The sequence below is a fragment of the Actinomadura sp. HBU206391 genome (genome assembly GCF_014323665.1).
Taxonomy (GTDB): domain Bacteria; phylum Actinomycetota; class Actinomycetes; order Streptosporangiales; family Streptosporangiaceae; genus Actinomadura_C.
Genome location: NZ_JABVEB010000037.1, coordinates 1 through 45,216 on the forward strand (window position 1 = coordinate 1; position 45,216 = coordinate 45,216).

The window sequence follows — 45,216 nt, forward strand, 5'->3', positions numbered from 1 at the left end:
TTGTTCGGAGCATTGTTGTTGTTGTGGCCGCCGTGCTGCGGCGCGCTGATCACGGCCTGAGCGCTCGCCGGGGCGGCCGCACTCACAGCCAGGGCGGCCGATCCCGCCAGAACCAGGCCGGACATGGCGACTGCCGCACTCTTCTTCACGTCCATGGAACTTGCCTCCTTGGAGAAATCCAGCCCTAAGACCGGACTTCGAATTCGTAACCTCTGTAGTAACCGGACAGGGTCTCGCACCCACGAGGCACGAGACCCCGCACTGCGCCACTCCGCGGGCGGAGATCAGGCCGCGTCGTTGTTGTTGTTGTTGTTCGGAGCATTGTTCGGGGCATTGTTGTTGTTCGCGCCGCCGCCGTTACCGTCACCGGTGCCGCCACCGCCGCCACCGCCACCGCCACCGCCACCGGCGGCAGCAGCCGCGGCGCTCTTTCCGGCGGCGGCCGAAGCGCTGCCGCCACCGCCGCCACCGCCGCCGCCACCCTGCTGCGGCGCGCTGATCACGGCCTGGGCGCTCGCCGGGGCGGCCGCACTCACAGCGAGGGCGGCCGATCCCGCGAGGACCAGGCCGGACATGGCGACTGCCACGCTCTTCTTCACGTCCATGGAACTTGCCTCCTTGGAGAAATCGAGCCATAAGGCCGGATTTTTACCTTCGGAACTGGTCGGCTTCGTGGTGCGCTTTCTGCCGCACCTAAACGATTGATGCGTTAATGCATCTGCCGGCATTTATGCCGGTGTTCCGCTTGTTTGATCCCCTGGCACTAACTCCGTGAAACCGCGAGATGTGAGACTTGGCTTCGATCCAACACTCTCGACAGACATGCTTTAATCGGTTACGATATATACCGTTAGCGGTGCCTATAGGCTATATCGCAGTTATATGTCCGATTAATGCAGGATTGGGCGCAGGACGGCAGAGTCGCTGCCGCGTCGCGGGTCAAGCGCCGACAGGTCCGCCTCATCCCGGGCGTGAACAACTCAGAGGGGCAGGCCGACGTAGTTCTCCGCCAGCATCGTGGCCGCCGCCTGTGAACCGGCGACGTAGTCCAGATGGGACCGCTGCAGCCGGTGTCCGAAGGCGTCCTGAGACGGATCGGTGTGCAGCAGGGTCGTCATCCAGTACGAGAAGTGCTCCGCACGCCAGACGCGCTTAAGGCAAATGTCCGAATAATTATCAATTAGTGCATATGAACCACTTTTGTACCATTCGGTCAATGCTCTGGCCAGGACGGTCACATCGGAGACCGCCAGGTTGAGGCCCTTGGCCCCCGTCGGCGGCACGATGTGCGCGGCGTCCCCGGCGAGGAACATCCGGTCATGGCGCATGGGCTCGGCGACGAAGCTGCGCATCGGGGTGATGCTCTTCTCCAGGATCGGGCCGTCCCGCAGTTCCCAGTCCCCGTCGACGGCGAAACGCGTCCGCAGCTCGTCCCAGATCCGCTCATCCGGCCAGCGGGCGATGTCGTCGTCGTGCGGGACCTGCAGGTAGAGCCGGCTCACCGACGGCGAACGCAGGCTGTGCAGGGCGAAGCCCCGCTCGTGGTGGCAGTAGATCAGTTCCTCGGTCGAAGGCGGCACGTCGGCAAGGACGCCCAGCCAGCCGTACGGATAGCCCCGTTCGAAGGCGCGCAGTCCTGGAACGGCGGGACGGCACACGCCGTGGAAACCGTCGCAACCGGCGATGACGTCACATTCGAGGGTGCGCGTCTCACCGTTCTGGCGATAGGTCACCGAGGGCGTGCCCGAGTCCACGGCGAGCACCTCGGCCTCGAACCGGACGTCACCGCCCGCGGCCAGCCGCACGGCGATCAGGTCCTTGACGATCTCGGTCTGGGCGTACACGGTGACCGTACGGCCGGTGAGGTCGGTCAGCGGGATGCGGTGCCCGGTCCCGCCGAAGCGCAGCTCCAGGCCGTGGTGGACCAGGCCCTCACGGTCCAGCCTGTCCGCGACCCCGCTGGCGCGGAGCACGTCGACGGTGCCCTGCTCGAGCAGGCCGGCGCGCTGCCGCCGCTCGACGTACGTCCGGTCGCGGCTCTCCAGCACCACGGAGTCGATGCCCCGCGTGTGCAGCAGGTGGGAGAGCAGCAGCCCGGCCGGGCCGGCTCCGACGATCGCCACCTGGGTGCGCATGACGGCCTCCTCATCCGGTCTTACCGCGATCCTTGCCTGATCGCGCTCCGGTCAGGGGCCTTCCTTCCGCTCACCGGAAGTCCCGGCACCCTGGCGACGCAGGAGTGGGTGATCGGGGACGAGCGGATCGACGACCGCCTCGCAGATGGCCCGCAGCTGATCCACCTGCTGCGGCGTGAGCCGATCGAACAGATGGGTCCGCACGCCCTCCACATGCCCGGGAGCCGCTTCTACCAGAGCGGCCATCCCCTCGCCGGTGAGCATCGCGAACTGGCCGCGCTTGTCGTCCAGGCATTCACGGCGCCGTACCCAGCCCCGGCCCTCGAGCCGTGACACCGCGTGCGACAGCCGGCTCGGGCTCGAACGGGTGAGCTCGGCGAGTTCTCTCATGCGCAATTCCCGTTCGGGAACCTCCGAGAGCACCACGAGAATTTCGTAATAGGTGTGCGGCATGTCCGAATCGCGCTGGAGCTCCCGATCGAGCTGGTCGAACAGCACCCTGCTCGCTGCGTAAAAGGCGCGCCACGCACCCTGTTCATCGTCGTTCAACCACCGGGGTCGGCTCACAAGGTCATCCTAGTAGTTGTTCAGCGCTCAACTAATTGATAGCGTCGGCCGCGTAATGTGCTCGACCACTCGAAACTCGAGTATTCGATGAACGTGCCCGCGCTCGTGCCGACATGGACGGCAGCCGTCTCCGCGGCGGCCCGCCCCCGTGAACGGTCGGTGCAGGGACCCGTCCGATACGGTGGCCGTCCTGTCCCGTGCGTCAGTCGTCGCCCCAGTGCGCGGCGACGTCGCGGGACAGGGCGTGGGCGGCGGTGACGACCGCGGGGACCAGCCGACGCAGATCGGCGCCGCGGTTGTGGGCCACCACCGACAGCGCCGCCACCACACGCTCGCCGGCGGCCCTGACCGGGGCGGCCACCGAGCACGAGCCGAGCGTCATCTCCTCCCGGGTGACGGCGTACCCGTCCCGGTGCACCTCGGCCAGGCACATGCGCAGCCGGGCCGGGTCGGTGATGGTGTTGGGGGTGTGGACGGAGAGCCCGACGTCCAGGACCTTCTCCCGCAGGCCGCCGGGCGCGTAGGCCAGCAGGACCTTGCCGACGCCCGTGGCGTGCAATGGCAGTTCGGCGGCGACCCGTGTGACGACCGGGACCGAACGCGGGCCACGGAGCCGTTCCAGATACAACGCCTTGTCGTCGCGGAGCACGGCGAGCTGGACGTTCTCGTGCGTTCCCTCGTACAGCTCCTCCATGTGCGGCAGAGCCAGTTCACGCAGCGTGGAGGCCGCGGAGGCCTGTGCCCCGATGCGCCAGAGCCGCATGCCGACGCGGTAGGTGCTGTCGGCCTGCCGGTCGAGGAAGCCGCCCCGGGCCAGCTCACCGACGAGGCGGTGCCCGGTCGTGAGCGGGAGCCCGGCCCGGCGGCACACCTCGGTCAGCGAGAGACCGAGGTCACCGGGGGCGAACGCCTCCAATATCGCCATGACCTTGCCCGTCACACTGGGAGGGGTCGGTCTCGTCGCATCTGCCACAAGCGTCATCATGTGCCGACATCGTCCGGTGCGTCCACCCGTCCCTCTTCTATCAGCACCCGCTGGGCGACCGCGAAGGCGGAGTTCGCAGCCGGGACACCGCAGTAGATCGCGGTCTGCAACAGGACTTCCTTGATCTCTTCGGGATCCAGCCCGTTGCGCAGCGCCGCGCGCACGTGCATGGCGAGCTCTTCGAGGTGCCCGCCGGCGACCAGGGCGGTGAGCGTGATGCAGCTGCGGGTCCGGCGGTCCAGCAGCGGCCTGGCCCAGATCTCACCCCACGCGTAGCGAGTGATCAGCTCCTGGAAGTCCGCGGTGAAGTCCGTGGTGCGCGCGGTCGCGCGGTCCACGTGGGGGTCGCCGAGAACCTCACGCCGGATCCTCATCCCCTCGTCATGACTCACGTGCTCCTCCTCCGGACGGGGGCCAGGTGGCGGTCAGGTGCTCGGCGATCGCCTCGCCGACCACTTCCGGACTTTCGACGTTGGCCAGGTGCGCCGCCGGCGAGACGACGCAGAGGGCTGCTCCGGAGATGCCGTCGAGTAGTAGCTTGGCGTGCTCGACGGGGGTGGCCGGGTCACCGGCGCCGGCGATGATCAGGGTCGGGGCGGTGACCTCGCCGAGCCGGTCGCGGGCGTCGAAGCCGGCGATGGCCTCGCAGCAGGCGGCGTAGCCCTCCCGGTCGACGGCGCGCAGCATCGCCAGCTGCGGCTCCGGATCGGCGAAGTCCGGCGTGAACCAGCGGCCGCGAGTGCTCTCGACGAGCGGCTCCGTGCCCTCGCGGCGCACCAGCGACGCGCGCTCGTGCCAGCTCTCCGGCGGGCCGAAGCGGGCGGAGGTGCAGCACAGCACGAGGCTGCCGATCCGCTCCGGCGCGGTGACGGCGAGGGTGGTGCCCACCGCTCCGCCGATCGAGAGGCCGCAGTAGGCGACCCGGTCCAGCCCGTGCAGGTCGAGCAGGGCGACGACCTCGGCGGCCAGGCCCTCCATCGTCACGCCGGGCCCGGCGCCGTCCGGCCCGCTCGCGGCCGGGGCCGCCGAACCGCCGTGGCCGGGCAGGTCGTAACGGAGCACCCGCCAGGTGCGGGTGAAGAGGGGCAGCTGCGGCGCCCACAGGTCCATGGTCGTGCCGAGCGAAGGGCCGAGCACCAGGACCGGCGCGTCGCCCGGCCCGTCGAACCGATGGTTCAGGGTCACGGCGAGACCTCCCGGACGTGCTCGAGGGCACGGTCGACCAGAGCGAGAGCCGGCCCCGGGCCGGGCTGCTCACCGTGCTCGGCGAGGACGCCGAGCAGCAGGTCGAGGTTGGCGCGCATGCGTTCCGGGAAGATCTCGATCCCCTCCAAGAGTTCGGCCATGGTCTCCGCGGCGCCGCCGGTCAACCGCAGGCACTCCCGCAGGGGCTGCCACTCCGCGTGCCACTCCCCCGCGGGCCGCTCGAGCGCGGCCGACTGGGCGGTCATCAGGATCTGAACGTACGCGGGCACTTGCAGCGCCGCGGCCCGCACCATCGTCGCGAGCGCCGGGTTGCGCTTGTGCGGCATCGCCGACGAGCCGCCTCGGCCCGGCCCCGGCGGCTCGGCGACCTCGCCCACCTCAGTCTGGGCGAGCAGCACGACATCCGTCGCGATCTTGCCGAGGGCGCCGGTGACCGTGGCGAGTGCCGATCCGAGCTCGGCGACGGGGAAGCGCAGCGTGTGCCACGGCAGCACCGGCTCGGCCAGGCCCATCTCCTCGGCGTACACCGGCAGGAGTTCGACCGCTCGCTCGCCGAACGCGGCCATGGTGCCCGCGGCACCGCCCAGCTGCACCGGCAACCGCAGGCCGGCCAGCCGGTCCCGCGCGTGGACGCACCCGATGAGCCAGCTCGCGGCCTTGAGCCCGAACGTGGTCGGCACGGCCTGCTGACCCAGGGTGCGCCCGGCCATGGGCGTCTGCCGGTGGTGCGCCGCCAGCTCCGCGAGCGCGCTCACCACCCGTCCCAGACCGGCCAGGATCACCTCCCGGGTACGGGCGGCGACCAGCATCGCGGCGGTGTCCATGATGTCCTGGCTGGTGGCGCCCTGATGGAAGTGCCGGGACAGTTCCGGTGCCGATCTCGCTCTCAGCTCGGCGATGAGCGGCACGACCGGGTTGCCGGCGCCCCTGGCGCGTACGGCCAGATCGCCGGGATCCAGCCCAACCGGATCCGGCTCCGCCGAGCGGGCGAGACCGGTGATGGCGTCGGCCGCCTCCCGTGGAACGAGGCCGAGGCGGGCCTGCGCGCGGGTCAGGCCCGCCTCGGCGTCCAGCAGGGCGCGCAGCCAGGCGTGGTCGGAGGTCGTCGTCTCGGCCTCCGACCCGGCGCGCACCGGTTCCAGCAGGCCCAGATCAGAGCGGTCGTCGCGGTCCGCGGGCACGGCTGGCTCGGTGGGCTTCCGCTCGGTAAGCTCAGAAGACCGCTCGGTGGGTTCAGAGGGCAAAGAAGACCGTCTCCCCGTCGCCCTGCAGGCGGATGTCGAAGCGGTAGCCGCCGTCGTCCTCCCGCTGCGCGACCAAGGTGTCACGCCGCTCCGCGTCGATCGCCGACAGCACCGGGTCGGCCGCGTTCGCCCCGGCCTCGTCCGGGAAGTAGAGACGGGTCGCCACCGGCTTGAGCAGTCCCCGGGCGAAGACCAGCACGGCGATGTACGGCGCGTCGCCGCCGACCGGTCCCGGCTTGACCGTGGAGAACCAGTAGCGGCCCGCCGAATCGGTGGGGCACCGGCCGAACCCGGAGAAGCCATGACCGGCCCGGCGCAGCCCGCCCTCGCCGCGCGGGACGGTACCGTCGGCATCCGCCTGCCAGATCTCCAGGATCGCGTCCGGCAGCGGCTCGCCGGCCCCGTCGAGCACCCTGCCACGCACGGAGATGGCGTCCGGGCGCCACTGCGGCGCCACGCAGGGACCGTCGTCGTAGGGAAGCGCGTAGCCGAAGAACGGCCCGACGGTCTGCGAGGGGGTGACAGGAAGGGTCTCCTGGCCGGTCTCCATCATGCCTCCATCGGCGTGGCGTCGAGCACGATGTCCCACTGGTAGCCGAGCGCCCATTCGGGGACGGTCGTGTCGAGGTCGAAGCGCGCGACGAGCCGTTCCCGCGCCCTCTCGTCAGGGATCGACTGGAAGATCGGATCCTGGACGAACAGCGGGTCGCCGGGAAAGTACATCTGGGTGACGAGCCGCTGGCTGAACGCCGTGCCGAACACCGAGAAGTGGATGTGCGCGGGCCGCCACGCGTTGTGGTGGTTGCGCCACGGATAGGCGCCCGGCTTGATCGTCACGAACCGGTAGCGTCCGTCGCCGTCGGTGAGACAGCGGCCCGCCCCGGTGAAGTTCGGGTCGAGCGGCGCCGGATGCTGGTCGACGAGGTGGATGTAGCGGCCGGCCGCGTTGGTCTGCCACACCTCCACAAGCGCGCCCCGTACGGGGCGCCCGCGCGAGTCCAGCACCCGTCCGGTCACGATGATGCGCTCGCCCATCGGCTCCCCGGGGTGCTGCCTGGTGAGATCGTGATCGAGCAGCCCGAGTTCTTCGTGACCGAACACGGGACCGGTCAGTTCGAGCGCGTCGGGGCCGAGCTTGGGCATCGGCAGCGGCCGGGAGGGCGCGCGCAGCGCCGTGCTCTTGTAACCCGGGCTGAGATAAGGCGGGTGCGGGTCGGTTGCCATGAGATCTCCCTGGTCAAGGGTCATTCTGATGCGGCCGTCGGGCCGGTGTGAACGCGGGCCCCGGTATGGACCTCGGCCTCCGTACGGTCGCGCACGTCGGCCTCGGTCACGCCGGGGGCGGTCTCGACGAGGACCAGCCCGCCATCCGTCACATCGAGGACGGCGAGATCGGTGATGATCCGCTCAACGCACGCGGCGCCGGTCAGCGGCAGCGTGCACTCTGTGACGATCTTGGGGCTGCCGTCCCTTGCGGTGTGCTCCATCACCACGATGACCCGGCGGGCGCCGTGCACGAGGTCCATCGCGCCGCCCATTCCCTTGATCATCTTGCCCGGCACCGCCCAGTTCGCCAGGTCTCCGCGGGCCGAGACCTGCATCGCACCCAGCACGGCGACGTCGACGTGGCCGCCGCGGATCATGCCGAACGACAGCGCGGAGTCGAAGAAGGCCGCGCCCGGCAGCACGGTGACGGTCTCCTTGCCGGCGTTGACCAGATCCGGGTCCAGCTCGTCCTCGGTGGGATACGGGCCGACACCGAGCACACCGTTCTCGGAGTGCACCACGACGTGCACATCGGGCGGGATATGGCCCGGGATCAGCGTGGGCAACCCGATCCCGAGGTTCACGTAGGCCCCGTCGGGCAACTCGGCCGCGGCCCTGGCGGCGATCTCGTCCCTGGTCCAGCTCATCGGTCGCCCGTCCTTCTCACTCGTTCCGCCGACCGCGCCCGTCTGCGTCCGGCCGCGCTCTGCCGGATCGGCGCCCCGGCCGCCCTGTGCCCGATCGGCGCCGGCCGCTCGGCCTCCCGTGCGGGGTTCAGGAGCGCACCGTCCTCTTCTCGATGTACTTGTCCGCGGCCTGCTCGGGAGTGAGCACCACCACCCGCTGGACGAAGACGCCGGGAACGTGGACCTCGTCGGGGTCGAGCTCGGCCAGTTCCTCGACCTCGGCGACCGTGACCCGGCCGGCCATCGCGCAGAGCGGATTGAAGTTGCGGGCAGCCTTGTCGAACACCAGATTGCCGAACCGGTCGCCGCGGGCGGCGCGGACCAGCCCGAAGTCGGTGGTGATGCCGTGCTCCATGACGTAGGACCGGCCGCCGAACTCCCGTACCTCCTTGGCCGGTGAGGCCACCGCGACGCCGCCGTCCGGCGCGTAGCGCCAGGGCAGGCCGCCGTCGGCGACCTGGGTGCCCACCCCCGCCGGGGTGAAGAAGGCCGGGATGCCGCAGCCGCCGGCGCGCAGCCGTTCGGCCAGCGTGCCCTGCGGGGTCAGCTCGACCTCGATCTCGCCCGCGAGATACCGCCGCGCGAGTTCCTTGTTCTCCCCGATGTACGAACCGGTCGCGCGGGCGATCCGGCCGGCGGCGAGCAGCCGCCCGAGACCCCGGCCGGCCACGCCGCAGTTGTTGGAGACCACGGAGAGCCCGGTCGCGCCCAGCTCATGCAGTGCCTCGATCAGCACGGTCGGCACTCCGCAGAGACCGAACCCGCCGACCGCCAGCGAGGCGCCGTCCGTGACGTCCGCCACCGCCTCGGCCGCGGACTCGACGACCTTGTTCATGAGCCCACCCTGTCCATGTGACCACCGTGGCAGAGCCACCGGCCGCGGGGTGCGCGAGCTTCCGTCCAGCGGAAGGTTCGCTGGGACGGCCCGGAGCTATTTGGTACTTCGGTCAACTCCTGTGGTGATTTGCCCCTAATGTGAGTCTGGTCCAAGTACCTCTCCTGCTGACCGGACCTAGGAACAACAAGGAGCGTACGTGGTCACCCCCCACACTCCCCGTGGCCGAGCACTGACCTGGAGCCGTCGAGGCATCGCGGCCGCCGCCGTCGCGGCGGCGGCCCTCGTGCTGCCGCCGGCGTCATCAGGGCTGGCGCAGCCGCAGAGCCCGGCCGCCGCCCCGGACCCGGCGAAGACCTTCAAGGACCTCCAAAAGCGCGCCGCCGCCCTCGAGAAGGAGTACCGGGGCGGCCTGGAGACCCTCAGCGACGCGAAGAAGGCCGCCGAGCGCGCCACCGATCAGAACCAGCGCACCGGCGACGCCCTGGAGAAGGCACGTGAAGAGGTCCGCCGGCTGGCGGCCTCGTCGTACATGAGGGGCGGCTTCGACTCGGCCTCCGTCCTGCTCAGCGAGGCGGGGACGGGCGGCTCGGTCAGCGGCGCGAGCGCCGTGGAGTACCTCGCGCGCAGCAACGCCCAGCAGGTGCAAGGCCTGGAGGCCCTGGCGGCCAGTGCCGAGCAGAGCCGCCAGGCCGCGCGGACCAGGATCGACAAGGTCCGCAAGGAGATCGACGAGCTGGAGGGCCAGCGCAGCCGGGTCAAGAAGCTGCTGGCCAAGTACCAGCCCGAGACCCCGGCGAGGCAGACCGACCTGCCCAGCGGCGGTGGGCGGCCGGACGGCGCCGCCTCGGGTGCGAAGTCGACCATCATCGGCAACAGCATGACCGCGCGGATGCGCACCGTTCTGCTCGAGATCGACGGCAGGTTCGGCGCGTTCCCCGCCATTGGCTGCAGCCGGCCCGACGACCCCCAGGACCACGGCTCCGGGCGGGCCTGTGACTTCATGGAGAGCACCGGCGGCACCGTGCCGAGCGCGAGCGCCACGGCGCACGGCAACAGCGTCGCGCAGTACGCCATCAGCAACGCCTCCCGGCTCGGGGTCAAGTACGTCATCTGGCGTCAGCGGATCTACGACCTGCGCAATCCCGGCTGGCGGGCCATGGAGGACCGCGGCAGCACGACCGCCAACCACTTCGACCACGTGCACATCTCGGTGTTCTAGCGCCGGTCTGGACGGTCGCGCGTCTGGACGGTCGCGTGGTGGTGGGTCCCGGTGCCCTCCGAGGGTGACCGGACACACGCGGTAGGGCTCGAGCTGATATCACGTACGCATGGATGAAGCTGTGATCGTGGTCGCCGGAGCGGGCGGCCCGGCAGGGCGGGCGGTCGTACGGCGGCTCGCCTCGGCGGGCGCACGGGTCGTGGCCGCCGACGTGCGGCCCCAGACCTGGGACGACGCGGGTGCGGACGCCGAACGCATCACCTCGGCCGTGGTCGATCTGCTGGACGCCGACGCCACCCGCGCTTGGGCGGCGCAAGTGCTCGACGTCCATGGGCGGGTCGACGGGTTGGTCCACCTGGTCGGCGGCTGGCGCGGCGGGGAGACCTTCGGTGAAACCGACCTGGCCGACTGGGCGCTGCTGCACGACCTGCTGGTCCGTACGCTCCAGCACACGACGCTGGCCTTCCACGGGGCCCTGCGCGAGGGCCCGCACGGCCGGGCCGTGATCGTGTCGCAGCCCGTGGCGGGCGCGCCGACCCAGGGCAACGCCGCCTACGCCGCCGCGAAGGCCGCCGCCGAGGCCTGGACGCTGGCCCTCGCCGACTCCTTCTGGCACACGCCCGCGGCGGCGACGATCCTGGTCGTCAAGGCGCTGACGACCGATGCCATGCTGGAACGGCAAGCGGCCGGCCAGGGCCATACGCACGTCGACGACCTGGCCGGCACCATCGCGGGCCTGTGGGACCGGCCCGCAGACGAGCTGAACGGAAAGCGCCTGTGGCTGACCGAGTGAACGGCGGGGTCACCCGCCACAACCCCGATGTACGCGGATTCGCCAGTGACAACCACGCCGGCGTCCATCCTGAGGTCCTCGCGGCGCTGGGCGCCGCCAACGGCGGCCACCAGGCGGCGTACGGCGAGGACGTCTACACCGCCGGGCTGAGGGACGTGTTCCGGGAGCACTTCGGCGAGCGCACGGAGGTCTACCCGGTGTTCAACGGCACCGGCGCCAACGTGGTCGGCCTGCAGGCGATGTGCGACCGGTGGGGAGCGGTCGTCTGCACCGGGGACGCGCACCTCAACCTCGACGAGTGCGGGGCCCCGGAGAAGCTCGCCGGGCTGAAGCTCCTGGCGGTGCCCGCGGCGGACGGCAAGCTGACGCCAGAACTCATCGGCGCACGCGTGCGCGGCATGGCCGGCCAGCACCACGCCCAGCCACAGGTGGTGTCCCTCACCCAGAGCACCGAGCTCGGCACCGTCTACACCGCCGAGGAGATCATGGCGATCTGCGCGCACGCTCATGACCTCGGCATGCTCGTCCACGTCGACGGGTCCCGCCTCGCCAACGCGGCCGCCTCGCTCGACCTGCCGCTGCGCGCCTTCACCACCGACGTGGGCGTGGACGTGCTGTCGTTCGGTGGCACCAAGAACGGGCTGCTGCTGGGCGAGGCGATCGTGGTGCTGAATCCGGACGCGGTGCGCGGGACGGTGTTCCTCCGCAAGGCGGCCACGCAGCTCGCCTCGAAGATGCGGTTCGTGTCCGCCCAGCTCCTCGCACTCCTCGAAGGCGACCTGTGGCTGCGCAACGCGCGGCACTCCAACGCGATGGCGCAGCGCCTCGCGACCGCGATAGCGGACCTGCCGGGGGTCTCGGTGGTCCGCCCCGTCCAGGCCAACGCCGTCTTCGCCGTCATCCCGCCGGACGTCGCCGACCGGGTCCGCAAGCGGTTCAGCTTCCACACCTGGGACGAGGCGACCGGCGAGGCGCGGCTGATGACCGCCTTCGACACCACCGAGGACGACGTGGACGCCTTCGCCGCCGCCCTCGCCGAGGAGACCGCCGGCTGAGCCGACGGCGGGCGAATCGCCCCCTCACCCGTCCGAGAGCCGCCGCAGTTGTGCGGTGTAGTCGACGGCGCCTTCGCGGACCGCCGCGTGGACGGCCCGCGCGATCCTGGCGCCCCACCGCGAGCGGGGGCCGCCGAACGGATCCGCGGGCCCGCCGGTTCGCACGGCCACACAGACGGCGTCGGTGGCGGTGCCGCTGCAGTGGTAGCCCGCGTCGAGGAGCGCCTGCGTCTTGGCCTCGGTCACCGTGGCCACCGCGTTGACGAGCGCGGCGTCGCCGAGGGACGCGGGCACCGACACCACGATGTTGATCGTGCCGGGCCGTGGGCCGTCGGCGCCGGCCTTCGCCTCGTCCCGGATGGGGGTGAACTCGAGGTCGACTCCGCCGGGCGGTGCCGCGGCCCAGGTCGGCACCCGGAGCCCGACCGTGGCGACCACCTCGACTCCCTCGTCGGCGCGGATCACCAGCCGGTCCACCGCCGCGGCGGTGAGCATGCCGACACCGGGCCCGGCGAGCCCGAACTCCGACGCCAGTTCGGCGAGGTGCTCGACCGGGTCGAGCCGCGCGTAACCCCCGGCGACCTGCGCGTTGAGCACCCACCCGGCCGGGCCGATGCCGCCGCCGACCATCGCCGAAGAGATCATCCGCCAGCCGTCACCGGCCCGCCACACCGACGCGGGCAGCCGCACGCCGTCCTCGCGCCGCCACACCACGTCGACGTTCACGGCCGTACCAGCGTCATGACAGGGCGGCCGTCCGGGCCCGGCGTGACGTTCACGCGAGCCCCGAAGTGGGTGTCGACGGACTCCCTGGTCAGCACCTCGCCGGCCGGGCCGGACGCGGCGACCCGTCCGCCCGACAGCAGCACCAGGCCGTCGGCGTACTGCGCGGCCAGCGAGAGGTCGTGCAGGGTCGTCACCACGGTGAGGCCGTCCGCCAGGCGCAGCCGGTCCACCAGTTCCATGACCTGCTGCTGGTGGCCGAGGTCGAGCGCCGTGGTCGGCTCGTCCAACAGGAGCACCGGTGTCTGCTGAGCGAGGGCGCGAGCGAGCACGACGCGCTGCCGCTCACCGCCGGACAACTGCCCCATCGGCCGGCCGGCCAGCGTTTCGAGATCCAGCCGCTCCAGCACCTCGCCCGCGACCGCGCGGTCGTGCCTGCTCTCCCGGCCGAGGTAGGGGATGTACGGAGCCCTCCCGAGCAGCGTGTAGTCGAACACGGTCATGCCGCCGGGCAGCACCGGGCTCTGTGGTGCGTAGGCGACCAGGCGGGCACGCTGCCGCAGCCGCAGCGACCGCACCGGCTCATCGTCGACGACGACGTCGCCGTCGCACGGCAGCAGCCCGACGATCGCGCGCAGCAGCGTGGACTTGCCCGCGCCGTTCGGACCGATCACGGCCAGCCATGACCCCGTCGCGGCCTCCAGGGAGACGCCGGACAGCACCGCCCGGCCGGCCAGGGTGACGCCCAGGGAACGCACCGAGATCACGTCTCCACCCTCCGGGTGGCGCGGAGCACGCCGATGAAGAAGGGCGCCCCGACGAAGGCGGTGACCACGCCGAGCGGCAGCTCCCCCGGGGCGACGATCGTACGGGCCACCAGGTCGGCGAGCATGAGGAACGCCGCGCCGGCGATGAGCGACAGCGGCAGCACGATGCGGTAGGAGCCGCCGACCAGGCGCCGCACCAGATGGGGCACGACGATGCCCACGAACCCGATCAGCCCGCTGACGGCGACCGCCGACGCGGTGGCCAGCGAGGCGGCGGCGAGCACGATCAAGCGCACCCGCGTGGCCGACAGTCCCAGTGCGGCGGCCTCGTCGTCACCGACGCTCAGCACGTCCAGCAGCCGCCCGTGCATGAGCAGGATCGCCGTCGAGATCAGGCCGTACGGCGCGATCATGCCGAGGGTGGCCCAGTCCGCCCCGGCCAGACCGCCCATGATCCACGCGTAGATCCGCTGCAGTTCCTCGACCTTCGCCTGCTGCACGAAGGTCTGAGCCGCGGACAGGAAGGAGGCCACCGCCACGCCGGCGAGCACGAGGGTGGCCGCGCCGCCGCCCCGGCCGGTGGAACTGCCCAGCAGGTACGCCAGGAACACGCCCGCGACGGCCCCGGCGAACGCCGCCAGCGGGATGCCGAACGACGAACCCGCCGGGACGAACACGATCACCAGGGTGGCGCCCAGCCCGGCGCCCGCGGCCGCCCCCAGCAGATAGGGGTCGGCGAGGGGGTTGCGGAAGACGCCCTGATATCCGGCCCCCGCGATGGCGAGCAGACCCCCGACGGCCGCGCCCATCAGCACCCGGGGCAGCCGGAGCTGGAACAGGATGCCGTGTTCGAGCGGGGTGAACCCGGACGAGACGTCCACGAACGGCACCTGGTCGAGCAGTTCCGCCGCGACGCCGGCCGGGGAGAGCCCGACCGCCCCGGTCAGCAGCCCGGCCGTGGCGACGGCGACCAGCAGGACGAGTGCCACGGCCAGCGGAACCGGCCGCAGTCTCGCCGGCCTGTCCGCGCCAGCGGGCTTACCCGCGCCAGCGGGCTTACCCGCGCCAGCGGGCTCTTCCGCGGCCGCGGGCCTGTCCGCGGCGACCGGTCGCTGACGCGCCGTGCTCTCCTCGCCCTTCGCCCCGGCGGGCCCGGACGGCGTCATGTGTCCGCGCTCACTACTGTGCCGTCGCCGCTCTCTGCACGGCGGCGCCGACCGCCTTCACGAGCTCGACCAGCCTCGGGCCCCAGCGAGAGGCGACGTCGTCGTCGAGCGGCACGACGTTGTCGTTCTTCACGGCCGACAGCGCGCTCCAGCCGGTGCGCTTCGCGACCGTGGCCTCGGACTGGCCGCAGCACTTGGTGTCGGCCAGGAAGACGAGGTCCGGGTCCGCCTTGAGCAGGTATTCCGGGGACAACTGCGGGTAGCCGTCACCCTGCTTGTCGGCCCGGTCGGCGATGTTCTCGAGGCCGAACAGCCCGTAGACCTGGCCGATGAAGGTCTTGGAACTCGCCGAGTGCCGGGACTCGCTGAGCTCGTGGTAGTAGGTGAGGCCCTTGCCCGGCGGTGTGGCCTTGACGGTCGCCTCGATCTGCTGCCGCATGTCCTGGGCGGTCTTCCCGGCCTCACCGGCATGGCCGGTGGCCTTGCCGAGGTCGGCGATCTGGTCGTAGGCGTCCTCGATCTGCACGGCCGACGGCTCGAGCAGCACTGGGATCCCGACCTTTTCGAGGGTCTTGACGATGCCGCCGATGTCGCTCGCCAGCACGACCAGGTCGGGCTTGTAGCCGATGACCGCTTCGGCGTTGGGCTTGAACCCTGACAGATCGGTCTTGGGGGCGTTCGCCGGATGGTCGGACTGGTCGTCGACCGCCACGACCTGCGGACCCGCGCCGATGGCGAAGAGGATCTCGGTCGCGGTCGGCGACAGGGCCACGATCCGCTTGGGCCTGCCGGGGATGGTGATCTTGCCGTTGCCCGCGTCCACGACGACGGGGGCTTCACGGGCGGGGGACGTGCTCGGAGTGTCGGACCGGCCGCAGCCGGCCAGTGTCATGACACCCAGCACCAGGAGAGCGCACGCGGCACGTACGGGTCTCAAGCGGGACCTCCATGGTCGCCGGGAAGTGCGGGACCCGTCGGGACGGATCGCCCTTCCCACGAGGGCGGATATCGTCGGCGCGCGCGGAGGCGACCTGGCTCGCTCCAGGAGGAGCATGACAGTTGCGGGACAGCGGCCGGACTCGCACCGGCACTTCGCTTCGCGACACGCAGGGAGCAGGCTACCAGCAACCCCACATACCGCCCGATCGCCGCTAATTACAACAAACCACCACACCATTTCTCCTGCGGCCCGCAATTGTCCGCGCTCGCGCGCGAGGGCGCTCGACCGCGCCTCCACCCGCACCGCGCCAGGCGCCGAAATTCGGTGCAGAGATGTGACCCCCGCAGGAGTACGGTCGCACAATGCGGGTCTACGAGATAATCGCGAATGAGCGCCGCGCACTGGCCGACCTGTTCGACGAGCTGACCCCGGAGCAGGCGCGCGAGCAGAGTCTGTGCGCGGGGTGGACCGTTCACGACGTTGCCGCCCATCTGGTCATGCCGCTCGAGACCGGCCGCCCCGCTCTCGCGCTGGCGCTGCTCACCGCTCGCGGGGACTTTGATCGGGCCAACCGGCGACTCACCGCCAGACACGCCGCCCGGCCGCTCACCGAGCTCGCCGGCTCCCTTCGCCGCAACGCCGAGCACCCGTTCAAGCTGCCGGGCATGGGTCCCGAGGCGCCGCTGACCGACCTGCTCGTGCACGGCCAGGACATCCGCCGGCCGCTCGGCCTCGACCGCGAGTTCAGCGAGGAGCGCATCACCCTGTCGCTGCGCTTCCTCACCGAGACCAAGGCCAGGGGGTTCGTGCCCAGGGGCCGGCTGGACGGCCTGGCGTTCGAGACCACCGACCTGGACTGGTCGCATGGCGAGGGCGCTCTGGTGCGCGGTCCGGCCGAGGCGTTGCTGCTGACCATCTGCGGACGGCCGGCCGGCCTCGACGATCTGCACGGCGACGGCGTGACCGCGTTGCGGAGCCGATTGACCGAATCCCGTTCAGGTTAGAGTCACCGGCATGCGAATCGGAATATCACTCAGCGAACCCTCCGGTCCCGAGGCCCTCAGCGAGCTGCGGGACGAGATCGCGCGCGCGGCCGACGACGGCTTCGCCTCGGCGTGGAAGTCCAACATCCTGGGCCTCGACGCGCTCACCGCGCTGGCCGTCGCGGGCCACCAGGTGCCGGACATCGAGCTCGGCACCGCGGTGGTGCCGACCTATCCACGCCATCCGGCCGCCCTCGCCCAGCAGGCCCGTACCACCGCCCTGGCCCTGGACGACCGGCTCACCCTGGGCATCGGGCCGTCGCACAAGATCATGATCGAGAACATGTTCGGGTACGACTTCGACCGGCCGGTGCGGCATGTGAGCGAGTACCTGTCGATCCTGTTGCCGTTGCTCGACGGGCAGCCTGTCGCGTTCGCCGGCGAGACGCTCCGCGCCGACCTCGCGCTGTCCATCCCCAACCGGCGGCGGGTGCCCGTGGTGCTGGCCGCGCTGGGCCCGCAGATGCTCAAGCTCGCGGGTGAGCGAACGGACGGCACCGTGCTCTGGATGACCGGGCCCAAGACCATCCGGGAGCACATCGTCCCGACGATCGCCTCGGCCGCCGAGGCCGCGGGACGGCCCGCGCCGCGCGTGGTCTGCGTCCTGCCCATCTGTGTCACGAGCGATCCCGACGCGGCCAGGGCGGGAGCCGCCAAGATCTTCAAGATCTACGGGGAACTGCCGTCCTACCGGGCGATGATGGACCGCGAAGGCGCCGCCGGGCCGGCCGACCTCGCCATCATCGGCGACGAGGATGCCGCCCGTGCCCAGGTCAAGTCCCTCGCCGAGGCGGGGGTCACCGACTTCGTCGCGGGCGACTTCTCCCGTGGCGACGATTCCGCCCGCACCCGCGCCTTCCTGAAGTCCCTGCTGAGCTGACCCGCACGGGACGCGGCGGCCGCCGCCCCGCGGCATCCCGCATACCGTCACCCCGCCCACCTGTCCGCGGGCCGGACTCACTATTATCAGTGAGGTTTCCTAACAGAGAGACGGGTGCAGGTGCGGGGCTGGGTGCGGTCGAACGTGAACGGGCTGCCCTCCACGTACTGGTATCTGTGGACCGGCATGCTGGTCAACAAGGTCGGCGGCTTCGGGATCCTGTTCCTGTCGCTGTACCTCGTCGACTCCCGCGGGCTGGACGCGACCGCGGCGGGAGCCGTGGTGGGGCTGAACGGCCTCGGCGGCGCCGCCGGCGTCCTGGCCGGCGGGGTGCTCGCCGATCGGTGGGGACGCCGCCGTACCCTGCTGGCCTGCCATGCCGCCGCGTCCGCGCTGATGTTCACGCTCGCCTTCGTGTCGTGGCTGCCGGCCATCGCCGTGATCAGCTGCGTGCTCGGCGCGGCGCAGACGATGGCCGGGCCGGCCCTGGTGGCGGCGATCGTCGACGTGGTGCCGGAACACCACCGCACGCGGGCGTTCAACCTGCAGTTCTGGGCCTTCAACCTCGGCACTGCCGCGGCCTCACTGCTGGCCGGGCTGCTCGCCGAGGCCAGCTTCACGCTGCTGTTCGTGGTCGACGGGGCCGCCACGTTCGCGACGCTCCTGGTCTTCCTGCTGCGCGTGCCCGAGACGCTGCCGCCGCGTGCCGCCGCGACGGCGAAGGCACTCCCGCCGCCGGGCAGGCGCGGGCTCCATACCGCGCTCACCGACCGGATCTTCCTGCCGTTCGTCGGCCTGACCCTGCTGCTGGCCGTCCTCAGCACCCAGACCTCGACGATCCTGCCGCTGGCGATGAAGCAGGACGGCCTGGGTCCGTCGGCGTACGGCGGGCTGATGGCGTTCGCGGGCGGCCTGATCGTCGCCGGGCAGCTCTTCGTGCCCCGGCTCATCGGCACTTGGGGCAAGGCGGCCGTGCTGGCCGCCGCCAACGTGCTGCTCGCCGCCGGTTTCACGCTGGTGGCCTTCGCCGACGCCGTGCCGCTGTACGTCGTCGCCGCGGCGATCTGGACGGTCGGATCCATGGTCGCCGCCCCGCCGAACGCCGAGATCATCGCCGAGCTCTCGCCCGCGGACCTGCGCGGGCGCTACCAGAGCGTCTTCTACCTCACGTTCCCGCTGGCCGGCTTCATCGCGCCCGCGCTGGGCGGTGCCAGCCTGCAGCGGCTCGGCGACCTGCATTGGGCGATCTGCGGAGCGGTCGGAGTGCTCGCCGCCACCGGGCATCTGCTGACCGGCCGGGCGAGGGAGCGCCGCGCCGCGGACCTCCGCGCGGTGCAGACCGGCGACGGCGATCCAGCCGTACTGCGCGGCTGATGCCCGGCCGTCAGCTCCGGCCCTCGGTGGCCTCGCAGAGCAGCTTCCACTCCAGGCTGTAGTCCCGGGTCAGCCTGGCGATGTCGAGCGGAGTGTGACCATGTACGTCGGCACGGCGCAGGTCGGCACCGGCCACGCGCAGCATCTCGATCACCTCGTCACGGCCGTCGGCCCGGAAGGTCGCGAGGATCAGCGGGGTGTAACCGCTCTCGGTGGCCGCGTCCACGGCGGCCCCCGCGGCGATCAACTCCCGGACGGCGTCCACCGACCATTCCTGGCAGGCGAGGTGAAGCGGGGTGAAGCCGTCTTCGTCGGCCTGGTTGGGATCGGCACCCTGAGCGAGCAGTTCACGAAGCCGGTCCGCCTCGTTCAACGCGGCGGCGGCGTATAGGTCGTGGCTCCCTGACATGGCCTCTATTGTCTGCTCCCCCCGCCCCGTACGCCGCCATTTTCTGTCAATCCGTTCTGACTTCGAGTGAGAATCCTCCGTCTGGAGGCGAACCGGCGACGCTGGGGCCGGCCCGGATCCGGGCCTCCACCAGGCATTTCCCGGCCGGGCTACGCGGTCCCCGAGGCGATCCAGTTCCCGATGCGCGTGATCAGGACGGGTGTGGCGGACACCTCGGCGTGCCCGAAACCCGGCTCGATCCACAGCTCGCGCGGCTCCCGCGCCGCGCCGTACAACTGCTCGGCATGCTCGATCGGCAGGAACGGATCGGCGTCGCCGTGCACGACCAGCAACGGCGCCGGCGCGATCCGGTCCGCGAGCTCATGCGGCGCCGCGGGGACCGGGTTCCAGCCCTTGGCCGCGATGCGCGTGCCGCGGGCCAACCGGGCCGCGAGCCGCCCGGAGGGCCGCTCGATGGCCCAGTGCACCCGCCGCATCATCACCGTATCCCGGTAGTACCAGCGCGCCGGTGCGCTCACCGAGACGACCGCGTCGACCCCGCCGTGCAGTGCCGCATGCCGCACGGCGACCGCCCCGCCCATCGAGAAGCCCACTACGGCGATCCGTCCGTAACCGAGCCCTCGGGCGTGTGTCACGGCGGCGTCGACGTCCAGCACCTCGCGGTCACCCACGGTCGAGCGTCCGCCGGAGCGCCCGTGCCCGCGGAAGTCGAGGCAGAGCACTCCCCCGGTCCGGTTCAGCACCGCCGCGATCCGGCGCAGCATGGGCTGTCGCCAGTTGCAGGTGAACCCGTGCAGGAGCACCACGCAGACGTCGCCGGGACCGGGCAGGTGCCCGGCGTCGATCCGGACACCGTCGTCGGCGAACAGGGTGAGCTGCAGCGGGGTCATGGGTCCATCCTGCGTCAAGGAGACGCGCGTTGATCTACTGCAAAATCATCCAACTCATTTGGGATCCGCAGAGAGGGTCCCGCGCTCACGGCGCGGGACCCTGTTGCCGCGGCAATGCCCCCATGCGGGTCGCAGCCAGATCACCACTACCCGGTTGATGCCGTGACCGGCGTTCTCACTTAGTGCGGGTGGTGCGGGTCATTCTCTTCGTTCAGGAAGAAGTCGCCCTCCTCTATGACGAAGTCTTCGCTCTGGAAGTCTCCGCCACCACCTGCCGGGATGGCCGCCGTGGCCGGGACCGCGAAAGCCGTACCGAAGGCGGCCGCCCCCGCAAAGGCCAGGCTGGAGACGGCGATTGCCAGATGCTTGGTAATTCTCATTGAAACTACCTCCTTGGAGCATTCAAGTCGTGCAGGCTGAATCGAGTTTCTATGGAACGGAGTAGGTCTCTGGCACGAAATCTGGCCATCAAACCGGGCAGTACACGCACCAATGGGCTCACCACCTGACTCCATGCCGATTCTTCCAGTAACGCAATCCCCATAGGGCAAGCGGCATAAACAACAAGATGTCCCGACTTGACCTCGCGACCATGCTTTGAAGACCGAATTTTAATACACGGTACTCATTTTGGCGGACTGCGGTGGGCGCACCCATCTCCGCCCGTTGAATGCGTTAAGCGACTCGATTGCACTGTCCAGCTCAACATTGAATCATGGCAATTTCGGACATTTTACAGCTAATGCGACAGAGCATGTTGTATGCCGTTCAATACCCAAATAACTTCTTTGTCGTAAACGCAAATAGAAGCCCCTAAGGGCGGAGCGCAGTCGCTCCAGCGCTCTGGGACGCTCGCTCCAGACGGGCACGCCGGAGGCCAGGGCCCGGCGGCGCGATGGCCCACCAGGCCCCCACAGTCGGTCGGCGATCCGCCGGAGGCCCTCGCGTCGATCGACTTGACTTTGTCGAACTGATGTTCGACGCTGGTCGTCGTGGGGGTTCCTGTGGAGATATCGGCGCAGGTCGGCGCGGTTCCGATCGGTAGCGCACTGCCGGAACCCGGTACGAAGATGCCGGTGCCGGTGCCGAGTGCGCTCGAGCCGGTGCTCGGAAACGGGCTGCGCCGCGGCTGGGTGGTGTCGGTGACGGGTCCGGCCGCGGGTTCGCTGGGGCTGGCGCTCATGGCCGAGGCGTCCTCGGCCGGTGGCTGGTGCGCGGTCGTGGGAGTGCCGGAGCTTGGTGTGGTGGCCGCCGCCGGCATGGGCATCGAGCCGGCGCGGCTGGTGCTGGTCGACGAACCGAGTCAGCGGTGGCCGGAGGTCGTCGCGGCACTGCTCGAGGGGGTGGAGGTCGTGCTGCTGCGGCCGGCCGGGAGGCCGAACCCCACGGTGGTACGCCGCCTCACCGCGCTGGCCCGGCGGCACGGCTCCGTACTCGTGTCCGCCGGAGCGTGGGAGGGGGCGCACGTACGGCTCCAGGTGCGTGAAGCGTCATGGGTCGGGGTGGGGAACGGCCACGGCCACCTGCGCGGTCGGCAGGCGTTGATCCAGGCCGAGGGCCGCGGCGCCGCGGGTCCCGGCCGCCAGGCCTGGGTGTGGCTGCCCGACCCGGACGGCCAGATCACCGCCGCGAGCACCGCCGGCGGCAGGGACCTGACCACCACCGCCCCCGGCCCCCTGCACCCTCCGCTTGCGGTGGCCACATGACCCCCGGCCCTTCCCCCTCTGCCTCTACGACCGCTGCGGAACCGTCCCCGAGCCCGCCGGCGAAGGCCGCGCTCAAGGCGCCGCGAGCGGGCCCGCGGGGTCTGTGCCTGAAGAGCCCGCGAGCGGAGCGAGCGCAATGAGCAGAGCACTGGTGCTCTGGTGCCCGGACTGGCCGGTGACCGCGGTGGGGATCGACGCGGCCACGGCGGGTGCGGTCGTGGCGCAGGGCCAGGTCGCGGCGTGCACGGCCGCCGCTCGTGCGGCGGGGGTGCGCCGCGGGCAGCGGTTGCGGGACGCGCAGCGGCACGCGCCGGAACTGGAGGTGCGGGACAGGGACCCCGACGCGGAGGGGCGGCTGTTCGAGCGGGTCGCGGCGGCGATCGCCGAGGTCACCCCATGGGTGGAGGTCGTGCGGCCGGGCATGTGCGCTCTGCCCGCGCGTGGGGCGGCCCGCTATCACGGGGGTGAGGAGGCCCTGCGGATCCTGATCCAGGACACCGTGGTGGAGCTCGGCTTCGACTGCGGGGCCGGCATCGCCGACGGGCTGTTCGCCGCCGAGCTCGCCGCCCGCACCGGCGACGGCGGGTCGATCGTGCCGCCCAGGGGGTCGGCGGAGTTCCTGGCGCCCTATCCGGTGACCGTCCTCGGCCGTCCCGAGCTGGCCGGCCTGCTGGACCGGCTCGGCGTCCGCACGCTCGAAGCGTTCGCGGCGCTGCCCGTGGAGCGGGTCGCCGAGCGATTCGGCGCCGACGGCCGGGTGGCGCACCGGCTGGCCCGGGGGCTGGAGCCGCGGCCGGTGTCGCCACAGCCCGGGCGGGCCGACCTGTCGGTGAACACCGACTTCGACCCGCCCGCCGACCGGGCCGACCGGGTGGTCTTCGCCGCGAAGTCGCTCGCCGACGAGTTGCACGCGGGGCTGGCCGCCGCCGGGCTGGCCTGTGTGCGGCTCGGCATCGAGGTGGCCTGGGACGACGGGCGCGAGATGGCGCGGCTGTGGCGGCACGACGGTGCGCTGTCCTCGCTCGCGGTGGCCGAACGGGTCCGCTGGCAACTGGCCGCCTGGCATCCCGGGGAGCCGGCTGACGATGCCGGCGAAAGAGCCGGCGAAAGAGCAGGAGAAGGAGCCGGGGAGGGCACCGGTGGGATCGCGCGCCTACGGCTCTGCCCGGATCAGCTGGTTCCCGACGAGGGCCGGCAGCAGGCGTTGTGGGGGCAGACCGACCTGGCCGACCGGGTCGCACGAGCGGCGGCCCGGATCCAGGCGATGCTCGGTCATCACGCGATCACCCAGCCGGTGCTGGTCGGCGGGCGCGGGCCGGGCGACCAGGTCGTACGGGTGCCGCTGGGCGATCTCCCACCGCCGCTCCCCGCACAGGGGCCCTGGCCGGGGCGGCTGCCCGCCCCGGCGCCGGCCGTCGTTCATCCGGAGCCGGTGCCGGCGGTGGTGACCGACGCCGCCGGCGCCCTCGTCATGGTCTCGGCCCGCTCCACGGTGTCCGCGCCGCCCGCCCACCTGTCGGTCGGGGGCGGCCCGGCGGCACCCGTGACGGCGTGGACCGGGCCATGGCCGGCCACCGAGTACTGGTGGGACCCCGAGCGGTCCCGCCGCCGGGCCCGCTTCCAGCTCGTCACCGCCGACGCGGCGTACCTGGTCGCGGTGGAGGGGGGCGAGTGGCATGTCGAGGCCACCTACGACTGAGCCGACCGAGCACCGCGCCCGGCCGGCCGGCATGGCGAGGAGGACCGGCCGTGGGCTGGGGTAATCCGCCCATTCGGTGGCAGGAGTTCGAGCGGCGCCTGTCCTGGCGCACCCGTGGCACCCGCGGCTCCGGTGATCTCGGTGATTCCGGTGATTCCGGCTCCGCGCCTCACGGGCGGGACAACGGTGAGGTACGGGAGCTGCCGACGGCCGCCCGGCCTGGCGGGGAGCCGGCCGGCGGACGGCACGCCGTCGCCTGGGCGGAGCTGCACTGTCACTCCTCCTTCAGCTTCCTCGACGGCGCGTCCAGCCCGGAGGCGCTCGTCGCCGAGGCCTCCCGGCTCGGCGTGGACGTCATGGCGATCACCGATCACGACGGGATGTACGGCGCGGTGAAGTTCGCCCTGGCCGCCCGCGGCACGGAGGTGCGGACGGTGTTCGGTGCCGAGCTCAGCCTCGGCCTGTCCGCGCCGCAGACCGGCATGCGCGATCCGGAGAGCGAGCATCTGCTGGTGCTGGCCCGCGACCCCGAGGGCTACCGGCGGCTGTGCGCGGTCATCAGCGCCGCCCAGCTCGCGGGCGGGGCGAAGGGACGGCCGGTCTACGACCCGGAGATGCTGGCGGCGGCCCATGACGGCCACTGGGCGGTGCTGACCGGCTGCCGCAAAGGCGCCGTCCCGCGGGCCCTGCGCGAGCACGGGCCGGAGGCCGCCGAACGGGAGCTGGGCCGGCTGGTCGGGATGTTCGGCCGGGGCAACGTGTTCGTCGAGCTGACCGACCACGACCAGCCCGGCGACGACGCCCGCAACGATCTGCTGCATGAGCTCGGCGTCCGGGCCGGCGTCGCGGTCGTGGCGAGCGGCAACGTGCACTACGCGGCTCCGGCCGACGCGACCCTGGCGCAGGTGCTCGCCTCGGTGCGGGCCCGCTCGAGCCTGGACGACATGGCCGCCTGGCTGCCCGCGAACGGCACCGCACACGTGCGGTCCGGGGCCGAGATGGCGGTCCGGCTGGCCCGCTTCCCCGGCGTACGGGAGCGCACCGTAAAGCTGGCCCGGGCCTGCGCGTTCGATTTCACGGTCGTGGCGCCGAACCTGCCGGACTGGCCGGTGCCCGAGGGCCTCACCGAGGCGGACTGGCTGCGGCGCCTGGTCGCCGAAGGGGCGCTTGACCGCTACGGACCGCCGGACGCCGAGACCACCTCGGGGGCCTATGAGCAGATCGCGAGAGAACTCGACGTCATCGAGCAGCTCCGGTTCCCCGGCTACTTTCTCATCGTGCACGACATCGTGGCGTTCTGCCGGAGTGAGGACATCCTGTGCCAGGGGCGCGGCTCGGCGGCCAACTCGGCGGTCTGCTACGCGCTCGGCATCACCGGTGTCGACGCCGTACGCCACGGATTGCTGTTCGAGCGGTTCCTGTCCCCCGGCCGGGACGGGCCGCCCGACATCGACCTCGACATCGAGCACCGCCGCCGTGAGGAGGTCATCCAGTACGTCTATCGCAAGTACGGGCGGGACCGTACGGCCCAGGTCGCCAACGTGATCTCCTACCGCCCCAAAATGGCGCTGCGCGACGCCGCCCGCGCCTTCGGCCACTCCCCCGGCCAGCAGGACGCCTGGTCCCACCAGGCCGGCGCGCACGAGCCGCCGCCGCCCGACGCCGGCGTGCCCGCTCCGGTGACGGCCGTGGCCGAGCGGATGCAGGAGCTGCCGCGCCATCTCGGCATCCACTCGGGCGGCATGGTGATCTGCGACCGGCCTGTGGGCGAGGTGTGCCCGGTGGAGTGGGCCCGGATGCCGAACCGCAGCGTCCTGCAGTGGGACAAGGACGACTGCGCCACCGCCGGGCTGGTGAAGTTCGACCTGCTCGGGCTCGGCATGCTGTCGGCGCTGCACGACACCTTCGACCTGGTCGCGGAGCACCACGGCCGCCGATACGCCCTGCACTCGATCCCGCCCGAGGACCCGCTCGTCTACGACATGCTGTGCGACGCCGACACCGTCGGGGTCTTCCAGGTGGAGTCGCGGGCGCAGATGGCCACGCTGCCGAGGCTCCGGCCCCGCCGGTTCTACGACCTGGTGGTGGAGGTCGCGCTGATCCGGCCCGGCCCCATCCAGGGCGGTTCGGTGCACCCGTACCTGCGTCGCCGGAGCGGTCTGGAAGAGGCCACCTGCCCGCACCCTCTCATGGAGCGCTCGCTGCGCCGTACGCTCGGCGTGCCGCTGTTCCAAGAGCAGATGATGCAGCTCGCGGTCGACTGCGCGGGCTTCACAGCCGACGAGGCCGACCGGCTCCGGCAGGCCATGAGCGCCAAGCGCGCCCCCGAGCGCATCCATGAGCTGCGGCGCCGGCTGCTGGACGGCATGGCCGAGCGCGGCATCCTCGAGGACGTCGCCGAGCAGGTGTACGACAAGATCCTCGGGTTCGCCAGCTTCGGGTTCCCCGAGTCGCACGCGCAGAGCTTCGCCCATCTGGTCTACGCCAGCGCGTGGCTCAAACGGCATTACCCCGCGGCGTTCTGCGCGGCGCTGCTGCGCAACCAGCCGATGGGCTTCTACCACCCGCACACGCTGATCGACGACGCGCGGCGACACGGCGTGGTGGTCCGCGGCGTGGACGTCAACGCCTCCGACGCCGACGCCGCCCTGGAGCCCCCCTCCCCCTCTTCCCACCGTGATCATGCAGTTGTTCGCGCCGCCGAGGCGCCCGGGAACGCCCAAGCCCACCCGCACGCCCCCGAGTCGCCGCAGCCCGCGCTGCGGCTGGGCCTGGCCTCCGTACGCGATCTCAACAGGGACACGGCGCGGGACATCGCCGCCGGCCGCCCCTACCGGGACATGGAGGACCTCGTCCGCCGGGTCCCCCTGCCGGCGGCCGCGCTGGAGGCCCTCGCCACCGCCGGGGCCTTCGGCTGCTTCGGGCTCACCCGGCGCGAAGCCCTGTGGGCGGCCGGGGCGGCGGCCCAGATCCGGCCCGGCCAGCTACCGGGGACCACCCCTGGAGGCACCGCGCCCCCGCTGCCCGAGATGACCCCGATCGAGGAGACGATCGCCGACCTGTGGGCCACCGGCGCCGCCCACACCCATCCGGTGGCGCACCTGCGGGAGGAGCTCGCCGAGCGTGGTGCCGTCACCGCCGCGACACTGAAGGATCTGCCGGGCGAGACCAACGTCATCGTCGGCGGGCTGGTCACCCACCGTCAGCGCCCTGGGACCGCGGGCGGGATCATCTTCCTCAACCTGGAGGACGAGACCGGCATGGTCAACGTGATCTGCCGCCCGCAGGTGTGGGAACGCCACAAGTCGATCGCGCTGCGGTCGTCGGGGCTGCTGGTCCACGGGCGGCTCGAACGCCACGACGGAGCGATCAACCTCACCGCCACCCGGCTACGGCGCCTCCCGGTCGCCGCCGCCGGCCGCAGCCGCGACTTCCGCTGACCGGCCCCGTACCGTCACCGCGTCATCCGGCGCACGACGACGCCGAACAGCCGTTCGGACGGGAGCAGGCCGAAGGCTCGCGAGTCGAACCCCGCGTTGTCGCCGAGCACGATCAGGGTGCCGGGAGGCACCACCTCCCGGGTCTCCACGGTGGCCGCCACCGCGCCTGGCCGCCGGTCACCGGGGAGAGCGGCGACCCGTTTGACGAGCCAACGCCGCTCGGACGTCCAGCGACGTGCGGGTGGCGCCGCCCAGCGGCGATCTCGGCTCGGCGACTCGACGACGACGATGTCGCCCGTCGAGACGTCCTTCGCGCCACACCGGCGAACGAGCACCTCATCGCCGGGCAGGAGCGTGGGGTACATGCTCTCGCCGCGGACTCTGATGACGACCCATCGCCGCCGGAAACGCATGACCCTTTCCACGCCGACGACCGATGCCAACCCGGCGACGACCATGACGACGACCGTGGCGATCACACCCATAGTCGAACCGTCGCGTTCTCTCCCGGCCTACGAGAACCTAGGCGCAATAAAAGTTGCGGAACTGACACCCGGTAGAGGAACAGTAGACCGGGATCCCATTGCAACCGCCGTCGCACAACTTGGTGTAGGCCTTGGAACCCACACAGTAACAATGCTGATAGAAGCATCCGCAGGACGGGCGGTCGCAGAAGTCGGCGAACGCCTCACCGCGGGGCATGAACAGGGCCAGCATCCGGTCGGCCAGCCGGTTGACCATGACCATCATTCGCCTCATCTCGAACCCGCAAACGACACTACTACCTACAACTATTGCCTATTTAGGGCAGAAATCGCCATTTCAGTGCACATCCTAGAAGGCGGTCGCCGCCGCGTGTCAACCCATGATCATGTTTTGACGGAAAAGAGCGTTTTATCCCATTTAAGGTCTCCCGTTTGTGACGGCGTTGCCCTGCCGGGAAACTTTGTGCACACTGGGCGCTGATCTTGTCCCTGGTGCGGTGCCCTGAGGTCTTCATTCGTCTCACGGCAGGCAAGGATCGTTGATGGCTTATCTCGTGATGACGCTTCGGGCCCTGGTCGCGGGGGTTTTCCTGGTCTCCTTCGTCGGCAAGGTCCGAAGCCGGGAGGCCTTCACCGGTTTCGCCGGGTCGGTGCGGCGTATCGGGCGGGTTCCCCGCCGGTTCGCGACGCCGGTGGCGGTGGGCGTCATCGCGGTCGAGTCGGGAATCGTCGTCTTGACGGCCGTCCCGGCGACCGGGATGGTCGGGCTCGTGTCGGCCGGCGTGGTGCTGACGGTGTTCGCGATCGCGCTGGCGACCGCGTTGCGCCGCGGGGCGGCCGAGCCCTGCCGGTGCTTCGGTGTGCGCGAGGAACCCATCGCCTGGCGGCACGTCGTGCGCAACATCGTGCTCGCCGCGTGCGCACTGGGAGGTGCGGCGCTCACCCCGGGCGTCGAAGGCGCCTCGATCCAGCCGGCCGCCGTGCCGCTGTGCCTGCTGGTGGCGGCCGCCTTCGTCGGCGTCGTCGCCGGGCTCGACGACCTGATGTTCCTTTTTCGCTGAATCCCCTCTGGTCGGAAAGGTCGTGCTCCATGACCCTCGTGGTCGCCGCCATCGTCGTGCTGGGCGGGCTCGTCGCCCTGAACCTGCTGTTGACCTTCGGGATTGTGAGGAGGCTGCGGACCTACGAAAGCGAACGGTCCCAGGGACACGGCATGTCCGAGAAAGCACCCGGCCTGCCCCTGGGCGCCGAGGTCTCCGCCTTCACCGCCGAGACGACACAGGGCCGAAAGGTCACCGCCGAAGACCTGTCCGGGGAAAGGACGCTGGTCGGGTTCTTCAGCACCGACTGCGGAGTCTGCCTGCCGAGAGTGCCGTCCTTCGTGGCGGCGGTCCGTGACCGGTCCGCCGAGACCACTCGTGCGCTGGCCGTCATCAAGAGCGGGGACGAGGATCCCGCGGAGTTGCTCGCCGCGCTGAAGGACGACGTCGAGGTCGTCCTGCACACCGGCCCCGGCGGCATAGGCAGCGCGTTCGCGGCCGACGCCTTTCCCTGGTTCTATCTGGTCGGCCCCGACGCGACCATCCTCGGCAGCGGTTACGAGGTCGAACAGTGCCTGACCGAGCCCGCACGGGTGTAGGACCGCCCGCCGCTGCGCCGGAATCACCCGTCCGGTCGTTGCGGGCGACCATCTCCCTGGTCTGGCGGGCCGGCCCGGCCTTTCTGCTGATCCAGATGGCCGGCGCGGTCGTGACGGGAGCGGCACCGGTGGCCATCGCCTGGCTCACCAAGCTGCTGATCGACCGGCTCGTCGCGGGTTCCGGCCCGTCGGTCACGGTCCTGGCCGCCCTGCTCGCCACCGCGGGCGGGGCGATGGCGCTGCTGCCCATCGTCACCGCCTTCGTCCACCGTGAGCAGCAACGCCGGATCGTACGCCACACCAGCGACGAGTTGTTCGTCGCCGTGTGCCGCATGCAGGGGCTGGCGAGGCTGGAGAACCCGGAGTTCCACAACCGGCTCCAGCTCGCGCAGCAGTCCGGCCAGGCCACGCCACAGGTCGTCGTCGAGTCCGCCCTCGCCCTCGTGCGCGGGGCCGTGACCATCGCCGGCTTCCTCGGCGTTCTCAGCACCGTTGACCCGCTGCTGACCGTACTCGTGTCCGGCGCGGCCCTGCCCGAACTGCTGGTGCAGTTCCGGCTTGGGCGGCGACGCACCTCCATGATGTGGGAGATCGCGCCGAGCGAACGCCGGCGGATCTTCTACCAGCGACTTGCGACCGACCATCAGGCGGCCAAAGAGATCCGGCTGTTCGGGGTCGGTCCCTTCCTGCGCGGCCGCATGCTGGGCGAGCTCACCACCGCTCAGCGGGCGGAACGCCGGCTGGATCTGCTGTCCATCCGCTACAACGCCGCGCTGACCGCCCTCAGCGCGATCGTCGCCGGGGCGTGCCTGATCATGATGGTGTCGCAGGTCGCGGCAGGCCGGGCCGACGTCGGCGACCTGGCCGTCCTCACCGCCGCCGTGGCCGGCCTGCAGTCCTCGCTGACGGGCATCGTGATCCAGCTCGCCCAGCTCAACGAGGCATTGATTCTCGCCGGGCACTATGTGCACGTCGTCAGCACCGGGCCCGACCTGTCCGAGCCCTCAACCGGTGGTGAAGTGCGCCCGCTCGCGCGCGGCATCGAACTGCGCGACGTGTGGTTCCGCTACGGCCAGGACCACCCGTGGGTGCTTCGCGGAGTGGATCTGACCATCCCGTACGGGCAGAGCGTGGCCGTGGTCGGGCTCAACGGCGCGGGCAAGAGCACGATCGTCAAGCTGCTGTGCCGGTTGTACGACCCAGAGCGCGGCAGCGTTCGTTGGGACGACACCGACCTGCGCGACTTCAAGGTCGCTGACCTGCGCAGCCGCATCGGGGCGGTGTTCCAGGACTACATGGCCTATGACCTCACCGCCGCCGAGAACATCGCCGTGGGCGACATCGGCGCGCTCGACGAACCGGAACGGATCCACGCCGCGGCCCGGTGGGCGGAGGTCCACGACAAGCTCACCGGCCTGCCGCGCGGCTACGACACCATGCTGTCGCGGTTCTTCGCCCCCGACGACGAGGAGGACGCGGCACAGGGCCTGCTCCTGTCCGGCGGGCAATGGCAACGTCTCGCGCTCGCTCGAGCCGTCATCCGCACCGCCACCTCTGACCTCCTCATCCTCGATGAACCGAGCTCCGGCCTCGACCCGGACGCCGAGTACGCCGTGCACGAGAGGCTGCGCGGGCACCGCGCCGGGCGCACCAGCCTGCTGATCTCCCATCGCCTCAACACCGTCCGCGGTGCGGACCACATCGTCGTGCTCGCCGACGGCGAGGTGGCCGAGCAGGGCACCCATGACCAGCTCATGAAGCTCGGCGGCGAGTACGCCAGGCTCTTCACTCGGCAGGCCGCCGGTTTCCAGCTGGACGGGTAGCGGAAGACGACGCGAGCGACGCCGACGCCGTCCTCGACGGCCGTCAGGTCACCGCCACCCGGCTGCGGCGCCTCCGGCCGCCGTGGCCGTGACCTCGGAACCGGGTTCCGGCCCGGCCCTACGATGGGTTCGGTGGAAGAGATCATCACATATCTGCAGATGACCAGTGCCGACGAGCTGAACCCGGCACGGCCGGTGCCCGGGATGGTCCTCGAGCGGATCGACCGCGCCTCCCCCCTCATCGCGGCGACGCAGGTCCGGATCGGTGCCCCGCACGGCTGGCCCAGCGCAGTGCGGTCGGACGAGGAATGGACCGAATGGCTCTCCCATCCGCTGCGCCAGTACTGGAGCATCCGGTACGAGAACGAGCTCGCCGGAATCACCGACCTCGAACCGCAATCAGACGGCGAAGTGGAGATCACCACCTTCGGTCTGCTCCCCGAATTCGTCGGCAGAGGGCTGGGCGGCCACGCGCTGACCCTGACCGTCAGGCAGGCATGGGCGGTCGAGCCGCTCGGCGCAGCGTCAGTGAGCCGGGTGTGGCTGCACACCTCGACCATGGATCATCCGAACGCGCTGGCCAACTACCGTCGTCGCGGCTTCCGCCCCTACCGGACCCGGGTGAGGCGGCACGACGACGCCTGAGAACGGCGGCTACGGGCTGCCGTTCGTCAGCAGCAGGTAGAAGACGTCGTCGCGGTAGAACAGCGACGCGGTGTCGGAGTCACCGCCGTCGAAGTAGGCGGGATCCTCCGGCGGCTCGCCGGTGTGGTAGCCGGTCGAGCACAGGAAGTCCGGCCGGACGGAGACGAAGGACCATCCGGTTCGTGACCAGTCGCTTCGGGCGCCGTCGCCGGTGACCGGCCGGGAACCGGGATCGAGCACCTCTCGCATGAAGGCTTCGACCAGGCCCTTGGCCCGCTCCCTGCCGAGATGTCGCCGGTAGGGACTGGAGGAGTCGCAGAGCATCCACACCAGCCGGTCGGCGAACCCCGCCGCGTCGAGCCGGTCCAGTGTCAGGGCGCCGCTCCCGCGCACCAGCGAGCCCGTTCCGCCGGCCGCGAACCCGCCCGTCTCCGGTACATGCTCCTGCAGGTTGTACCAGCCCCGTATCCGATCGGCGGCGAGCATCATCTCGAGGAACAGGGGGTCCTCGAGGAAGGAGCCCAGCGTCGCCGCCGCATTCTGATCGTTCAACGGCGCGTCGGAGCGGGCCTTGAGGAGCAGAGTGTTGCTGTTCATGACCGCGTCCGCGGCCGACAGGAAGGCGTCGATCGCCGGGCGATCGAGGTCGGCCCGCAGGCTGCGCATCGGCTCATCCTATGAGGCCTGACGTCCCGGACGGCCGGGCCGGGCCCCGCCCGCCGCCCTCGCCCGGGCCGCCGTCCCCAAGAGCGGATCCGACGCCATCCAACACGTGAGCCCCCGCACCTCACCCGTGATCATGCAGTTAATCGCGTGCAACACCCATAGCGGGGCCTGACGGTGCGAACAACTGCATGATCACGGAAGTAGGGGTGCGACCTCGTCGCGTGATCATGCACTTGTTCGCGCACACCCCTGACAAGCCGTCGTAATGCGGAACAACTGCATGATCACGGGCAGGGGCCGGGGGGCGCGGTGCCACGACCGTGGCAACGGGCACTCAGGCCACCCATGAAACGCCCGTCATCTGAGCAGTGCCCATACGGTCTTACCTCCCTCGGTCTCGTACCAGCCGAAGTCGATGGCCAGTGATCGGACGATGTTCAGACCCCTGCCGGATTCGGATCGGAAGTCCGGCTCCCGGGGAACGGGCGGCTCCGGGGACGAGTCCCAGACCTCCAGCAGCGGGCGGCCGTGATGAGGACCCAGGAACAGCCGGATCCGGCCCAGGGCACCGGGGGAGGCAGAGGCCGTCGCCCTGACGGCGTTGGTGACCAGTTCCGAGACGATCTGGCTCGCGTCTTCGATCCGGTCGGCGTACCGAAGGCTGATCAGCTGATGCCTGACGAAGACCCGCGCGATGGCCACAGATTGCGGAACAGGTACCAGATTCACCTCTAGCCGCACCTTTCCCGGCACACCGATAATTGCACCCATTTCCACCGCCCTTGCTCATTGCCGTTCCCGCTGACAAGAGTGGTGCGCTCGGGCTAACTTGTCGCGTATCGATAACACTCCCGACACATCTGAGAGCCACATATGCCCCCCGTCGAGTACCTGAACCCGGATACCTCGTTCAAGCACTGGATCGCCTCGGACCTGCGATTCTTCCGAGAGCGAGATGGGCGCTCGCTGTCCCAGATGGCCCTGGTCATGGGCTGCAACCGGCATACTGTGTCGAACATCGAGCACGCCCGCGACGGCTGGAACATGAACGAGCACCAAGCCGAGCGACTCGATTCCTGCTTACGACTCAACGGGCATTTTCAGCGACTTGTTCGGTATGCCAGGACCGCACACGACCCTGACTGGTTCGGGGACTACGCCGAGCGAGAGGCCCGGGCGCTGATCATCCGCACGTACCGGCTCTCATTGATCCCCGGGCTCTTCCAGACCCCCGAATACGCCCGAGCCTTGATCACGGCCTTCCAGATGGTCGAAGACATCGAAGCGGCCGTGGAAGGTCGTATGAAAAGGCAAGAGGTCCTCACCCGGCAAAAACGACCACTCGTATGGGTGCTGCTCGATGAGAACCTGCTGTTCCGCCCCGTGGGCGACCCACAGATCATGCGCGATCAATTGGCCCGGCTGCGGGACGCGGCGGAATTACCGCATGTGACGATACGGGTCGTACCACAGCGAGCCGGCCTCCACCTCGGCCTGGACGGTTCCTTCAACAGCTTGACCATGGAAACCGGTGAGCTTGTCTTCGTCGAAGCACCCGGAGGCGGACGACTGGTCCAGGAAAGCGGCGAAGTACGGGACTTCGGGGTACGTTGGGACCGAATTGGCGCAAGCGCCCTACCATGGGATGCTTCGCGAGATCTCATCATCAAAGCGATGGAGGGGTTCTCATGATCACCTGGCGGAAGGCCGGCCGCAGCGGCGGCGGAGGCGCAGGCAGCCAGGAGTGCGTCGAGGCGGCCCGGCTCGACGACGGCGTCGGCCTCAGGGACAGCAAGGATCCGGACACCGGCCACCTGACCGTCTCACCAGGCGCCTTCGGCGATCTGCTCGGCCGTATCCGCGCCGGAGACCTCGACCTCTAGAGGTCTAGCCGGATGCCGCCGATCCTGGCGCTCCTAGGCGACCGAGGCCTGGAGGGATCGGTGGGGATGATCTCTGCCGCATCGAAGCGCTGTTCGAGCTCCTCGTGGCCGTACTGCCTGCGGAACGCGATCTCCGCGGCCGTGACGGGCAAGGTCCACGATCCGTGACGCCTGGTCCCGTAGGGGCACTGGACGACCGCGTACAAGGCGATGGGGACGGGGTGGGCGGCTATCGGTCCCGGAAGGAAAGGCCACGCTCTTCGAGGGCCGCGCGGAGAATGCCCATCGCCTTCGGGCCCATGCCGTGCAGTTTCATGAGGTCCGGTTCCCGTACCTCGGCGAACTGCTCGAGACGTACATAGCCGGCACCGGCCAATGCGCGCCGTGCCGGTGCACCGATCTTCACCGGAAGATCGGTTTCGCCTTCGGCCACCATGTCCCCCTCTCGATGGCGGACCGAGCCGGCCGTCCGCCGCTGAGACGCCCGACCCGTTTCCAGACCAAGCCACCAGCCTTTTACCGGACTCCCCGGCGATTACCCGGACCGGACTCGCACCGGCAGGCGACGACGCTTACGCACAACAAGATCCACCGTTGCGTCACGGCTTCACCTCCTGCGCTGCTGAGCGCACGAGATCATCTCAGTACGCTACCCGATACCTGTCGTAGCACGGCGGCGAATCCGCCATGGGGACCGCGGTGAACGGCTGCAACTTAATCCGCCAGCCGCTTACCGGCCGGGACAGGACTGGGTCGGAGCCGATCCGTGACGCGTCTCTCACGACACCGGCCAGTTCGTAGCGTAGGCGCCTATCCGGTTGGCGGGCGGCATACACTCGCAATTGCTGTAGCGGAATTCTGTAACGCTTGGCCGCATACCACTGCAGCCGCGGATCGTCCGTTTCGAGCACCGTCACCAGATGACGTTGAACATCGCTCAGCGGCCACGTCCGAGAAATCACTAGATGGTTGCTGTGGCCTCCGATCGTGGCGAGATTACTGTACATGTTGAAGCTGCTTCTCGTCTTCAGTTCGAAGAACGGCGTCAGGCCGTTCACCAAGGCCAGCAGAGGAATTACCATCAGCCACCGTGGAGTGACCAGCAGCATACGGGGCGGCGTCTCAGGGCGGAATCTCCACAGGAATGTCACCAAAGCGACGATCACCAGAGTAGCGAACATCAGCCACAGCAGCACTCCGACTTCCCCCACCCTCTGGCGTGCCGCCACGCCCGGCCGCACCCAGAGAAAGAGGCTCAGGCACACCGGAATCCAGGTCACGAAATTGATCGCAACCTTTGTATTGATGTACTCGCGGGCCCGTGCGCTCGACCACACGGCGAACGACGGCGGGAGGAAGAGCAGGAACAGAGCGAGGAGGACTGCGGAGAAGTGGGTGTAGAACTTAGTGAGGTTGAGGGCTACGAAACCGTGAAAGAGAAGTCCTACCAGAACGCCGACGTACCTGGTCCTGCGTATGAGCAGCAGGATCGGCACCGAGCACTCGATGACGACCGTGCCGATGATGGCGCTCCAGGCTCCAAGGCCGGAAGCCGTGATCGCGGGCAGGCCGTACGAAGTCAGCAGTTCGCTGGCCATGAACGAACCGCAACTCCGAGACGGGTTGAAGAAACCCGCATTGAGCTTGTCGAACGCGGCGAAGCCATAGGCGACCAGCAGCGTGACCCGACCAACCGGCAGGAACCGGCGAGCCACCTCCGCAGCGTCCAGAGTGCGGTCGGTCGCCCAGCTCGACGCGGCGGCGAGTAGCAACCCAAGCGCGCCCAGCATGGCCAGCAGCCAGTGGTTGCTGGTGGCCGGCATCTCCACCCAGGCGGAGAGCACCTGAACCACGCCGAGAACCAAGAGCCTGTGGATCAGCTCAGGCCGCCGCAGCACCCAAACAGCCGCCAGGACGAGCCCCACATGGACGATGGCCACCCAGCGCGGCGTGAGGAGCACGGCTTGGGAGAGCGGAGTGGCCCACACGTGAAAGAGCGTTGCCGCTGCCCATGTGAGTGCGAACAGCCGCAGCACGTCAGCTCTGGCAGAGTCGTCCGCTCCCACGGCAACCGCTTGCTGACGCCCTGGGACCGGACGGACTCCGCCGTCTGCAGTACCCCGCCAGTTAAATTTCAATGCCAATTGAATACCCTTTCCGCGATTACGAGCCGCGTGCACTTCGAGTCGCCGTCACCCAAGACCGACTTTTCGGATGCTCCCGCCCAAAAGGTGACGTTTACAGCGCGTCTCTGGGTTTTCCAGGTATTCTTGGCAGCATTCCGTCACCTCTGCATCGGGACGAAGTCGTTTCCCTTTGACTTAATGGTGTAGCGTGCCCTCATGATTCTCGGGAGATGACGCACTGCCTATTTGATGATGTCTATCAAGATTTTTCTGGATCATCGCAGCGGCCGCTGCCAGGCAATCGCATCTTGAACCGATAGAACGCCTCGCCAGGAGCGCATGCCGCTGATGGCGGTTCCTCCGGAGCGCACCGCGGCGATGACGGCGCCCGCGAGTCCTGCGTCGGCGTGGGCGTACGCGAACGCGTTCCGGTCGTGGCGAAGGGCGAGTATCGCGGCACCCAGCGCAGCAGGGCGGCGGCGGCCACCACCCCGACCGCACCCATCGCGGCGATGCCGGCCGCCAGGCTGCCCAGCCCGGCGAAGACCGAGACGACCAGCGGCCCACCGGCGCTGCCGGAGTCGGCGCACAGGCGCCACCCGCCGAGGAACTGCGAGCGGGCCTCCGGCGGCGCGACGTCCGCGCCGAGGGTCATCAAGATCCCGCTGCCGATCCCGTTGCCGAACCCCATGAGCATGGCGACGACGGTCAGCGACACCAGTCCGTGGGTCAGCGGCAGGACGGCCTGGCTCAGCCCGAGTACGAGCATCGACGGGACGGCGATCCACAGTCTGCCCGCCCAGTCCATGACCTTCCCGGAGGGGTAGAAGGTCAGGGTGTCCACGAGCCCGGCGATCCCGAAGACGATGCTCGTGGTGGAGGGATCCTGGCCGAGGTGCTCGGCCCACAGAGGCAGCACCGCCTGCCGGGTGGCGCGCACCGATCCGACAAGGAGGACGGCCACACCGAGGGTCATGAAGACCCGCCGATGCCGCGCCACCACGGATCGGACGGAGACCGGCGCCGGCCGGGGGCTCGCCCCCTGGGCGGGCTCGGCCACGTCGGGCACGAGCAGGACGACCAGCCCGGCCACCACCGTGCACGCCAGGGCCAGCCAGAACACGTCGCGCGCGGAGCGGCCGTGCACCACCGCGGCGCCGATGAACGGGCCGACGAACGCGCCCACCCGTGACATGCCGCCGAGCGTGGACAGCGCCCGGGCCCTCAGTCCCGTGGGGATGACCTCGGTCAGGTAGGACTGCCGCGACAGGGTGAACACGGCGTTCGTCGCCCCGGTGGCGGCGACGGCCAGTGCCAGTTGCCAGAGCGTACGGGCCATGGCACAGCCGAGAAGCGTCACCGCGGCGACCGCGGCGGCGATGAGCATCGCCTTGCGGTCTCCCAGCCGGGCGGCGAGAGCCCCGGCCGGTACGTCCCCGAGGATCTGCCCCACGCCGAGCAGCGCGAGCACCAGCCCGGCCGCGCCGACGGAGGCACCGAGTTCACGCCCGCCCAACGCGATCATGGGAGTGACCGCGCCGATGCCGATCTCGAAGATCAGGGCGGGCAGGAAGACCGCCGGCGCCACGCTCGCGAGGGACACCGGTCGGAGATTCGCTCGCTGCGCTCCACCTGGAGGGTCGGGGGGTTTTGACACGTCGGAGCGATGATATTCGGACACACTTTCACGCGGTCCCCCGGGTCGCCACTTCAGACGCGCGCGGCGCCCACTTGCGAGGAATCGGTTGGCATACTTCGAGCGCCGATATATGGTTCCTCCATGATCAAGCGATCACCGCTGATGAGCGAACCGACGTACTTCATCCTCGCGGCGCTCCTCGATGGCCCGCTGCACGGCTACGGGATCATCAAGCGCGCTGAGGAGCAGTCCGGCGGGCGAGTGCGGCTCGCCGTCGGAACCCTGTACGGCGCGCTCGACCGGATGACCGGCAGCGGCCTGATCGTGGTGGACCGGGAGGAGACGGTCGAGGGACGACCCCGTCGTTACTTCCGGATCACCGACGAAGGCCAGCACGCCGTGTCCAGAGAGGCGAAACGCATGGAACAGGCAGCCGAGATCGTGACGAGACGAACGATTCCGCGTACGGGAACGGCACCGGCATGAGCACTGACGCCGTCATCGAGGACAAGCCCCGGCGATCCTTCCTAGAGGCGTGGTACGGGTTGCTGCTGCGGACCTACCCGCCCGGCTATCGAGACGCGCACGGCGCCGAGCTCGTCGGCACGCTGATGGAGGCGTCCGCGGCCGGCCGGCGGATCCCCTCACTACGGGAGACGACCGGGCTCGCCGTCGCCGGGTTCACCGCGCGGGCGCGGCGGGCGGCCGACGGGCCGACCCGGTGGTGGGCCGACGGCCTGCATCTGGGCGTCCTCATCCTCGCGGTGGTGAATCTGGCGTACGCCTTCACCGGCTTCACCGGGGCGGGTGACGCCTGGGTCGGGTCGCGGTCGGGATGGATCGCCGGTTCGGTGGCGCTGGTGCTCCTCCTGCTGAGGGGCTGGGTCTTGGCGGCGCTGCCGCTGGCGCTCGCCGCGGTGTTCGGCGTGAGCCGGCAGCTGATGTTCGACGTCGACGCGCTGGACCGACTGCCGTTCTATGCCCCGGTGTACTCGAACTGGGTGTCGTTGACGCCTTACTGGATGCTGGCGGCAGGGGTCGTCGTCCTCGCGGCACAGAGATCACTGCCACTGCGCACCCGTTCGTGGTGGTGGGTCGCGGTACCGATCGTCGCGCTGGTCTTCGCCCGGCTCGGCCTGGCCGGGTACTGGGGTTTCTCCTCGGTGTGGACGCTCGCCCGGGCGGGGCTGGAAGGCGGGCTCCTGCTCGCCGGCGTGTGGGCCACCGCCGTCGCCCGCAGCCCACGCTGGGTGCTCGCGGCCGCGGTCTACCTGCTGCCGGGGATGGCGGTGGCGGGCGACCGGCTGTCGCTACAGCCGCGCGACCCGCTGGACACGATCTACTGGGCGGTCCTCGCGGTACTGCTGTCGGCCATGGCCGTGACGGCCTATCGGGCGCGCGCCGAAGCGTGACCCGATACGGCACGGCCGGAGCGGCGCTGCCGCCGGTGACCTGGCGCGGCGATCCGCGGTCAGCCGCCGGCGAGCAGGTCCTCGAAGGGGGTCGGCTCGGCGTAGGGGTCGGGCCGGCCCGACGGCATGCGGTCGCCGATCAGCGTGGCGAGTTCGCCGGCCGCCAGGCTGACGCGTTCGGTGAGCGCACGAGCGTCTCCGTCGGCGCCCTTCCCCCAGTCCTCCGAGGCGGCGTAGACCGCGGTGGGCACGACCACCGAGCGCAGGTAGGCGAACATCGGGCGCATGGCGTGCTCGAGCGCGAGCGAGTGACGGGCCGTTCCGCCGGTCGCCGCGATGAGCACCGGCTTGCCCGCCAGCGAGCCCGCTTCGAGGACGTCGAAGAACGTCTTGAACAGGCCGCTGTAGGAGGCATTGAAGATGGGGCTCACCGCGATCAGCCCGTCGGCTCCGACCACACCGTCGATCGCCTTCCCCAGGCTCCCCGAGGGGAAGCCTGCGAGCAGGTTGTTGATCAGATCGTGGCCGTGATCACGCAACTCGACCGGCTCGACCTCGACCCGGAATCCCTGCGACTCCAGGGATCGGCGGGTCGCCGCCGCGAGCCGATCGGCCAGCAGCCGGGTCGATGACGGCACGCTGAGGCCGGCGGACACCACCGCGAGCTTGCGCACGGTCAACGGGACGCCTGCTCGGTCTGGTTCCGGCTCGCCTCTGCCGCCGCGAGCAGGCTCGCGTGGGTCGGCGCCACCGGCACGTGCTCGGGACGCAGAGCCGCGAACTCCCTGCGCAGCACCGGGATCACTTCCTCCCCCAGCAGGTCGAGCTGCTCCAGGACGGTCTTGAGCGGAAGACCTGCATGGTCCATCAGGAACAGCTGCCGCTGATAGTCGCCGAAGTGCTCCCTGAACGTCAGGGTCTTGTCGATCACCTGCTGCGGGCTGCCCACGGTGAGCGGCGTCCCCTCGGTGAACTCCTCCAGCGACGGGCCGTTCCCGTACACCGGTGCGTTGTCGAAGTACGGCCGGAACTCGGCCACCGCGTCCTGGGAGTTCCGGCGCATGAACACCTGGCCGCCGAGGCCGACGATCGCCTGGTCGGCCGCGCCGTGGCCGTAGTGCTCGAAGCGCCTGCGGTACAGGTCGATCAGGCGCATGAAGTGCTCTTTGGGCCAGAAGATGTGGTTGGCGAAGAAGCCATCACCGTAGAAGGCCGCCTGCTCAGCGATCTCGGGGCTGCGGATCGAGCCGTGCCACACGAACGGCGGCACCCCGTCCAACGGCCGCGGCGTCGAGGTGAACGCCTGCAGCGGAGTACGGAACTTGCCGGACCAATCGACGACCTCCTCGCGCCACAGCCGGTGCAGCAGGTGGTAGTTCTCGATGGCCAGCGGGATCCCCTGGCGGATGTCCTTGCCGAACCACGGGTACACCGGGCCGGTGTTGCCGCGGCCCATCATCAGGTCCACCCGGCCGTCGGCCAGGTGCTGCAGCATGGCGAAATCCTCGGCGATCTTCACCGGGTCGCTGGTCGTGATCAATGTCGTCGCGGTCGACAAGATGATCCGCTCGGTACGGGCGGCGACGTAGCCCAGCATCGTGGTCGGTGACGAAGGCACGAAGGGCGGGTTGTGATGCTCCCCCGTCGCGAAGACGTCCAGCCCCACCTCCTCGGCCTTCAACGCGATCGCCACCATCGACTTGATCCGCTCCGCCTCGGAGGGCGTCCGGCCCGTCGTCGGATCGGTGGTGACGTCACCGACGGTGAAGATCCCGAACTGCATGCTGGCACCCTTCCGAAATTAGTAGAACGTTCAATTATAGGCCCGAACCGCCAGTGCCGAGAATCTATTCCTAGATCACGATTTGGAGAGAGCGGTCCCACGGGAACCGGACCCCCGGGGTGCGGGGTCCAACGGAAGGCACGCGGAGGTGGTGACGCGCGATGAGTGAGAGTGCCGCCTCGGCGGAGGATGTCGGCTCGGGGGACGGTGCCGGCTTGCTGGGCGTCGTCTTCTCCTACGTCCAGGTGGCCCTGCTCGGTGGCCTGGTGGCGTTCACCGCGCTCTGGACGGTGGAGGTGATCGCACCGACCACCCCGGAGAACGTGGTGATCTCGCAACATGGCTGCTCCTACGACACGTGCTGCGACGGTCACTCCACGATCGGCACGTGCGCCTTCGCCGCCGACGGCCAGGCGCTCGACATCGCCGACTACAACCACATCGGGCTGGTCGTCCCCGGCTATGACGGGGATCCGGTGGTCGTGCACCGGTCCACGGTGACGGGACGGGTGCTGAAGGTGTGGAGCACGAAGGAATCCGCCGACCTCCGCGTCGCCGGTGGCATCTGTACGCTCGTCCTCTACTGCCTCGCGGCGGGGCTCCTACTGCTCCTCACCCTGCCGGTACGAGCGAGGCTGGGCGGCGAGCGGCCGCGCCGGCGTCCGGTCACCGTACTGGCCGTGCTCGTCCTGACCGCGGTGCCCACCGGCGCGTGGGCGCTGCGCGGCCCCGAGATCGCCGACGCCCGGCCGCTGCCCGACTCCATGGGGGAGTATTCCCAGGCGGGGTTCCTCCCGGACAAGACGCGGCGCATCGGGCAAACCGTCGAGACCGAGGACGGCATCGCGATCCAGGTCACCGGCCCGCCGACCACCCGTCCACCCACCGGGTTGCCCGGCCGGCTCAACGACTTCGACCTGATGATCGTCCCGGTGACCACGAGACTGACCGGCGACGCCATCCGCCCCGACGACTACGGCCAATACCGGGTCACGCTGATCGGCGCGGGACGCGGAAACACCGTCATCGTGCCGGACCCACCCTGTGCCACGGCACTGCGGACCTTCCGCGGCGAAGTGCGCGCGGGCACGCCACCGATCAGGGGCCGGCTCTGTTTCGCGGTGCCGCCCGGCTTCCGGCCCCGCTATCTGGTCATCGAAACGAGCACCGAGAGCGAGACCGGCGAGACGAAGTACGACGACGACATCGCCATCTCGCTCGGCACCGGCTGAGCTTGCCCGGATCACCGGTCCCGCTCGACCCGCTGGTAGTGCACCAGCACGGTTCGGACCTTGCGAGCACGGGCGAACGGCGCCCGTCCTCCTCCGATGGCCGTTCATCAGGTACCGGACGTATGCCGCAGAATGGCCGGGACCACGACGTCCCAGACCGCCCGGGGCAGTGCGTGACCAGTCCTCTCCAGGGTGAGCAGCTCGGCACCGGGGATCTCCTCTGCCAGGGCCACGCCGTTGCCGTGCGGAAAGAAGGGGTCGTCGGCGCCATGGATCACCAGCGTCGGAGCGCTGATCGCCGGCAGCCGCTCCCTCCAACGGTCGCCGTGGTCGATGAAGGCCATGTTCGTCAGGCTCGACGGGACGTTGGCGGTGCGGTCGAAGACACGCCCCGAGAGGGCGCGCGCGGCCGCCTCGTCGAAGGGGCGCGCATGGCCGGCCAGCGCACGGTCGAAATCGACGAGGTAATCGATCACAGCGGCCCGATCGGACCAGTCGGGCCGCGCCGTCTCCATGATGAAGGCCATGATCTCCGCCGAGTGGTCGGGGAGGTCGGGATCACTCGGCCCTGGAGCCGTGGGCCTCGCCGCGATCAGAGTGAGTGACTCGACCCGATCCGGATGGTCGAGAGCCATGAGCTGACCGATCCAGCCGCCCCCCGACGAGCCCACGACATGCGCACGTGGCAGGCCGAGGACGTCGAGCAGCCCGGCGGCGTCCGCGACCAGGTCACGGAGGCTGTAGCCGGGATCCCCCGTCTCGTAGGAGACCGATCGCCCCGTGTCCCGCAGGTCGTACCGGATGACGAAGCGGGAGCCGCCCGCCAGCCGCTCGCAGAACTCGTCCTCCCACTCCACCATCGATCTGCCCACCAGCAGGATCGCCGGGTCGCCGGGATCACCGAGGGTCTCGGCACACAGATCGACCCCGTTGACCGGCACGATCTCGCCGCCCGGCGCCAGAGATCGAACTCCGGTGGGCGGTGTGGACGGCCGCCTTGGGGCTCGGGTGTCATCGTCGTGGATCATTGAGGCCTCCCTGTTCGCCGGTTCGGGTTCACTGCACCGACGAACGGGCCCTTCCCCGACCGACACCCGGGCCCGACCGACACCACAGGCCTGACCGACACCACGGCCTGACCGACACCACGGCCTGACCGACGCCACGGACGCGGGACGTTCCGCCGGCCCTCTTCCGTGTCACGTCGCCGTCCGGGTCAGTCGGTCATCTCCGCCAGCCGCCGGGCGAGATAGCGGTGCTCGGTGTCGGTGCCGGCCAGCTCCAGCGCCTGACGGTAGGCGACGGCGGCCTCGCCGGTGCGGCCGAGGCGGCGGAGCAGATCGGCGCGGGTGGCGGGCAGCAGGTGATAGCCGGCCAGCGTCCCGGATGTCTCCAGCGCCTCCACCAGCTCCAGTCCCGCCGCGGGGCCGTCGGCCATCCCGACCGCCACCGCATGGTTCAGCCTCACCACCGGGGACGGCACCAGCAGCGCGAGCCGCTCGTACAGTGCGGCGATCTGGGCCCAGTCGGTGCCGGCCGCCTCGGTGGCGGTGGCATGGCAGGCGGCGATGGCGGCCTGGATCTGGTACGGACCGGGACGATGCCGGCGCAGGGCCGTGTCGAGCAGGTCGACGCCCTCGGCGATCTCGCCGGCGTCCCAGCGGGCGCGGTCCTGCCTCTCCAGGGTCACCAGGTCGCCCGCGTCGTCGACCCGGGTCGCGCGACGGGCGTCGTGCAGGAGCATGAGCGCGAGAAGGCCGACGGCCTCGGGTTCGTCGGGCATCAGCCGCACGAGGACGCGGGCCAGCCGGATCGCCTCGCCGGAGAGGTTCCGGCGCACGAGATCGTCTCCCGTGCTGGCCGCGTAGCCCTCGTTGAACAGCAGATACAGCACACCCAGCACCGCGGTGGTGCGCTCGGGCAGCAGGTGGGCCGGTGGCACGCGGTACGGGATGCCGGCATTGCGGATCTTCTGCTTGGTCCGGACCAGCCGCCGCGACATCGTGGCTTCGGACACCAGGAACGCCCGGGCGATCTCGGCCGTGGTCAGTCCGGCCAGAGTGCGCAGCGTGAGCGCGACCTGGGACTCGAACGCGAGCGCCGGGTGACAGCAGGTGAACAGCAGGCGCAGGCGATCGTCACGTACCCCGCTGACGTCGGTCTCGTCGTCATCGGTTCCGTCCGGGCCCGGCAACATGGCCGCCTCCCGCAGTTTCGCCGCGCCGACGGACTCGCGGCGCAGCCGGTCGATGGCGCGGTTGCGCGCCGTCGTCGTGAGCCACGCCCCGGGCCGGCGCGGCACTCCGTCGCGCGGCCAGTGCTCCAGCGCCCGCGCGAACGCGTCCTGCGTGCACTCCTCGGCGAGGTCCCAGTCGCCGGTCATGCCGATCAGGGTCGCCACGATCTGCCCCCACTCATGGTGGAAGGCCTCGGCGACCGCCGCCTCGACCTCGGGCGTCACGGTTCCCAGAGCGGCCTGACCTCGATCTGCCCGTACCGGGCCGCAGGGTGCTTGGAGGCCACCTCGACGGCCTCGTCGAGGTCGGCGCACTCGATCAGGCTGAACCCGCCGATCTGGTCCTTCGTCTCGGCGAACGGCCCGTCGGACAGCAGCACGTCGTCACCGCGCACCCGTACCGTCGTGGCGTCGCTGCTCGGCCGCAGCCCCGCGCCGCCCTGCAAGATGCCGCGACGTTCCATCTCCTCGCTCCAGCCGCCGCATCCCGCCGTGGCCTCGGCCTCCCCCGGCACCATCTCCGACACGTCGCTGCAGATCATCAACATGTACTTCACAGGGTCCCTCTCATTGCCGACGGCGATCCGCTCAGACGACGAACGGGAACCGCCGATCC

47 protein-coding genes are annotated in these 45,216 nt (G+C 70.3%); 18 read left to right on the forward strand and 29 right to left on the reverse strand.

Going from position 1 to position 45,216, the window contains the following annotated elements; all coding sequences use genetic code 11:
- Positions 1-284: 284 nt before the first annotated feature.
- From HKK72_RS14720 to HKK72_RS14765, 11 genes are all read right to left on the reverse strand, one after another.
- Positions 285-605 carry a hypothetical protein gene (locus HKK72_RS14720; RefSeq protein WP_187234918.1) on the reverse strand — a complete coding sequence of 107 codons (321 nt, stop codon included), beginning with the start codon at positions 603-605 and terminating at the stop codon, positions 285-287.
- A 375-nt stretch (positions 606-980) separates the two neighbouring features.
- Positions 981-2,135, reverse strand: coding sequence for a 4-hydroxybenzoate 3-monooxygenase (locus HKK72_RS14725; RefSeq protein ID WP_187234919.1), 1,155 nt, complete (start codon positions 2,133-2,135; stop codon positions 981-983).
- Between the two features lie 51 nt (positions 2,136-2,186).
- On the reverse strand, positions 2,187-2,702 hold the full coding sequence (locus tag HKK72_RS14730; protein ID WP_187234920.1) for a MarR family winged helix-turn-helix transcriptional regulator: 516 nt from the start codon (positions 2,700-2,702) through the stop codon (positions 2,187-2,189).
- Between the two features lie 202 nt (positions 2,703-2,904).
- Positions 2,905-3,642: an IclR family transcriptional regulator gene (locus HKK72_RS14735; protein WP_315987257.1), complete on the reverse strand. Its 738-nt coding sequence runs from the start codon at positions 3,640-3,642 to the stop codon at positions 2,905-2,907.
- 41 nt (positions 3,643-3,683) lie between these two features.
- Entirely contained in the window at positions 3,684-4,079 is a 396-nt protein-coding gene (gene pcaC / locus HKK72_RS39850) for a 4-carboxymuconolactone decarboxylase (RefSeq protein ID WP_315987258.1), read from the reverse strand.
- The gene (locus HKK72_RS14740) at positions 4,069-4,872 is read right to left on the reverse strand and encodes an alpha/beta fold hydrolase (protein WP_315987259.1); all 804 of its coding nucleotides are present in this window, start codon (positions 4,870-4,872) and stop codon (positions 4,069-4,071) included. Before HKK72_RS14740 ends, pcaC begins: the two co-directional genes overlap by 11 nt.
- On the reverse strand, positions 4,869-6,074 hold the full coding sequence (pcaB, locus tag HKK72_RS14745; RefSeq protein WP_187234921.1) for a 3-carboxy-cis,cis-muconate cycloisomerase: 1,206 nt from the start codon (positions 6,072-6,074) through the stop codon (positions 4,869-4,871). The genes HKK72_RS14740 and pcaB overlap by 4 nt, the downstream gene beginning before the upstream one ends.
- Positions 6,075-6,126: 52 nt before the next feature.
- Positions 6,127-6,690, reverse strand: coding sequence for a protocatechuate 3,4-dioxygenase subunit alpha (pcaG, locus tag HKK72_RS14750; RefSeq protein WP_187234922.1), 564 nt, complete (start codon positions 6,688-6,690; stop codon positions 6,127-6,129).
- Complete coding sequence (pcaH, locus tag HKK72_RS14755; RefSeq protein ID WP_187234923.1) at positions 6,687-7,361, reverse strand: protocatechuate 3,4-dioxygenase subunit beta; 675 nt, start codon at positions 7,359-7,361, stop codon at positions 6,687-6,689. Before pcaH ends, pcaG begins: the two co-directional genes overlap by 4 nt.
- 20 nt (positions 7,362-7,381) lie before the next feature.
- The gene (locus HKK72_RS14760; protein ID WP_187234924.1) at positions 7,382-8,050 is read right to left on the reverse strand and encodes a CoA transferase subunit B; all 669 of its coding nucleotides are present in this window, start codon (positions 8,048-8,050) and stop codon (positions 7,382-7,384) included.
- Between the two features lie 127 nt (positions 8,051-8,177).
- Complete coding sequence (locus tag HKK72_RS14765) at positions 8,178-8,924, reverse strand: CoA transferase subunit A (RefSeq protein ID WP_187234925.1); 747 nt, start codon at positions 8,922-8,924, stop codon at positions 8,178-8,180.
- 199 nt (positions 8,925-9,123) lie between these two features.
- On the opposite strand from HKK72_RS14765, the gene HKK72_RS14770 reads away from it, so the two are divergent.
- The 3 genes from HKK72_RS14770 to HKK72_RS14780 all read left to right on the forward strand — a co-directional run bounded on the left by HKK72_RS14770 (position 9,124) and on the right by HKK72_RS14780 (position 11,994).
- The gene (locus HKK72_RS14770; RefSeq protein WP_315987260.1) at positions 9,124-10,146 is read left to right on the forward strand and encodes a hypothetical protein; all 1,023 of its coding nucleotides are present in this window, start codon (positions 9,124-9,126) and stop codon (positions 10,144-10,146) included.
- A gap of 109 nt (positions 10,147-10,255) precedes the next feature.
- The gene (locus tag HKK72_RS14775; protein WP_187234926.1) at positions 10,256-10,939 is read left to right on the forward strand and encodes an SDR family NAD(P)-dependent oxidoreductase; all 684 of its coding nucleotides are present in this window, start codon (positions 10,256-10,258) and stop codon (positions 10,937-10,939) included.
- Positions 10,924-11,994 carry a low specificity L-threonine aldolase gene (locus HKK72_RS14780; protein WP_315987261.1) on the forward strand — a complete coding sequence of 357 codons (1,071 nt, stop codon included), beginning with the start codon at positions 10,924-10,926 and terminating at the stop codon, positions 11,992-11,994. Before HKK72_RS14775 ends, HKK72_RS14780 begins: the two co-directional genes overlap by 16 nt.
- A gap of 24 nt (positions 11,995-12,018) precedes the next feature.
- Here the strand turns inward: HKK72_RS14780 and HKK72_RS14785 are convergent, their stop codons facing one another.
- Genes HKK72_RS14785 through HKK72_RS14800 form a run of 4 tightly spaced genes read right to left on the reverse strand, consistent with a single transcriptional unit; the run spans position 12,019 to position 15,587 of the window.
- The gene (locus tag HKK72_RS14785) at positions 12,019-12,720 is read right to left on the reverse strand and encodes an adenosylcobinamide amidohydrolase (RefSeq protein ID WP_315987262.1); all 702 of its coding nucleotides are present in this window, start codon (positions 12,718-12,720) and stop codon (positions 12,019-12,021) included.
- Positions 12,717-13,484, reverse strand: a complete 768-nt coding sequence (locus HKK72_RS14790; protein ID WP_187234927.1) for an ABC transporter ATP-binding protein — start codon at positions 13,482-13,484, stop codon at positions 12,717-12,719. The genes HKK72_RS14785 and HKK72_RS14790 overlap by 4 nt, the downstream gene beginning before the upstream one ends.
- A complete protein-coding gene (locus tag HKK72_RS14795) occupies positions 13,481-14,650 on the reverse strand; it encodes a FecCD family ABC transporter permease (protein WP_187234928.1) in 1,170 nt (389 codons plus the stop codon). The genes HKK72_RS14790 and HKK72_RS14795 overlap by 4 nt, the downstream gene beginning before the upstream one ends.
- A 13-nt stretch (positions 14,651-14,663) precedes the next feature.
- A complete protein-coding gene (locus HKK72_RS14800) occupies positions 14,664-15,587 on the reverse strand; it encodes an ABC transporter substrate-binding protein (RefSeq protein WP_187234929.1) in 924 nt (307 codons plus the stop codon).
- Positions 15,588-15,952: 365 nt separating this feature from the next.
- Between HKK72_RS14800 and HKK72_RS14805 the strand changes: the two genes are divergently transcribed.
- The 3 genes from HKK72_RS14805 to HKK72_RS14815 all read left to right on the forward strand — a co-directional run bounded on the left by HKK72_RS14805 (position 15,953) and on the right by HKK72_RS14815 (position 18,887).
- On the forward strand, positions 15,953-16,594 hold the full coding sequence (locus HKK72_RS14805) for a maleylpyruvate isomerase family mycothiol-dependent enzyme (protein WP_187234930.1): 642 nt from the start codon (positions 15,953-15,955) through the stop codon (positions 16,592-16,594).
- A gap of 10 nt (positions 16,595-16,604) precedes the next feature.
- Positions 16,605-17,513, forward strand: a complete 909-nt coding sequence (locus HKK72_RS14810; RefSeq protein WP_187234931.1) for an LLM class F420-dependent oxidoreductase — start codon at positions 16,605-16,607, stop codon at positions 17,511-17,513.
- 132 nt (positions 17,514-17,645) lie between these two features.
- Positions 17,646-18,887 carry an MFS transporter gene (locus tag HKK72_RS14815; RefSeq protein WP_222720716.1) on the forward strand — a complete coding sequence of 414 codons (1,242 nt, stop codon included), beginning with the start codon at positions 17,646-17,648 and terminating at the stop codon, positions 18,885-18,887.
- Between the two features lie 10 nt (positions 18,888-18,897).
- Here the strand turns inward: HKK72_RS14815 and HKK72_RS14820 are convergent, their stop codons facing one another.
- The 3 genes from HKK72_RS14820 to HKK72_RS14830 all read right to left on the reverse strand — a co-directional run bounded on the left by HKK72_RS14820 (position 18,898) and on the right by HKK72_RS14830 (position 20,566).
- The gene (locus HKK72_RS14820) at positions 18,898-19,296 is read right to left on the reverse strand and encodes an ankyrin repeat domain-containing protein (RefSeq protein WP_187234932.1); all 399 of its coding nucleotides are present in this window, start codon (positions 19,294-19,296) and stop codon (positions 18,898-18,900) included.
- Positions 19,297-19,445: 149 nt separating this feature from the next.
- Positions 19,446-20,186, reverse strand: coding sequence for an alpha/beta hydrolase (locus tag HKK72_RS14825; RefSeq protein ID WP_187234933.1), 741 nt, complete (start codon positions 20,184-20,186; stop codon positions 19,446-19,448).
- Between the two features lie 179 nt (positions 20,187-20,365).
- Positions 20,366-20,566: a hypothetical protein gene (locus tag HKK72_RS14830; protein WP_187234934.1), complete on the reverse strand. Its 201-nt coding sequence runs from the start codon at positions 20,564-20,566 to the stop codon at positions 20,366-20,368.
- A 612-nt stretch (positions 20,567-21,178) separates the two neighbouring features.
- On the opposite strand from HKK72_RS14830, the gene HKK72_RS14835 reads away from it, so the two are divergent.
- The 3 genes from HKK72_RS14835 to HKK72_RS14845 all read left to right on the forward strand — a co-directional run bounded on the left by HKK72_RS14835 (position 21,179) and on the right by HKK72_RS14845 (position 27,031).
- Positions 21,179-21,892, forward strand: a complete 714-nt coding sequence (locus tag HKK72_RS14835; protein WP_187234935.1) for a hypothetical protein — start codon at positions 21,179-21,181, stop codon at positions 21,890-21,892.
- A 136-nt stretch (positions 21,893-22,028) separates the two neighbouring features.
- The gene (locus HKK72_RS14840) at positions 22,029-23,591 is read left to right on the forward strand and encodes a DNA polymerase Y family protein (protein WP_187234936.1); all 1,563 of its coding nucleotides are present in this window, start codon (positions 22,029-22,031) and stop codon (positions 23,589-23,591) included.
- Between the two features lie 50 nt (positions 23,592-23,641).
- The gene (locus HKK72_RS14845; RefSeq protein ID WP_187234937.1) at positions 23,642-27,031 is read left to right on the forward strand and encodes an error-prone DNA polymerase; all 3,390 of its coding nucleotides are present in this window, start codon (positions 23,642-23,644) and stop codon (positions 27,029-27,031) included.
- Between the two features lie 14 nt (positions 27,032-27,045).
- On the opposite strand, the gene HKK72_RS14850 is transcribed toward HKK72_RS14845, so the two are convergent.
- Positions 27,046-27,516: a S26 family signal peptidase gene (locus HKK72_RS14850; RefSeq protein ID WP_187234938.1), complete on the reverse strand. Its 471-nt coding sequence runs from the start codon at positions 27,514-27,516 to the stop codon at positions 27,046-27,048.
- A 542-nt stretch (positions 27,517-28,058) separates the two neighbouring features.
- On the opposite strand from HKK72_RS14850, the gene HKK72_RS14855 reads away from it, so the two are divergent.
- The 4 genes from HKK72_RS14855 (at position 28,059) to HKK72_RS14870 (ending at position 31,623) form a co-directional block, all read left to right on the forward strand.
- Positions 28,059-28,577 carry a MauE/DoxX family redox-associated membrane protein gene (locus HKK72_RS14855; protein WP_187234939.1) on the forward strand — a complete coding sequence of 173 codons (519 nt, stop codon included), beginning with the start codon at positions 28,059-28,061 and terminating at the stop codon, positions 28,575-28,577.
- A gap of 29 nt (positions 28,578-28,606) precedes the next feature.
- Positions 28,607-29,155 carry a TlpA family protein disulfide reductase gene (locus HKK72_RS14860; protein WP_187234940.1) on the forward strand — a complete coding sequence of 183 codons (549 nt, stop codon included), beginning with the start codon at positions 28,607-28,609 and terminating at the stop codon, positions 29,153-29,155.
- A gap of 38 nt (positions 29,156-29,193) precedes the next feature.
- On the forward strand, positions 29,194-30,978 hold the full coding sequence (locus tag HKK72_RS14865; RefSeq protein ID WP_261986826.1) for an ABC transporter ATP-binding protein: 1,785 nt from the start codon (positions 29,194-29,196) through the stop codon (positions 30,976-30,978).
- Between the two features lie 132 nt (positions 30,979-31,110).
- Positions 31,111-31,623: a GNAT family N-acetyltransferase gene (locus HKK72_RS14870; protein ID WP_187234941.1), complete on the forward strand. Its 513-nt coding sequence runs from the start codon at positions 31,111-31,113 to the stop codon at positions 31,621-31,623.
- Positions 31,624-31,632: 9 nt separating this feature from the next.
- On the opposite strand, the gene HKK72_RS14875 is transcribed toward HKK72_RS14870, so the two are convergent.
- Together HKK72_RS14875 and HKK72_RS14880 are read right to left on the reverse strand one after the other, a co-directional pair.
- Entirely contained in the window at positions 31,633-32,289 is a 657-nt protein-coding gene (locus HKK72_RS14875) for a hypothetical protein (protein ID WP_187234942.1), read from the reverse strand.
- Positions 32,290-32,646: 357 nt separating this feature from the next.
- Entirely contained in the window at positions 32,647-33,018 is a 372-nt protein-coding gene (locus tag HKK72_RS14880) for an ATP-binding protein (RefSeq protein WP_187234943.1), read from the reverse strand.
- Between the two features lie 144 nt (positions 33,019-33,162).
- Here HKK72_RS14880 and HKK72_RS14885 point away from each other — a divergent pair, with 144 nt between their 5' ends.
- The gene (locus HKK72_RS14885; RefSeq protein ID WP_187234944.1) at positions 33,163-33,981 is read left to right on the forward strand and encodes a DUF5753 domain-containing protein; all 819 of its coding nucleotides are present in this window, start codon (positions 33,163-33,165) and stop codon (positions 33,979-33,981) included.
- Complete coding sequence (locus HKK72_RS14890; protein WP_187234945.1) at positions 33,978-34,172, forward strand: DUF397 domain-containing protein; 195 nt, start codon at positions 33,978-33,980, stop codon at positions 34,170-34,172. Before HKK72_RS14885 ends, HKK72_RS14890 begins: the two co-directional genes overlap by 4 nt.
- A 229-nt stretch (positions 34,173-34,401) precedes the next feature.
- Here the strand turns inward: HKK72_RS14890 and HKK72_RS14895 are convergent, their stop codons facing one another.
- From HKK72_RS14895 to HKK72_RS14905, 3 genes are all read right to left on the reverse strand, one after another.
- Entirely contained in the window at positions 34,402-34,578 is a 177-nt protein-coding gene (locus tag HKK72_RS14895; RefSeq protein WP_315987263.1) for a DNA-binding protein, read from the reverse strand.
- A gap of 235 nt (positions 34,579-34,813) precedes the next feature.
- Entirely contained in the window at positions 34,814-36,208 is a 1,395-nt protein-coding gene (locus tag HKK72_RS14900) for a hypothetical protein (protein WP_187234947.1), read from the reverse strand.
- A 349-nt stretch (positions 36,209-36,557) separates the two neighbouring features.
- Positions 36,558-37,901, reverse strand: a complete 1,344-nt coding sequence (locus HKK72_RS14905; RefSeq protein WP_222720717.1) for an MFS transporter — start codon at positions 37,899-37,901, stop codon at positions 36,558-36,560.
- 177 nt (positions 37,902-38,078) lie between these two features.
- Here HKK72_RS14905 and HKK72_RS14910 point away from each other — a divergent pair, with 177 nt between their 5' ends.
- Both HKK72_RS14910 and HKK72_RS14915 read left to right on the forward strand, forming a co-directional pair.
- Positions 38,079-38,423 (forward strand): PadR family transcriptional regulator, encoded by a 345-nt coding sequence (locus HKK72_RS14910; protein WP_187234949.1) that lies wholly within the window; start codon positions 38,079-38,081, stop codon positions 38,421-38,423.
- A complete protein-coding gene (locus tag HKK72_RS14915; protein ID WP_187234950.1) occupies positions 38,420-39,349 on the forward strand; it encodes a hypothetical protein in 930 nt (309 codons plus the stop codon). The genes HKK72_RS14910 and HKK72_RS14915 overlap by 4 nt, the downstream gene beginning before the upstream one ends.
- A gap of 59 nt (positions 39,350-39,408) precedes the next feature.
- Here HKK72_RS14915 and HKK72_RS14920 read toward each other — a convergent pair whose 3' ends face one another.
- Entirely contained in the window at positions 39,409-40,029 is a 621-nt protein-coding gene (locus HKK72_RS14920; RefSeq protein WP_187234951.1) for an FMN reductase, read from the reverse strand.
- Positions 40,026-41,132, reverse strand: coding sequence for an LLM class flavin-dependent oxidoreductase (locus HKK72_RS14925; RefSeq protein WP_187234952.1), 1,107 nt, complete (start codon positions 41,130-41,132; stop codon positions 40,026-40,028). Before HKK72_RS14925 ends, HKK72_RS14920 begins: the two co-directional genes overlap by 4 nt.
- 161 nt (positions 41,133-41,293) lie before the next feature.
- Here HKK72_RS14925 and HKK72_RS14930 point away from each other — a divergent pair, with 161 nt between their 5' ends.
- Positions 41,294-42,364: a hypothetical protein gene (locus HKK72_RS14930; RefSeq protein ID WP_187234953.1), complete on the forward strand. Its 1,071-nt coding sequence runs from the start codon at positions 41,294-41,296 to the stop codon at positions 42,362-42,364.
- Between the two features lie 107 nt (positions 42,365-42,471).
- Here the strand turns inward: HKK72_RS14930 and HKK72_RS14935 are convergent, their stop codons facing one another.
- The 3 genes from HKK72_RS14935 to HKK72_RS14945 all read right to left on the reverse strand — a co-directional run.
- Positions 42,472-43,392, reverse strand: a complete 921-nt coding sequence (locus HKK72_RS14935; protein WP_187234954.1) for an alpha/beta fold hydrolase — start codon at positions 43,390-43,392, stop codon at positions 42,472-42,474.
- A 188-nt stretch (positions 43,393-43,580) separates the two neighbouring features.
- Entirely contained in the window at positions 43,581-44,825 is a 1,245-nt protein-coding gene (locus HKK72_RS14940; protein ID WP_187234955.1) for an RNA polymerase sigma factor, read from the reverse strand.
- Positions 44,822-45,216 (reverse strand): YciI family protein (locus HKK72_RS14945; protein ID WP_261986827.1); only part of this gene is annotated, 395 nt, incomplete at its 5' end. The genes HKK72_RS14940 and HKK72_RS14945, both read right to left, overlap by 4 nt.

What these genes read in the sequence shown, in the direction of transcription:
- HKK72_RS14720 (WP_187234918.1), bottom strand. Translation starts at nt 605, where the DNA reads ATGGACGTGAAGAAGAGCGTGGCAGTCGCCATGTCCGGCCTGGTCCTC.
- HKK72_RS14725 (WP_187234919.1), bottom strand. Translation starts at nt 2,135, where the DNA reads ATGCGCACCCAGGTGGCGATCGTCGGAGCCGGCCCGGCCGGGCTGCTG.
- pcaG (WP_187234922.1), bottom strand. Translation starts at nt 6,690, where the DNA reads ATGATGGAGACCGGCCAGGAGACCCTTCCTGTCACCCCCTCGCAGACC.
- pcaH (WP_187234923.1), bottom strand. Translation starts at nt 7,361, where the DNA reads ATGGCAACCGACCCGCACCCGCCTTATCTCAGCCCGGGTTACAAGAGC.
- HKK72_RS14760 (WP_187234924.1), bottom strand. Translation starts at nt 8,050, where the DNA reads ATGAGCTGGACCAGGGACGAGATCGCCGCCAGGGCCGCGGCCGAGTTG.
- HKK72_RS14765 (WP_187234925.1), bottom strand. Translation starts at nt 8,924, where the DNA reads ATGAACAAGGTCGTCGAGTCCGCGGCCGAGGCGGTGGCGGACGTCACG.
- HKK72_RS14775 (WP_187234926.1), top strand. Translation starts at nt 10,256, where the DNA reads ATGGATGAAGCTGTGATCGTGGTCGCCGGAGCGGGCGGCCCGGCAGGG.
- HKK72_RS14795 (WP_187234928.1), bottom strand. Translation starts at nt 14,650, where the DNA reads ATGACGCCGTCCGGGCCCGCCGGGGCGAAGGGCGAGGAGAGCACGGCG.
- HKK72_RS14805 (WP_187234930.1), top strand. Translation starts at nt 15,953, where the DNA reads ATGCGGGTCTACGAGATAATCGCGAATGAGCGCCGCGCACTGGCCGAC.
- HKK72_RS14810 (WP_187234931.1), top strand. Translation starts at nt 16,605, where the DNA reads ATGCGAATCGGAATATCACTCAGCGAACCCTCCGGTCCCGAGGCCCTC.
- HKK72_RS14820 (WP_187234932.1), bottom strand. Translation starts at nt 19,296, where the DNA reads ATGTCAGGGAGCCACGACCTATACGCCGCCGCCGCGTTGAACGAGGCG.
- HKK72_RS14825 (WP_187234933.1), bottom strand. Translation starts at nt 20,186, where the DNA reads ATGACCCCGCTGCAGCTCACCCTGTTCGCCGACGACGGTGTCCGGATC.
- HKK72_RS14830 (WP_187234934.1), bottom strand. Translation starts at nt 20,566, where the DNA reads ATGAGAATTACCAAGCATCTGGCAATCGCCGTCTCCAGCCTGGCCTTT.
- HKK72_RS14840 (WP_187234936.1), top strand. Translation starts at nt 22,029, where the DNA reads ATGAGCAGAGCACTGGTGCTCTGGTGCCCGGACTGGCCGGTGACCGCG.
- HKK72_RS14850 (WP_187234938.1), bottom strand. Translation starts at nt 27,516, where the DNA reads ATGGGTGTGATCGCCACGGTCGTCGTCATGGTCGTCGCCGGGTTGGCA.
- HKK72_RS14855 (WP_187234939.1), top strand. Translation starts at nt 28,059, where the DNA reads ATGGCTTATCTCGTGATGACGCTTCGGGCCCTGGTCGCGGGGGTTTTC.
- HKK72_RS14860 (WP_187234940.1), top strand. Translation starts at nt 28,607, where the DNA reads ATGACCCTCGTGGTCGCCGCCATCGTCGTGCTGGGCGGGCTCGTCGCC.
- HKK72_RS14875 (WP_187234942.1), bottom strand. Translation starts at nt 32,289, where the DNA reads ATGCGCAGCCTGCGGGCCGACCTCGATCGCCCGGCGATCGACGCCTTC.
- HKK72_RS14885 (WP_187234944.1), top strand. Translation starts at nt 33,163, where the DNA reads ATGCCCCCCGTCGAGTACCTGAACCCGGATACCTCGTTCAAGCACTGG.
- HKK72_RS14890 (WP_187234945.1), top strand. Translation starts at nt 33,978, where the DNA reads ATGATCACCTGGCGGAAGGCCGGCCGCAGCGGCGGCGGAGGCGCAGGC.
- HKK72_RS14910 (WP_187234949.1), top strand. Translation starts at nt 38,079, where the DNA reads ATGATCAAGCGATCACCGCTGATGAGCGAACCGACGTACTTCATCCTC.
- HKK72_RS14915 (WP_187234950.1), top strand. Translation starts at nt 38,420, where the DNA reads ATGAGCACTGACGCCGTCATCGAGGACAAGCCCCGGCGATCCTTCCTA.
- HKK72_RS14925 (WP_187234952.1), bottom strand. Translation starts at nt 41,132, where the DNA reads ATGCAGTTCGGGATCTTCACCGTCGGTGACGTCACCACCGATCCGACG.
- HKK72_RS14930 (WP_187234953.1), top strand. Translation starts at nt 41,294, where the DNA reads ATGAGTGAGAGTGCCGCCTCGGCGGAGGATGTCGGCTCGGGGGACGGT.
- HKK72_RS14935 (WP_187234954.1), bottom strand. Translation starts at nt 43,392, where the DNA reads ATGATCCACGACGATGACACCCGAGCCCCAAGGCGGCCGTCCACACCG.